Source organism: Arminella tubonensis (genome assembly GCF_003240585.1).
Classification (GTDB): Bacteria; Pseudomonadota; Alphaproteobacteria; order Rhizobiales; family Rhizobiaceae; genus Rhizobium; species Rhizobium tubonense.
On sequence record NZ_PCDP01000026.1, the window covers coordinates 1 to 56,232 of the forward strand.

Annotated in this window: 59 protein-coding genes and 1 other RNA gene (1 of these 60 only partly in view); 36 read left to right on the forward strand and 24 right to left on the reverse strand. The window is 60.6% G+C overall.

All coding sequences use genetic code 11. The features are described 5' to 3' along the window. Positions 1-492: 492 nt before the first annotated feature. The 6 genes from CPY51_RS07670 (at position 493) to CPY51_RS07695 (ending at position 5,781) form a co-directional block, all read left to right on the forward strand. Entirely contained in the window at positions 493-831 is a 339-nt protein-coding gene (locus CPY51_RS07670; protein ID WP_111159686.1) for a hypothetical protein, read from the forward strand. A gap of 166 nt (positions 832-997) precedes the next feature. Beyond that, positions 998-1,201: a hypothetical protein gene (locus CPY51_RS07675; RefSeq protein WP_111159687.1), complete on the forward strand. Its 204-nt coding sequence runs from the start codon at positions 998-1,000 to the stop codon at positions 1,199-1,201. Between the two features lie 202 nt (positions 1,202-1,403). Next, positions 1,404-2,210, forward strand: a complete 807-nt coding sequence (locus CPY51_RS07680) for a pseudouridine synthase (protein ID WP_111159688.1) — start codon at positions 1,404-1,406, stop codon at positions 2,208-2,210. Next, positions 2,211-2,918: a phosphoribosyltransferase gene (locus tag CPY51_RS07685; RefSeq protein WP_195909466.1), complete on the forward strand. Its 708-nt coding sequence runs from the start codon at positions 2,211-2,213 to the stop codon at positions 2,916-2,918. A 139-nt stretch (positions 2,919-3,057) separates the two neighbouring features. After that, entirely contained in the window at positions 3,058-4,008 is a 951-nt protein-coding gene (locus CPY51_RS07690; protein WP_111159759.1) for a phosphoribosylaminoimidazolesuccinocarboxamide synthase, read from the forward strand. 339 nt (positions 4,009-4,347) lie between these two features. After that, positions 4,348-5,781: an efflux transporter outer membrane subunit gene (locus tag CPY51_RS07695; protein ID WP_111159689.1), complete on the forward strand. Its 1,434-nt coding sequence runs from the start codon at positions 4,348-4,350 to the stop codon at positions 5,779-5,781. Between the two features lie 426 nt (positions 5,782-6,207). Here the strand turns inward: CPY51_RS07695 and CPY51_RS07700 are convergent, their stop codons facing one another. The 4 genes from CPY51_RS07700 to CPY51_RS07715 all read right to left on the reverse strand — a co-directional run bounded on the left by CPY51_RS07700 (position 6,208) and on the right by CPY51_RS07715 (position 7,914). Continuing rightward, positions 6,208-6,450 carry a DUF982 domain-containing protein gene (locus tag CPY51_RS07700; protein WP_111159690.1) on the reverse strand — a complete coding sequence of 81 codons (243 nt, stop codon included), beginning with the start codon at positions 6,448-6,450 and terminating at the stop codon, positions 6,208-6,210. 330 nt (positions 6,451-6,780) lie between these two features. Beyond that, on the reverse strand, positions 6,781-7,104 hold the full coding sequence (locus CPY51_RS07705; RefSeq protein ID WP_111159691.1) for a hypothetical protein: 324 nt from the start codon (positions 7,102-7,104) through the stop codon (positions 6,781-6,783). A gap of 180 nt (positions 7,105-7,284) precedes the next feature. Further along, positions 7,285-7,545, reverse strand: a complete 261-nt coding sequence (locus tag CPY51_RS07710; RefSeq protein WP_111159692.1) for a DUF2171 domain-containing protein — start codon at positions 7,543-7,545, stop codon at positions 7,285-7,287. Between the two features lie 102 nt (positions 7,546-7,647). Next, a complete protein-coding gene (locus CPY51_RS07715; protein WP_111159693.1) occupies positions 7,648-7,914 on the reverse strand; it encodes a hypothetical protein in 267 nt (88 codons plus the stop codon). Positions 7,915-8,126: 212 nt separating this feature from the next. Between CPY51_RS07715 and CPY51_RS32240 the strand changes: the two genes are divergently transcribed. Continuing rightward, entirely contained in the window at positions 8,127-8,459 is a 333-nt protein-coding gene (locus tag CPY51_RS32240; RefSeq protein ID WP_146260094.1) for a hypothetical protein, read from the forward strand. A gap of 87 nt (positions 8,460-8,546) precedes the next feature. On the opposite strand, the gene CPY51_RS07725 is transcribed toward CPY51_RS32240, so the two are convergent. The 6 genes from CPY51_RS07725 to CPY51_RS07745 all read right to left on the reverse strand — a co-directional run bounded on the left by CPY51_RS07725 (position 8,547) and on the right by CPY51_RS07745 (position 11,928). Further along, positions 8,547-8,789 (reverse strand): hypothetical protein, encoded by a 243-nt coding sequence (locus CPY51_RS07725; RefSeq protein ID WP_111159695.1) that lies wholly within the window; start codon positions 8,787-8,789, stop codon positions 8,547-8,549. Between the two features lie 37 nt (positions 8,790-8,826). Next, positions 8,827-9,090 carry a hypothetical protein gene (locus tag CPY51_RS07730; RefSeq protein WP_111159696.1) on the reverse strand — a complete coding sequence of 88 codons (264 nt, stop codon included), beginning with the start codon at positions 9,088-9,090 and terminating at the stop codon, positions 8,827-8,829. A gap of 149 nt (positions 9,091-9,239) precedes the next feature. Next, on the reverse strand, positions 9,240-9,410 hold the full coding sequence (locus CPY51_RS32775; protein WP_195909467.1) for a hypothetical protein: 171 nt from the start codon (positions 9,408-9,410) through the stop codon (positions 9,240-9,242). Between the two features lie 69 nt (positions 9,411-9,479). Further along, entirely contained in the window at positions 9,480-10,262 is a 783-nt protein-coding gene (locus tag CPY51_RS07735; protein WP_111159697.1) for a membrane-anchored protein, read from the reverse strand. Positions 10,263-10,371: 109 nt separating this feature from the next. Further along, positions 10,372-11,223 carry a 3-deoxy-manno-octulosonate cytidylyltransferase gene (locus tag CPY51_RS07740; protein ID WP_111159698.1) on the reverse strand — a complete coding sequence of 284 codons (852 nt, stop codon included), beginning with the start codon at positions 11,221-11,223 and terminating at the stop codon, positions 10,372-10,374. 18 nt (positions 11,224-11,241) lie between these two features. Next, positions 11,242-11,928: a glycosyltransferase family protein gene (locus CPY51_RS07745; RefSeq protein ID WP_111159699.1), complete on the reverse strand. Its 687-nt coding sequence runs from the start codon at positions 11,926-11,928 to the stop codon at positions 11,242-11,244. A 466-nt stretch (positions 11,929-12,394) separates the two neighbouring features. On the opposite strand from CPY51_RS07745, the gene CPY51_RS07750 reads away from it, so the two are divergent. The 8 genes from CPY51_RS07750 to CPY51_RS07785 all read left to right on the forward strand — a co-directional run bounded on the left by CPY51_RS07750 (position 12,395) and on the right by CPY51_RS07785 (position 24,400). Then, positions 12,395-14,710, forward strand: a complete 2,316-nt coding sequence (locus CPY51_RS07750) for a transglycosylase domain-containing protein (protein ID WP_111159700.1) — start codon at positions 12,395-12,397, stop codon at positions 14,708-14,710. Positions 14,711-15,068: 358 nt separating this feature from the next. Then, on the forward strand, positions 15,069-16,988 hold the full coding sequence (dnaK, locus tag CPY51_RS07755; RefSeq protein WP_111159701.1) for a molecular chaperone DnaK: 1,920 nt from the start codon (positions 15,069-15,071) through the stop codon (positions 16,986-16,988). 84 nt (positions 16,989-17,072) lie between these two features. Continuing rightward, on the forward strand, positions 17,073-18,215 hold the full coding sequence (gene dnaJ / locus CPY51_RS07760) for a molecular chaperone DnaJ (RefSeq protein ID WP_111159702.1): 1,143 nt from the start codon (positions 17,073-17,075) through the stop codon (positions 18,213-18,215). A 116-nt stretch (positions 18,216-18,331) separates the two neighbouring features. Further along, complete coding sequence (locus CPY51_RS07765) at positions 18,332-19,888, forward strand: DHA2 family efflux MFS transporter permease subunit (protein ID WP_111159703.1); 1,557 nt, start codon at positions 18,332-18,334, stop codon at positions 19,886-19,888. A gap of 124 nt (positions 19,889-20,012) precedes the next feature. Beyond that, positions 20,013-21,254, forward strand: a complete 1,242-nt coding sequence (locus CPY51_RS07770) for an SAM-dependent methyltransferase (protein ID WP_111159704.1) — start codon at positions 20,013-20,015, stop codon at positions 21,252-21,254. 693 nt (positions 21,255-21,947) lie between these two features. Next, positions 21,948-23,072 carry a DNA replication/repair protein RecF gene (gene recF, locus CPY51_RS07775; protein WP_111159705.1) on the forward strand — a complete coding sequence of 375 codons (1,125 nt, stop codon included), beginning with the start codon at positions 21,948-21,950 and terminating at the stop codon, positions 23,070-23,072. 45 nt (positions 23,073-23,117) lie between these two features. Beyond that, positions 23,118-23,882 carry a molybdopterin-synthase adenylyltransferase MoeB gene (locus CPY51_RS07780; RefSeq protein WP_111159760.1) on the forward strand — a complete coding sequence of 255 codons (765 nt, stop codon included), beginning with the start codon at positions 23,118-23,120 and terminating at the stop codon, positions 23,880-23,882. Next, positions 23,879-24,400, forward strand: a complete 522-nt coding sequence (locus CPY51_RS07785) for a GNAT family N-acetyltransferase (protein WP_111159706.1) — start codon at positions 23,879-23,881, stop codon at positions 24,398-24,400. The genes CPY51_RS07780 and CPY51_RS07785 overlap by 4 nt, the downstream gene beginning before the upstream one ends. Here the strand turns inward: CPY51_RS07785 and CPY51_RS07790 are convergent. Next, complete coding sequence (locus CPY51_RS07790; protein WP_111159707.1) at positions 24,354-25,355, reverse strand: 2-hydroxyacid dehydrogenase; 1,002 nt, start codon at positions 25,353-25,355, stop codon at positions 24,354-24,356. The two genes, CPY51_RS07785 and CPY51_RS07790, sit on opposite strands and share 47 nt — an antisense overlap. A 188-nt stretch (positions 25,356-25,543) precedes the next feature. Here CPY51_RS07790 and CPY51_RS07795 point away from each other — a divergent pair, with 188 nt between their 5' ends. Continuing rightward, the gene (locus tag CPY51_RS07795) at positions 25,544-26,089 is read left to right on the forward strand and encodes an SH3 domain-containing protein (RefSeq protein WP_111159708.1); all 546 of its coding nucleotides are present in this window, start codon (positions 25,544-25,546) and stop codon (positions 26,087-26,089) included. Here CPY51_RS07795 and CPY51_RS07800 read toward each other — a convergent pair. Continuing rightward, positions 26,082-27,074, reverse strand: coding sequence for an adenosine kinase (locus tag CPY51_RS07800; protein ID WP_111159709.1), 993 nt, complete (start codon positions 27,072-27,074; stop codon positions 26,082-26,084). The two genes, CPY51_RS07795 and CPY51_RS07800, sit on opposite strands and share 8 nt — an antisense overlap. A 395-nt stretch (positions 27,075-27,469) precedes the next feature. Beyond that, a complete protein-coding gene (locus CPY51_RS07805; protein ID WP_111159710.1) occupies positions 27,470-28,063 on the reverse strand; it encodes a c-type cytochrome in 594 nt (197 codons plus the stop codon). A gap of 150 nt (positions 28,064-28,213) precedes the next feature. Between CPY51_RS07805 and CPY51_RS07810 the strand changes: the two genes are divergently transcribed. Next, positions 28,214-28,969 carry a 3-deoxy-manno-octulosonate cytidylyltransferase gene (locus CPY51_RS07810; RefSeq protein ID WP_195909468.1) on the forward strand — a complete coding sequence of 252 codons (756 nt, stop codon included), beginning with the start codon at positions 28,214-28,216 and terminating at the stop codon, positions 28,967-28,969. Between the two features lie 10 nt (positions 28,970-28,979). After that, a complete protein-coding gene (locus CPY51_RS07815; protein WP_111159712.1) occupies positions 28,980-29,834 on the forward strand; it encodes a prephenate dehydratase in 855 nt (284 codons plus the stop codon). Between the two features lie 196 nt (positions 29,835-30,030). Here CPY51_RS07815 and CPY51_RS07820 read toward each other — a convergent pair whose 3' ends face one another. The 4 genes from CPY51_RS07820 to CPY51_RS07835 form a co-directional block, all read right to left on the reverse strand. Beyond that, positions 30,031-30,399, reverse strand: coding sequence for a VOC family protein (locus CPY51_RS07820; RefSeq protein WP_111159713.1), 369 nt, complete (start codon positions 30,397-30,399; stop codon positions 30,031-30,033). 69 nt (positions 30,400-30,468) lie between these two features. Further along, positions 30,469-31,158: a helix-turn-helix transcriptional regulator gene (locus CPY51_RS07825; protein ID WP_111159714.1), complete on the reverse strand. Its 690-nt coding sequence runs from the start codon at positions 31,156-31,158 to the stop codon at positions 30,469-30,471. A 10-nt stretch (positions 31,159-31,168) separates the two neighbouring features. Continuing rightward, positions 31,169-32,128, reverse strand: coding sequence for an NAD(+) diphosphatase (gene nudC, locus CPY51_RS07830; RefSeq protein ID WP_111159715.1), 960 nt, complete (start codon positions 32,126-32,128; stop codon positions 31,169-31,171). Then, on the reverse strand, positions 32,125-32,535 hold the full coding sequence (locus CPY51_RS07835) for an HIT family protein (RefSeq protein ID WP_111159716.1): 411 nt from the start codon (positions 32,533-32,535) through the stop codon (positions 32,125-32,127). The genes nudC and CPY51_RS07835 overlap by 4 nt, the downstream gene beginning before the upstream one ends. 92 nt (positions 32,536-32,627) lie before the next feature. On the opposite strand from CPY51_RS07835, the gene ffs reads away from it, so the two are divergent. The 4 genes from ffs (at position 32,628) to CPY51_RS07855 (ending at position 35,645) form a co-directional block, all read left to right on the forward strand. Further along, positions 32,628-32,724, forward strand: an RNA gene (gene ffs, locus CPY51_RS07840) — signal recognition particle sRNA small type. A 47-nt stretch (positions 32,725-32,771) separates the two neighbouring features. Continuing rightward, positions 32,772-34,661 (forward strand): DNA polymerase III subunit gamma/tau, encoded by a 1,890-nt coding sequence (locus CPY51_RS07845; RefSeq protein WP_111159761.1) that lies wholly within the window; start codon positions 32,772-32,774, stop codon positions 34,659-34,661. Positions 34,662-34,676: 15 nt separating this feature from the next. Next, positions 34,677-35,000, forward strand: a complete 324-nt coding sequence (locus CPY51_RS07850) for a YbaB/EbfC family nucleoid-associated protein (protein ID WP_111159717.1) — start codon at positions 34,677-34,679, stop codon at positions 34,998-35,000. A 33-nt stretch (positions 35,001-35,033) separates the two neighbouring features. Then, positions 35,034-35,645 carry a LysE family translocator gene (locus CPY51_RS07855; protein ID WP_111159718.1) on the forward strand — a complete coding sequence of 204 codons (612 nt, stop codon included), beginning with the start codon at positions 35,034-35,036 and terminating at the stop codon, positions 35,643-35,645. 3 nt (positions 35,646-35,648) lie between these two features. Here CPY51_RS07855 and CPY51_RS07860 read toward each other — a convergent pair whose 3' ends face one another. Beyond that, positions 35,649-36,185 (reverse strand): DUF992 domain-containing protein, encoded by a 537-nt coding sequence (locus tag CPY51_RS07860; protein WP_111159719.1) that lies wholly within the window; start codon positions 36,183-36,185, stop codon positions 35,649-35,651. A gap of 103 nt (positions 36,186-36,288) precedes the next feature. After that, on the reverse strand, positions 36,289-36,906 hold the full coding sequence (locus CPY51_RS07865) for an MOSC domain-containing protein (RefSeq protein ID WP_111159720.1): 618 nt from the start codon (positions 36,904-36,906) through the stop codon (positions 36,289-36,291). Positions 36,907-36,963: 57 nt separating this feature from the next. Here CPY51_RS07865 and recR point away from each other — a divergent pair, with 57 nt between their 5' ends. The 12 genes from recR (at position 36,964) to CPY51_RS07925 (ending at position 51,294) form a co-directional block, all read left to right on the forward strand. Further along, positions 36,964-37,569: a recombination mediator RecR gene (gene recR / locus CPY51_RS07870; RefSeq protein ID WP_111159721.1), complete on the forward strand. Its 606-nt coding sequence runs from the start codon at positions 36,964-36,966 to the stop codon at positions 37,567-37,569. 195 nt (positions 37,570-37,764) lie between these two features. Continuing rightward, positions 37,765-39,027 (forward strand): lytic murein transglycosylase, encoded by a 1,263-nt coding sequence (locus tag CPY51_RS07875; protein WP_420820678.1) that lies wholly within the window; start codon positions 37,765-37,767, stop codon positions 39,025-39,027. Positions 39,028-39,177: 150 nt separating this feature from the next. Beyond that, positions 39,178-39,792 (forward strand): ribosome maturation factor RimP, encoded by a 615-nt coding sequence (gene rimP / locus CPY51_RS07880; RefSeq protein WP_111159763.1) that lies wholly within the window; start codon positions 39,178-39,180, stop codon positions 39,790-39,792. A 49-nt stretch (positions 39,793-39,841) separates the two neighbouring features. Further along, a complete protein-coding gene (gene nusA, locus CPY51_RS07885) occupies positions 39,842-41,452 on the forward strand; it encodes a transcription termination factor NusA (protein WP_111159722.1) in 1,611 nt (536 codons plus the stop codon). Continuing rightward, positions 41,449-42,141, forward strand: coding sequence for an RNA-binding protein (locus tag CPY51_RS07890; protein WP_111159723.1), 693 nt, complete (start codon positions 41,449-41,451; stop codon positions 42,139-42,141). The genes nusA and CPY51_RS07890 overlap by 4 nt, the downstream gene beginning before the upstream one ends. Before the next feature lie 102 nt (positions 42,142-42,243). Then, a complete protein-coding gene (gene infB, locus CPY51_RS07895) occupies positions 42,244-44,955 on the forward strand; it encodes a translation initiation factor IF-2 (protein ID WP_111159724.1) in 2,712 nt (903 codons plus the stop codon). 184 nt (positions 44,956-45,139) lie between these two features. Then, positions 45,140-45,763 (forward strand): hypothetical protein, encoded by a 624-nt coding sequence (locus CPY51_RS07900; protein WP_146260095.1) that lies wholly within the window; start codon positions 45,140-45,142, stop codon positions 45,761-45,763. An 81-nt stretch (positions 45,764-45,844) separates the two neighbouring features. After that, complete coding sequence (gene rbfA / locus CPY51_RS07905; protein WP_111159726.1) at positions 45,845-46,255, forward strand: 30S ribosome-binding factor RbfA; 411 nt, start codon at positions 45,845-45,847, stop codon at positions 46,253-46,255. A gap of 9 nt (positions 46,256-46,264) precedes the next feature. Beyond that, a complete protein-coding gene (truB, locus tag CPY51_RS07910; RefSeq protein ID WP_111159727.1) occupies positions 46,265-47,197 on the forward strand; it encodes a tRNA pseudouridine(55) synthase TruB in 933 nt (310 codons plus the stop codon). A gap of 178 nt (positions 47,198-47,375) precedes the next feature. After that, a complete protein-coding gene (gene rpsO, locus CPY51_RS07915; protein ID WP_111159728.1) occupies positions 47,376-47,645 on the forward strand; it encodes a 30S ribosomal protein S15 in 270 nt (89 codons plus the stop codon). A gap of 411 nt (positions 47,646-48,056) precedes the next feature. Beyond that, complete coding sequence (gene pnp, locus CPY51_RS07920; RefSeq protein WP_111159729.1) at positions 48,057-50,195, forward strand: polyribonucleotide nucleotidyltransferase; 2,139 nt, start codon at positions 48,057-48,059, stop codon at positions 50,193-50,195. Positions 50,196-50,277: 82 nt separating this feature from the next. Beyond that, positions 50,278-51,294 (forward strand): class I SAM-dependent methyltransferase, encoded by a 1,017-nt coding sequence (locus tag CPY51_RS07925; protein WP_111159730.1) that lies wholly within the window; start codon positions 50,278-50,280, stop codon positions 51,292-51,294. Between the two features lie 93 nt (positions 51,295-51,387). Here CPY51_RS07925 and fabI read toward each other — a convergent pair whose 3' ends face one another. The 3 genes from fabI to fabA all read right to left on the reverse strand — a co-directional run bounded on the left by fabI (position 51,388) and on the right by fabA (position 54,008). Further along, on the reverse strand, positions 51,388-52,194 hold the full coding sequence (gene fabI, locus CPY51_RS07930) for an enoyl-ACP reductase FabI (protein WP_111159731.1): 807 nt from the start codon (positions 52,192-52,194) through the stop codon (positions 51,388-51,390). Between the two features lie 4 nt (positions 52,195-52,198). Then, complete coding sequence (fabB, locus tag CPY51_RS07935) at positions 52,199-53,419, reverse strand: beta-ketoacyl-ACP synthase I (protein WP_111159732.1); 1,221 nt, start codon at positions 53,417-53,419, stop codon at positions 52,199-52,201. Positions 53,420-53,492: 73 nt separating this feature from the next. Continuing rightward, entirely contained in the window at positions 53,493-54,008 is a 516-nt protein-coding gene (gene fabA / locus CPY51_RS07940) for a 3-hydroxyacyl-[acyl-carrier-protein] dehydratase FabA (protein WP_111159733.1), read from the reverse strand. A gap of 302 nt (positions 54,009-54,310) precedes the next feature. On the opposite strand from fabA, the gene irrA reads away from it, so the two are divergent. After that, complete coding sequence (irrA, locus tag CPY51_RS07945) at positions 54,311-54,730, forward strand: iron response transcriptional regulator IrrA (RefSeq protein ID WP_111159734.1); 420 nt, start codon at positions 54,311-54,313, stop codon at positions 54,728-54,730. A 16-nt stretch (positions 54,731-54,746) separates the two neighbouring features. Here the strand turns inward: irrA and CPY51_RS07950 are convergent, their stop codons facing one another. Further along, entirely contained in the window at positions 54,747-55,382 is a 636-nt protein-coding gene (locus CPY51_RS07950) for a trimeric intracellular cation channel family protein (protein ID WP_111159735.1), read from the reverse strand. Positions 55,383-55,518: 136 nt separating this feature from the next. Here CPY51_RS07950 and CPY51_RS07955 point away from each other — a divergent pair, with 136 nt between their 5' ends. Continuing rightward, positions 55,519-55,995, forward strand: coding sequence for a hypothetical protein (locus CPY51_RS07955; RefSeq protein WP_111159736.1), 477 nt, complete (start codon positions 55,519-55,521; stop codon positions 55,993-55,995). Positions 55,996-56,019: 24 nt separating this feature from the next. Here CPY51_RS07955 and CPY51_RS07960 read toward each other — a convergent pair whose 3' ends face one another. Then, positions 56,020-56,232 carry the end of a YdcF family protein gene (locus CPY51_RS07960; RefSeq protein WP_111159737.1) on the reverse strand. Its footprint extends 579 nt past the window's final position, so 213 of the gene's 792 nt are visible here — the last part of the coding sequence; its start codon lies beyond the right edge, outside the window — the gene reads right to left on this strand; it ends in the stop codon at positions 56,020-56,022.

Below are 56,232 nucleotides of genomic sequence, written 5' to 3' on the forward strand. Positions count from 1 at the left end.
ACGAGACAACCGCCTTCCAGCAAATCACCCCAGTCCCGTCCATCAGTTTCTCAAGAAACCCTAGAACGAAGCAGTTCGTCGCCAGCAGCGCCGCCGCCCTCGTCAGTGATCGGGCTTATAGACCCTACCCACAGAACTAGTCAACACACCCAATCACAAGTTTTTTGACAATTTTGTAACAGACTGTTTTTGTTATCTTTTTACGATGATCGACGGGGAGCTTTGGAGCCAACCCGCGAGGAGGCTGCCGCTTGCTCGTTAAAATATTGTCCAGATGGTCAAAAATCGCTGTCCGCCGCAGATGTGTCACATCGCATTCACTGACGATTGTCGGATTTCGCCATTCTGTCCCGCAGTAAAAGGCCCCAAATACCGGCCGCGGCCAGGGGACGACGGCAGCGGCGCGGGCTTTCGGGGCGAAAACCATCGAAAAATTGGAACCGAAACCCGTATCGCGGTGTTCTCTCGGGGAACCATACTAAGGAGATCACCATGGCTACCAACACCGACGACATCAGGAATTCGATGAGCAAGGACGTTGCAGCGCTTCAACAGGAGGTGTCGCGCCTGCAGAAGATGATTTCCGCTCAGGGCACCGAAGCCTATTATGAGCTCAGGGACCGCGCCGGCAAGATCTACGACGATGCAGCGCCGAGGGCGAAGACCGCGGTTGCGCAAATCAAGGCCGGCAGCGTCGCCGCCGCCGACGCTGCGCGGGAGAACGCAGCCGCCACGACGACGGCGCTGGTGCTGGTCGGCGCGATCGGTTTCCTTGCCGGCTATCTGCTCGGCGGAAATTCTCAGCCGCAACCGCGAAACTGGTGGCGATAGGGCACTCTATGTCGGCTGGCCTATGGCCGCCGGCAACCTACTTCTCATTGAGCCCGCCTTAGTGGTGGGCTTTCGCTGTTTTCCGCGACGGCGCGCTCTATATATGTCTCACAAAAACCAAGATTTCGGGGGCGTAATAAGGGGCATAAGAGCTGGGAGGAAAACAATGAATATCACGAGACCGGAGTGTATCGTCGAAGTCAGCGTCAACCGCGCCGGCGTGAGCCGCGCCGTTGGTATCATGAGCATGCGCCAAGCGCTCGAACTGCCTGACATTCCCGACCTTAGCTATACCCATCCGGACCCCGTTAAGGCGGCCGCCGGTGTTGCGCTCAATCGACAGGAACTTGCGAGCTTCCTGCTAAACTGAGGGCAGATTGGCACAACCAGCGGGCGCTTGGCACAACCGGTGCGGCGCGATGGTGGTCCTTGCTCGAAGGACTTGACTGCTGCTGTTCGTTTTAGTGTGCTCAGCGGCAAACCTGCTTATTTCAGCGGCCGTGATTTGCGATATGCGAAAAGGCGTGCGAAAGGATCGGGAGCATCTTTTCTGGGGCAAGCGGGAATAGCGAGTGAACCAGCGGCGTCCTGCGCAGAACGCACACAGAGCCACGAGAGGCCGCGATGAGCCGGGCGGCAGGCGCGCGACCCTTTCGCGTGCATTGTCGAAGCTTGGTTATTGTTCGCGAACGCAAGCCGAAGCGCTGATCGCCGAGGGACGCGTCAGCGTCGACGGGCGGAAGACGACGGATCCTGCCACCTGGGTCGATCTCGACCTTGCCATGATCGCCGTCGACGGCGCACCGATCGCCGAGGAAAAGAAGCTCTACCTGATGTTGAACAAACCCCGCGGGCTGGTGACGACGCGTCACGACCCCGAGGGTCGGCCGACCGTATATGATTGCCTCAAGACCTTCGACGGACCGCATATCTCACCGGTTGGGCGGTTGGACAAGGCAAGCGAAGGGATGCTTCTCTTCACCAACGACACGATACTGGCGCAGGCGCTGCTCGATCCGATCACCCATGTCACCAAGACATATCATGTGCAGGTCGACCGGATCATGGATCCCACGCTTCTCTCACGAATGACGACGGGGATTATGGATGACGGCGAGCTCCTGACCGCGACGTCCGCGCGCCTGCTGCGGAGCGGCGATCGCAATGCCTGGATCGAAGTCGAGCTCAAAGAGGGCCGCAACCGGCAGATTCGCCGGATGCTGGAGGCGCTCGACGTCGAATGTCTCAGGCTTGTGCGGGTGGCAATCGCCGACCTGGTGCTCGGCGACCTGGCAAAGGGCGCTGTTCGTTCGCTGAGCGAGACCGAGGTCCGGCTTTTGCGGCAGAAGACCGGTGTGGAAAAGTTGAAGCGGAACTAGATGCCAGACAATTTGAACGCCTTGCAGCCCCATGATTTCTGGCAAGAGATCCATCCGGCCGGACATTTCACGACGGGCGGCGATTTCTTTGACTTCTATGTGGCGGAATTTGACGACGGGCGGCAACTGCGATTGCCGATCCGGGTTCTTGCCGAGGGAGATCGGGCGCTGGCTTCACTGATCATCAATCAGGCAAGCTTCTCCGTCGTGGATGAATTGGCTTCTGTCCTTGCGAAACAGATATCCGCCCTGGAAATCGAGGTGGTTGCCGGCCTGCCGACGCTCGGCCTGACGCTTGCAAGCGCCGTTGCCCAAAAACTCGGGCACGACCGCTATGTGCCGTTCGGGACATCGCGCAAATTCTGGTATCGCGAGGAGCTCTCGGTGCCACTCTCCTCGATCACCACGCCGACCCAGCAAAAGAGACTATATATAGACCCTCGCATGCTGCCGTTGCTTGCGGGCCGGCGGGTGGCGCTGATCGACGATGTCATCTCCAGCGGCGCCTCCATCGTCTCGAGCCTGGAATTGATGACTGCCTGCGGCATCGAACCCGTCGTCATAGGCGCTGCCATGCTGCAATCCGATCGCTGGCGGCAGCGGGTCGGCGCCTTCGACGTCACGTGGATAGACCGGATCGTTGGGGTATTTTCGACGCCGATCCTGCGGCGATCGCCAAATGGTGGTTGGCAACCGGAGCGCACATAGAGCGCCGCGTATTCGCAGGGAGGCGCCAAGGCCGCACGATGCTTGCTTGACATCGGCGGTCAGCAAATTAAGGGTCGGCAATAGAAGCGCCCATCGACCCGGGTGCGAAAGCCAGATTGGTGCCAGATTGGTGAATGCGTTGCGAATTCTCTCCGAAGCTTATTTTGAGGAACTGCCCAATTACTACGGCGGCAAGGTGCGCGAGAATTATGACCTGCCGGATGGGCGCCGCATCATCATCAGCACCGACAGGCTCAGCGCCTTCGATCGCATCCTCACCTGCATTCCCTACAAGGGGCAGGTGCTGACCCAGACCGCGCGCTATTGGTTCGAGGCGACGAAGGATATCTGCCCGAACCATGTTCTTGAATATCCGGACCCGAACGTCGTCATCGGCAAGCGTCTCGATATCCTGCCTGTCGAGATCGTTGTGCGCGGCTATCTTGCCGGCACGACCGGAACCTCGATCCTGACGCTTTACAAGAAGGGTCAACGGGAAATGTACGGCATGCGACTTCCGGACGGCATGCGCGACAACCAGATATTGCCGCAGCCGATCATTACCCCGACCAGCAAGGAATTCGACGGAGGTCACGACGAGCCGCTGACGCCAGGCGAGATCATCGAGCGCGGGCTGTTGACGGCGGCGCAATGGCAGACCCTGTCGGACTACGCGTTCGCGCTGTTCAAACGCGGCCAGGAAATGGCGCTTGCCCGCGGACTGATCCTTGTCGACACCAAATATGAATTCGGCACCGACGAAACCGGCGCCATCATTCTCGCCGACGAGATCCATACGCCTGACAGCAGCCGCTATTGGCTGGCCGACGGCTACCAGGCAAGCTATGAGCGAGGCGAGCGACCGGCGAGCTTCGACAAGGACTTCGTGCGCGCCTGGGTCGCGGCGCGCTGCGATCCCTACAAGGACGCAATACCCGAGATTCCGCTCGAACTCATCGAGCAAACGTCGAAAGTTTACATCGCAGCGTTTGAAGCGATCACCGCGACCAGTTTCATTCCCGACGACCGTGGCGACACGCCGCGCGACCGGGTTCGCGCAAGCCTCAGTTCATATTTTCCTGAGAGCTGACGTAGGGTTAGCTAAAATTTATCGGCTTCCATCCCCGGTCAAACCGGCTCGGACAGCGAATCGAGGGCGAGCATTTCGCCGGATTCGTAGTCGCCAGAGGTATGCTTTTTGCAACACTTGCTAAAATTCGTTATCCGCAAACGCCATTTGCCCCTATGCAGCCCCCAAACGGCCGGATCAAATTGCGAAAGGCACTGTGCTATTGCGAAACTGGTTGCTAGATTGCCGCGACTGCGTCGGACGATCTGCACCACTTGCGGATTGGCGTGTTCGTGACACGAAGTCATAACGACTTCGTTAACATACTGATGATGTGTTTAGAATTGTGGGAAAAAAGTGATGGTGTCCATTCGTACAGCCGCCCCTGCCCTGCTGCTTATCCTTGCAGGCTGCGTTAGTGGGCCGGATCATAAGCCACCGGAAATGCCGTTGCCTGCCAAATTCTCGGAAGGCGGCGTGAAGGCCACCGGAGACGTCGCCAGCACGGCCTGGTGGACGGCATTTAGAGACCAGCGTCTCGAGGGTTTCGTTAGTACGGGCCTCGCACAAAGCGTGCAGATCATGCAGTCGATCGAAGCCACCAATGCGGCACAGTCGAATGTCACCGTTGCCGGCGCGGGATCGCTCCCCAGCCTGCTTGTCGGCGCTTCCCATACGACAAGTGGCCAGATGGGCAATCTGCGCACGCAGACTTCGACGCAGAACACCACCGGGGGCAGCGCGACCGCCTCATGGCTGCTCGACCTTTTCGGCCAATATCGTCGCGCCCGAGAAAGCGCGCTCGATTCATTGGACGCAGCATATGCGACTGTGGACGTCACGCGTCTTGCCTACCTGCAGGATCTGGTCAACAGCTACATCAACGGCCGATATTTTCAGGCTCGCATTTCCATTGCGCGGGAGAACCTCAAGTCTCGCCGCGAAACACTTGAGCTGACGAAGTTCCAGCTCGACGCCGGCGCTGCTTCACGCCTCGACGTGGTTCAGGCCGAAGGTCTTGTCAATTCGACACTGTCCGAGATCCCAGGTCTCGAGATCAGCTTCCGCCAGGCCGTGCATCATATCGCCACGCTCCTCAACGTGCCGCCGGCGACTGTTATCGCCGACATGCAGAAGGGCACCACGCAGCCAGTATTCCGCGGCAGCGTCAGCACCGGCGTTCCAGCAGATCTCATCCGCAACCGTCCCGATATCCGCAAGGCCGAGCGTGAACTCGCTGCAGCAACGGCCTCGATCGGTGTCGCCGAGGCGCAGCTCTACCCGACGCTCTCGCTCAGCGGCGCCATCTCGCCCTCCTACGTTCATACGTCGCTCGGCCATGGCGGACTGACAACGTGGTCCTTCGGTCCTCAGATCAGCCTGCCTATTTTCGACGGTGGTCTGCTGCGCGCCAACGTCAAGATCGCTGAATCGAACGCTCGCGGCCAGTATCTCAACTGGAAGCAGACCGTACTGACGGCTGTGGAACAGGTTGAAAACGCCTTGTCGGCCGTCAGCCGTGACGCCCAGACGGTTGCGGCGCTGCGCGCGCAGGTCAAGTCCTATCAGGAAGCGCTCGAGCTCTCGACCGCCAGCTACAAGGACGGCGCCTCCTCGCTGCTCGACGTACTGGATGCACAGCGATCGGTGACGGACGCGCAGGAAAGCCTGGCCCAGGCTGTTCAGCAGAGCGCGACCGACTATGTCGCCCTGAACGTCGCGATCGGCGCCGGCTACGTTGCAGCCAGCCCGGATGCAGCAAAGCCCGTCAAGGTTGCCTCCAAGGCAAACTAACAAGGGTAGCCCGGCGTCACTGCCGGAAGAATCAAAAACGCCGCGACATCGTTCGCGGCGTTTTTGTTTTGGGCCTGTAGGAAACAAACAAAAAAGGCGCCCCGCTCAGAGCGAGGCGCCATGCATATCCAGATAAACAAAAAGGCCGGAATAACCCGGCCTTTCGTCATCCGCCCTCACATCAGTGCCAGTACATCCGTGGTCAAAGGGAAAGCGGAACTGCAGCAAGAATGATAGCGAAAGGTTAACACTGGGTTAACGCTTCTGCACATCACTCGGAACATCATCATGTCGCGTCAATCGCGACAACTCATGTTCGGTGGCTGCATGACTTGACAGGAATATGGTACGCAAAATCATATTTTCAAGGCCAGCCCATCAAATAGGCCGGCTGCGGCAACGGCGTGGCTATCTCCGTGCGCGCCTTTAGTGCGTCGTCAGATGCGCTTCCTGCGTCGCAGAGATGAACATCTCGCGAGCCTCTTCGGCGGATCGACGACCATCCATGGCCGCACGGCAAACACTCCTGGCCGCCACATAAAGCGGACCCCGGCGATCCGGCCACATCTCGGAAAGGCAACGTAGCGCCTCAGAGGGACCGGTTACTGTTTTGGCGCCGCCTTGGGCGAAACCGACTTCGATCGGATTGCTCCACTTGATATGCCGCATGAATGTCTCTCCTCCACACGTTGTCCCAATTGGGACGCCGTCCTTCCAGACAGCATCACCACTATAACCTCAATCCGCTCTTACGGAAATATGGGCAAATGGAAATTGATCGCTACCGATGATGGTCCAGTGCGACGCGTTTGGCGTCAACGGGAGAAAGCCCTGCGCGCAACGCCAAGCGCTCAAGACCGTAAAAATAATCCAGCTGATCAAGGAGCCATAGCTCCATTCGCTCCAGCATGAGTGGTCCTCCTGACTCTTTACTGTCAGTAGAACGTTGCAGCTTGGGCGAAGTTCCGGACCGGGCGGGTCCGGCTCGGCGGTCGCGAGCTAGAAATTCGAGCGAGCGCCGTCGGCCGCTATCATTTGGAACGTGGTTCCGTTCGTGACGATGGAAGCACAGCGTGTGCTACCTTCCGGCGATCGAATGCAAATCTGGCCGTTGGTGACCTTGTATCCCTTTGCGCTGCCTGCCTTGTAGGTAAACCCATTCGGCTTCACTGTCCCGACAGCATTGGGGCCGAGATGTGCAACTATTTCCGCCTTGGTCGCCGGGCGCATGCCGGAGGAGGCCGCCGCTGCAGGCGCAGCGCCAACCATTGCCACCGCAGAGGCGCATAGCACGGCCAGAAAAGCATTCTTTGCAATATTCATAATATATATCCTACCGATACCGGAACGAACGGGACCCTGTCGAGAGCCGACACAGCGGGAGAAATAGGACATATCAAGCTCGAAAGATACCGTTTTTGCCGCAGCGCACAAACGGCCGCCCGATTTCCACGGCGACGGCCGCTTTGATTTCAGGCTTTGACAAGCAAGGCTACCCAGCCACTAATCGGCCGCTTTGCCATCTTCCTCTTCCTCGAACGTCAGTGCGACGTCGGCGTTTGCCGACAGTCGGACATCGTTGCCTTCGATTTCAGCCACCAGGCCGAGGGAAATGAAGTGATGGTGGCCCTTGTGCAATCCCTCGCCGCTATCCCTTTTCGTCAGCTTGATGCGGCCGCCCTCGACGTGGTCAACCGTTCCAAGATGCACGCCATCGGCGCCGATGACATTTGCATGCTCTTTAATCTGAGTTGCGTTGATCATTTCATTCTCCCTTGCAGATGCGTGATAACGCGCGACACCGCTTTTGGATGCGCGGGTCTGAAAAGATAGTTCCATCGGCAGACGCAGCGGCGCGACCGAATTTCAAAATGGCGGCGTGGCATATTCCCTGCTGACCAGCTTCAGGCTGCGATCCGGCTGAAGAATATAGGTCTCGTACACATTCCTCCCCAGCTGGTCGACGAAGTCATGCCGCAGCCGACTACCGATTGGCGACAGCAGGAGCTTCGTTCGCGGTTGACCGCCGTAGGTTATGCTGCCGGGGATCGGCTGCAACGGCTCCGACGTCTGGCTGCAGCCGGCGAGACCCAGGATACACATAAACGCCAGCAGGTTTCGGGTTGTCGCCATATTTTTCCAAGCTCTCTTGGCTTCGCCAACATAGCGCGAAAGGCTGGGGCGTGCCGACACAACGGGATGGTAAGTCCTATTGCAGTTGATAGCTAGGGTCGGAGCGGCAAGTGACAAGATCGTGAAACGGATGTTGCGAGGAACAGAATACGCCTTGGCACGTTTATCAGCCATAGCGCATAGAAATTTGTGCTAACGAAGGAGTAAATAAATTGAAATTTGTTCACAAAATTGCATTGACCGCGTCGCTGATCGCAGGCTCGGTGTTCTACGTTGCCGGGTCCGCTTCTGCGCTTCCCCTTTCCCCCCTCGACGGCACTGGGGATACCCAGATCATCCAGGTTCAGCGCCATGGTTCGGGAAACAATCAATACTCGGGACGCTACGACGACGAGTGGAAACACCGTCACTATAGAGAGCGAAGCGACTGGCATCGCGAACGGTGGGATCGGGATCGGCGTCATTCCCGGGATTGGGATCGATACCACGACCGGGACCGAGACCGCTATCACCACAGCCGCAGCGGTGTGACGATTCAGTTCTAAGAATTTCGGTCCAAAGATTTTGGAGCCCCGGTCCGGGGCTCCTTACTTTTCGGCCGCGCGCTGCCCGCTACAATTGGCTGACGGCAGCTACGGTTTGAAAATCGCCTTCAGTCGATCGAGATCGCCGACCTTCAGTTCGTCAGGCGCGATATCAGTACGATGCAATATCCTGAACCACTCGGCGGCCTCGCGGATATTGGCCGCGTAGGGCTGAGGATATTCGCTGAGACCCAGCACCCATTCCCGAACCGTCTCACGCTCCATGCGCCCCGCATTGTAGCGCGCGTGGATACTGCCGGCGGACGAAATCAGATCTTCCACGTTTTTCAAATGGTATTCCCTACGCGTTCTACGACCGACGCCCCGGTCAATGCAGCGGCGTTTCCGGTTCTTCCAGAAAAGATCTGATACCATCTCGCTCGACCGTCGCGAGAAATTCCTCGTAGGCTTCCCGGTCTGTCGCAAACAGCTCTTCCCACACAGTCAGGCCTTCGTCCTGGTCAATAACCTCGAGCGACCAGCCTCCGGTGCTGCCGGCGGGACGAAAAATGTCGACGAGAACCGTCACTCCATCTTCAGTGAACTCACCTGCGAAATCAGAATGTTCCTGTTTCGGATCTTCTTCCGTCATATCTCTTTCCTCGAAGTGCCGTCCAGTGGCAGCCAAGCGCGCAAGAACTATCTGGAGCGTCGGAAAGTTTCAAGCTTGCGGCCTTCCGATAGATCGACGATTTTTGTCCGATGCCCGGGCAACCGCCGGACAATGGCGGCCCTCGTGCCTCAAGGATTTGCCTGCGGCAGCGGAGGGTCGTTCGGGTTGACGTCGTCGCTCGGCTTTATGATAGGCGGAACCGGCGGCTCTTCCTGGCCACGATCCGGAAGACCTGAAGTAAGCGGCGGGCTGCGCGGGCGCTCCGTGTCGGGCTGTGGAACAGGATCTCCATTGGACATGATCGATCTCCTTTGCGAGGAAACGACATCGTCAAGAATTGGTTCCGGGTCGGACACCCCAGGGACAGCTCAGCCGTTTTGATCGACCGCGCGACGAGACCCGTCTGCGTCCAGTGTCCGGATCGCCGCGATCCCTTTCCACAAGGGTATTCCGATCGCATCCGAAACGGCCGGGTCTGAGGTGTAAAGCGGATAGCCCAGATGCAACAATCGTTGCAGCACCTGCTGGTCCATCTGGACATGCTGGCGCACTAGATTTGCCTGGTTGTAGCTATGGCCGCCGGAAGCAGGATTGATACCTGTTATGATGACCGCAGCGGCGCCGTTGTAGAGCGCGAAAAGTACGGCATTGATGCCGTTCGAACATTTCGAATCGGCGTCGAGCTCAAAGGATTTCAGGCCGACGACCTTGTCGAGGAGAGCCATCCGCTCGTAGCGATCGACGATCTCCAGCTCCGCGTATCGATAGTCGAACGCCTTGAGACCTTCGATCAAGCGCTGCCGTTCTTCCTTCCGCCAGAGCAAGACATAGAGTCGCCCGGTTTTCTGGCCGGTTAGCACCCTTCGAACATGGACGGCGTTGGTGTTGGTGCCCTCGATCTGGTTGAACTGCACCAGGGTTACATCGGGTGCCGCAATGCCCCAGGCGGCCGTCGCCGCCTGCGAGCCGTTGATCGTGATCACCCGGAAGCTGGCGTCGAAATCTAGCGGTTTGTTGGATACAGGCGCTGAACCTACGACCAGCACAGGACCATCGAAAGGCACGGGAAGCGTGGGCGGCTCGGGCTTGCATAGCCGATACTTCACCTTTCGGTAGAGCAATTTCCTCAGGTCCAGAAGCGACCCTGCCATGCGTTCATTCCCCCACTCAGCGCTCGGCTTTCCTTTGAAGCCCGAGATTGGTTATCAGTCGAGCGGCGCTTGCCGCTTCGCGGATGGATTTTGCTCCCATCCCGATGGCCTAACGTCGCTTGAACATCTTTGGTTTCAGGCGTCGGGCAAAATCGTCAAAGGCTCGAATGAAATTCGTCAGGGAAATCAACTTGTCGATTTCCGCATTTGCGTTGCCGAGCCGTTCGGAGAGAACATCCGCGATGGCAAGCGAGATTTCGGACGAAGGGATGTCTGGAAAGCGTTTCGCCAGCGCCGCGTAGGAATTCCTGGCGACGCCGCCGTGAACGGAGATTTTGCCAAGCTGTGCGAAGAGGCGCAGGAAGACCTGTTCGAACGTCCAGTCGTGAACGGAAACGACCTTCCACTTTGCGCTCCGCCGTGCCGAGAAGCCGGCCAGCACGATAGATCCAGGCAGGCCGAGATCGCTGAGCCACAGTGCCATGGCAAAGCCGGAAGTCGGCAATTTGTCTTCCGGGTAGAAATCGCCGCAGAAACCGACCAGATCGAGATGGCCAGTCGGATTGTTCTCGTAGTCGGCGGCCGTGTTTAGCTTTTCGTCCGCATGGATCCGAAGGTTCATGATCCCAAGAAAGCGATCCTTGGGGAAGAACTTGACGACCTCGCCAACCTCGCGACGATAGACGATGTTGGCGCCCCTCGGGCCGCCGCGCGAAATCAGCAGCGCATTGCCCGTGAACGGCCGATCGAGCACCTTGTAGACCTTGTTGAAAAAGACGAATAGCGCGCTTTCCGGGAAGGCATCCTGAAGCTCGTCGATCCGGACCTCGTCGCTGTTTGCAACGAGGACGATATGCGAGAAGGCAGCAAAGATCGCTCGCCAATCCTGCGTAGCCGTCAAGCCCGAGGTAGCGCCAGCGACGGGCGGCACCCCAAAATCGGTCAGCGAACCCGCCGCCATGTCATGTCCCATTGCAGTCTATTTCTGCTGAACGAAGAGCATGCGCTCACGCATGGCGAACCATTCGTCTGCATAATCATCGTTGCGATACTCGTCGAAATACGGACCGCCATCTGTGAAGTGGACGTTCTTGGCGTCGGCGCGGTATTCGTATTCGTTGACGAGGTAATTCCACGTCACCGGCAACTCGCCGATCTGGTCTTCGCTTTCCAACCACTTGAACTGGTGCAACTGCAGCCCGGTGGCGGTGTTGACGTAGTCCTTGGTCAGGGCCCGGCACTTGGCGTTGTTGAAAAGGATGAAGCTCGACCAGTTCTTCTTTTCGTACTTGGTCTGCGTCTGTCCGAGGAACTTCGTCTCGACCTTGGGCTGGTAGTCGTGCTTCACGCACATCGCCGCATAACGATCGTCACGAAGCTTCCAGAGCTCGGCGATATCGGCGCGCGCAAGCATGTCGCAATCCATGAAGATGCTCCATCCCTCGTAGTTGCTGAGGTAGGGAACCAGGAAGCGCGAGAAGGAAAACTCGGTGGATTGCAGCGGGTTTCGTTCACGGGTGAAGACGCCCTTGAGGTTGTCGAGAACGATAGGCGAAAAGACCACCGGGATGGATGAATGCTCGATTATGCTCTGCGAAAGAACATGATAGGCAACGACTTCCTTTGAATCGAAACCGACAAATATACGCGCAACATCATCCGACATGCTTTCTCCGCAAGTATCCGTGGACTTTGAGGTCCGGGCAAAATTATCATTCGTGCGACGCCGGTTACCCGCCGGGCGAAGCCAAAGCGAATGTGAACCTAATGCAACGGTATCTAATAAAGCAATCGCGTTTGTCGATAACCTTATGGATTTGGCGGATCATAAAAAGTTACGGACCGTTACAAGACGGATCATAAAGAGTTTCAAACCGTTACAAGGCGAATGCCCGCGACATAAGGAAAGCTGAGCCGAAGTCTCGGGGGAATGCAGCTCGCCGCGCGGCAAAGCAGTGGGCACGCTTTTGCGAAACCCGCTCTTAACCACACCTTAAATCGCCGCATTTACAGTTCACGCGGACGGTGGGGTCGTCGCGGCTTTTTGTTGAGAGGCCGGATTTTTCGAGGCGACGGCATGGGTGCCGGATAGACTATTCCGCTGGAACCATCGGGGGTACGACCGGTCCGCAATGGCAGGCAAGAACAGATCAGGCCAGAGGATAGAACCCTCTTTCGCGGGCACGGATGGGCGCGGCGATGACGAAGTGACGGTCGATGCCGGCGATCGCATCAGCGGGCGACCCGCTACGCGCTCGAACAGGTCAAAATCTGCCAAGGGACGAGGCTCGAGGCGACGCGGAAAACGGCAGAAACCGGAAGGCCGCGGCTTTTTTGGTGCCATTCGATCGCTGGTCTACTGGTGCCTCGTATTGTCGATCTGGGTCGGCGTCGGGGTCGGCGGTCTGGTCCTTTATTATGGATCGCGCATGCCGAGTGCCAGCACCTGGGAAATTCCGGCAAGGCCTCCGAACGTCAAGATCAACGCCATGGACGGCTCGGCACTTGCCAATCGCGGTGCGACCGGCGGCGAGGCCTTGGCACTGCAGGATATGTCGCCGTTCATTCCGGAGGCGATCGTCGCCATCGAGGACCGCCGCTTCTATTCGCATTTCGGCGTCGACCCGATCGGCCTTGCCCGCGCGCTCGTCACCAACGTCGTCACCGGCCACACGGTGCAGGGTGGCTCGACGCTGACGCAGCAGCTCGCAAAGAACCTGTTTCTTTCGCCGGACCGGACGCTGGAACGGAAGGTGCAGGAGGTGCTGCTCGCCCTCTGGCTGGAGCACAAATATACCAAGGACCAGATCCTTGCGATGTATCTCAATCGTGTTTTCTTCGGCTCGAATGCCTTTGGCGTCGAGGCCGCCTCGCGGCGTTATTTCAACAAGTCGGCGCGCGACGTGAACCTTGGCGAGGCGGCAATGCTCGCTGGGCTTGTCAAGGCGCCGTCGAAGCTGTCGCCGGTTCGCGATCCGGCCGCCGCGCAGGCGCGCGCCGAGATCGTGCTGCAGGCAATGCGCGACCAGGGCTACATCAGCGATGCCGACATCAAGACGGCGATGTCGCAACCGCCGACGAGGGCGAAGAGCTATTGGAACGGCGCGCAGAACTACGTCGCCGACATGGTGATGGATCAGCTGCCGGGCCTGATCGGGGACGTCAAGGAGGACCTCGTCGTCGAGACCACTGTTGACATGGCGCTGGAAAAGAAGGCCGAGGATTCGCTTTCCGACGTGCTCGATCGCGATGGAAGGAAGCTTGCGGCATCGCAGGCCTCGCTGGTGTCGGTCGACGGCAACGGCGCGATCCGCGCGCTGGTCGGCGGCCGGGACTATGCCGAAAGCCAGTTCAACCGCGCGGTCACCGCAAAGCGCCAGCCTGGCTCGGCGTTCAAGCCATTCGTCTATGCGGCCGCGATGGAGATGGGGCTGACGCCGACCTCGGTGCGCAACGACGCGCCGGTGAAGATCGGCAACTGGACGCCTGAAAACTACGAGCAGAAATATAACGGCGTGGTGACGCTGGCGACAGCGCTTGCCCATTCGCTGAACACCATTGCCGCGCAGCTGGTCATGGAAGTCGGACCACCGCAGGTGATCAAGCTTGCGCATCGGCTCGGCATCGAATCCGAGCTGCAGGACAATGCCTCGATCGCGCTCGGCACTTCGGAAGTCTCGCTTCTGGAGCTGACCTCTTCCTATGCGGCCTTCATGAACGGCGGCTACAAGGCAACGCCGCATGTCATCACCAAGGTGACGACAGCAGCCGGAAAGGTGCTCTACCAGGCGAATTACAGCGATCCGCCGCGCGTGCTGAGCGAGACGGTCGTTACCAACATGAATTCGATGATGGAAGGCGTGATGACCTTCGGCACGGGCAAGTCCGCCCGCATCCCCGGCTGGCAGGCGGCCGGTAAGTCGGGAACGACGCAGTCCTTCCGCGACGCCCTCTTCATCGGCTTCACCAGCAATCTGACCACAGGTGTCTGGTTCGGCAATGACGACGGCAAATCGATGAAGAAAGTGACAGGCGGCGGCCTGCCGGCCAAAGCCTGGAAGGAATTCATGATTGCCGCCCACAAGGGCCTGACGCCGACACCCCTGTTCGGCGATGGCAGGATCATCGACAATGGTATGCCGGTGGCGCAGGCCGGGGCTCCTTCGGGCGACCAGACGACGATCAGCAGCATCATTTCCGGCGTCCTCGGCGGCGATGGCGGGTCCGCAACGGCGACGCCGCAGCCGCAGGCCCAGGTTCGGACACCGGCGGCAGCCGGCCAAGTGGTTCCTGCCGAAGAACCGGTCGACATGCCGCCGCCGGCACCCGGCGACGACAACAACCCATACGCGTCGCAGGGCATGGTGCCGCCGGCTGATGTCGGAGACCAGCCACCCTCGACGCGGCCGCGAAGGACGACGCTTCTCGACCTGATCATGGGGCGATAGAGTATTTTCCGAGAAAGTGGATACCGGTTCCCCGATCGAGGAAATGCGACAAACAAAAGGCTTTGAAGCGCCTTTTTCGCATTGGCTCTTGCATGCCCGGCGCAAGGCTGGTCTGATATCGGAATCCGTTCTCTTCAGAACGCCTGAAGCAACCTTCCGGCGAATTGAATTTTAAGGGGCAAAGCACTTGTTTTGCTGGATTCTGGCTCATTTACTGCCTTGCAGTCCGTAAAATCGCTACTTATATACCCGACATCACCGCAGTCATGACTGCGCAATCCTCAAGACCATCCCGTAAGGGGCTGTCAATGGAATGCCTGACCGGGGTTTCGACAGCTTGCTTCAAGGAGAGAATGACATGGCAAAAGTAATTGGTATCGACCTTGGAACGACGAATTCCTGCGTCGCCGTCATGGACGGCAAGGATGCAAAGGTTATTGAAAACGCTGAAGGCGCACGCACCACACCTTCCATGGTGGCATTTACCGACGATGGCGAACGCCTTGTCGGCCAGCCGGCCAAGCGCCAGGCGGTCACCAACCCAACGAACACCCTGTTTGCAGTCAAGCGCCTGATCGGCCGCCGCTACGAAGACCCGACCGTCGAGAAGGACAAGCATCTCGTTCCCTTCAATATCGTCAAGGGCGACAATGGCGACGCCTGGGTCGAAGCCAATGGCAAGGGCTATTCGCCTGCGCAGATCTCCGCAATGATCCTTCAGAAGATGAAGGAAACCGCGGAAGCCTATCTCGGCGAAAAGGTCGAAAAGGCCGTCATCACCGTTCCGGCCTACTTCAACGACGCGCAGCGCCAGGCAACCAAGGATGCCGGCCGCATCGCCGGTCTTGAAGTTCTCCGCATCATCAACGAGCCGACTGCCGCAGCGCTCGCCTATGGCCTCGACAAGAAGGAAGGCAAGACCATTGCCGTCTACGACCTTGGCGGCGGTACCTTCGATATCTCCATCCTCGAAATCGGCGACGGCGTCTTCGAAGTGAAGTCGACCAACGGCGATACCTTCCTCGGTGGTGAAGACTTCGACATGCGCCTCGTCGAATATCTGGTCGCCGAATTCAAGCGCGACAACGGTATCGACCTCAAGGGCGACAAGCTTGCCCTGCAGCGCCTCAAGGAAGCCGCTGAAAAGGCCAAGATCGAGCTGTCCTCCGCACAGCAGACCGAAATCAACCTGCCGTTCATCACTGCCGATGCCACCGGCCCGAAGCATCTGACGCTGAAGCTTACCCGCTCCAAGCTCGAGAGCCTGGTCGACGATCTGGTCCAGCGCACGATCGCGCCTTGCAAGGCAGCCCTCAAGGATGCCGGCGTCACCGCGGCCGAGATCGACGAAGTCGTGCTCGTCGGCGGCATGAGCCGCATGCCGAAGGTGCAGGAAGTCGTCAAGCAGCTGTTCGGCAAGGAGCCGCACAAGGGCGTCAACCCGGATGAAGTGGTTGCCTTGGGCGCTGCTATTCAGGCCGGCGTTCTGCAGGGCGACGTCAAGGACGTTCTGCTCCTCGACGTTACCCCGCTGTCGCTCGGCATCGAAACGCTCGGCGGTGTCTTCACCCGCCTGATCGAACGCAACACAACGATCCCGACGAAGAAGTCGCAGACCTTCTCGACGGCCGATGACAATCAGCAGGCCGTGACGATCCGCGTTTCCCAGGGCGAACGCGAAATGGCGCAGGATAACAAACTGCTCGGCCAGTTCGACCTCGTCGGCCTGCCGCCGTCACCGCGCGGCGTACCGCAGATCGAAGTCACCTTCGATATCGACGCCAACGGCATCGTCCAGGTTTCGGCCAAGGACAAGGGCACCGGCAAGGAACAGCAGATTCGCATCCAGGCATCCGGCGGTCTTTCCGATGGCGACATCGAGAAGATGGTGAAGGATGCCGAGGCACATGCTGCCGAAGACAAGAAGCGTCGCGAGGGTGTCGAAGCCCGGAACCAGGCTGAAAGCCTGATCCACTCCAGCGAGAAGTCGCTGAAGGATTACGGCGACAAGGTTTCCGAGGCCGACCGCACGGCGATTTCCGATGCGATCACGGCCCTGAAGGCAGCATCGGACGCCTCTGATCCGGATGCCGAAGACATCAAGGCGAAGACCCAGACCCTCATGGAAGTTTCCATGAAGCTTGGCCAGGCGATCTACGAAGCCCAGCAGGCTGAGGGTCCTGCAGCCGGCGCCTCCGCAGAAGGCCATGACGACCACGTCGTCGATGCCGACTACGAAGAGATCAAGGACGAGGACGACCGCAAGCGGTCTGCATAAGCGCGAACCGCGAAACGGTTTTGCGGAAACTCAGATCCGGCTGCCTCAGGCAGCCGGAAATCCATTTCCGGGGTCTATTCCTGCATGGCAAAAGCAGACTATTACGAAACACTGGGTGTCGCCCGGACAGCGGATGAGAAAGACCTCAAGGTCGCTTTCCGTAAGCTGGCGATGAAGTTTCATCCGGATAAGAACCCAGATGATCACGACGCCGAGCGTAAGTTCAAGGAAATCAACGAAGCTTACGAAACGCTCAAGGACCCGCAGAAGCGGGCAGCCTACGATCGTTACGGACATGCGGCATTCGAACATGGCGGCATGGGCAACGCAGGCGGCTTCGGCGGCGGCGGAGCCGGCGGCTTCTCGGATATTTTCGAAGACATCTTCGGCGAGATGATGGGTGGCGGACGGGGACGCGCGCGTTCCTCCGGCGGGCGCGAACGCGGCGCCGATCTTCGCTACAACATGGAAATCTCGCTCGAGGAATCCTTTGCCGGCAAGACCGCGCAGATCCGCGTGCCGACGTCGATCACCTGCGACGTCTGTTCGGGATCGGGCGCAAAGCCCGGCACACAGCCCAAAGCCTGCGCCACCTGCCAGGGCTCCGGCCGCGTGCGCGCTGCCCAGGGCTTTTTCTCGATCGAGCGGACCTGCCCGACCTGCCACGGCCGCGGCCAGATCATTCCCGACCCGTGCAGCAAATGCCACGGCCAGGGTCGCGTCACCGAGGAGCGCTCGCTCTCCGTCAACATCCCGGCAGGCATCGAGGACGGCACGCGCATCCGCCTTCAGGGCGAGGGCGAAGCTGGAACACGCGGCGGACCGGCGGGCGATCTCTATATCTTCCTGACGGTAAAGCCGCACGAGTTCTTCCAGCGCGACGGTGCAGACCTTTATTGCGCAGTCCCGATCTCGATGACGACGGCAGCGCTCGGCGGCACCTTCGACGTTGCCACCCTCGACGGCACGAAATCGCGCGTCAGCGTTCCCGAGGGGACACAGGTCGGCAAGCAGTTCCGCCTCAAGGCGAAGGGCATGCCGGTTCTTCGTTCGGCACAGATCGGCGATCTCTACATCCAGATCCAGATCGAAACACCGCAGAAACTGACAAAGCGGCAGCGCGAGCTGCTGCAGGAATTCGAACAGATTTCCTCCAAGGACAATAATCCGGAATCGACCGGGTTCTTCGCCCGCATGAAGGATTTCTTCGATACCCTCAGCGATTGATGGCGGCGACATCGGAATTTGAGAGCCGGAGTGGAAACACTCCGGCTTTTTTATTGGAAGCAATCGGCCGTGACGTAATGCTAGTCTGCCCAACATGATTCCGGGAGCGCCCTGCAATGTCTGATGAATTCGCGCAGAAGCCGCCTGCCTTCGGTATCTGGGCCGGCTTCATCGCCATGTGCGTCGGCATGTTCATGGCCATCCTCGACGTGCAGGTGGTGGCGACGTCGCTGCCGACGATCCAGGGTGCGCTCGACATCCCGCCGGATCAGATGAGCTGGATACAGACGGCCTACCTGATCGCCGAGATCGTCGCCATTCCGCTGACCGGCTTCCTGACGCGGCTACTCGGCATGCGCCGCCTGTTTGTCATTGCCATTTCGATCTTCACGCTGGCGTCGGTCGGCTGCGCCATCAGCAGCGGCTTTGCGGAACTGATCTGCTGGAGGGTTCTCCAGGGTTTCTCCGGCGGCACGCTCATTCCCGCCGTCTTTTCGGCGGTGTTCATCCTGTTCCCCGTGAGGCAGCAGGGCGTAGCCACGACGCTCGCGGGCGTGCTTGCCGTCCTTGCTCCGACGGTCGGCCCGATCGTCGGCGGCTGGATCACCGAGACCTATTCCTGGCACTGGCTGTTCCTCATCAATGTCATCCCGGGCATCGCTTCGGCAATCTTCGCCTGGAGCCAGCTGCCGAGAGCGGCAATGCAATTGAGCGAAGGCCGCAAACTCGACTTCCTGTCGCTCGGCATGATGACGATCGCACTCGCGGCACTCGAGATTGCCCTGAAAGAGGCGCCGGAGCGCGGCTGGAACTCGGGGCTCGTTCTCGGATTGCTGGTTCTGAGCATCGCCAGCGCCGCGGGCTTTGCCGGAAAGACGCTTCGCGCCGACAGTCCTGTCGTCGATCTCACCAATTTTGCCGACCGCAACTTCACCATCGGCTGCATCCTGAGCTTCACGCTAGGGATCGGCCTGTTCGGCTCCGTCTATCTGATGCCGGTGTTCCTGGCTTTTGTTCGTGAGCATAACGCGCTCGAGATCGGCACCGTCATGCTGGTGACCGGGCTGGCACAGCTATTGACGGCGCCTATTGCCGTCGCGCTCGAGCAGCGCGTCAATGCCAGGCTTCTCTCGGCCGCGGGCTTTGCCTTCTTTGCCGTCGGCCTCGGGCTCAGCGCGCTTCAGACACCGGAGACCGATTATGCGGAAATGGTCTGGCCGCAGGTGATACGCGGGCTCGCGATCATGTTCTGCCTGCTGCCGCCGACGCGGCTCGCTCTCGGCAGCCTTACCGAAGCGCGCGTGCCGGATGCCAGCGGTCTTTTCAACCTTATGCGCAACCTTGGCGGCGCCATCGGCATCGCCCTGATCGACACCGTGATCTACAGCCGCTCGCCGGTACTCGGCCGGACTATCGTCGACAAACTGTCGGCCGGAAATGTCGAGACCGCGAAGTTCGTCGGCATCCCGCTCGGCATGTTCGCGGCACGGCCGCCAGGGCCGATCGATGCGGACACCATGGCGATGCTCCAGCCGCTGGTCGAGAAGGCGGCCTTGACGCAAGCGATCAACGAGGCCTGGGCGATGATCGCTATTTTGACGATTGCAGCCCTTGTCTGCATTCCGTTTGCCCGCAAGCAGGGGACATCGAACAATGCGGCAAGGTTGCATTGATAAGATTGGAAGCTCCTCGGCGGGACGTCGATATGTCTCGCGTTTTGCGATAAGCCGATGATAGGATACGGCGATTGTGTTCGGGCGCCGTTCCAGAGGCGTCTCCCATTACGAAAGATGCCGCATGTTTCCGCTTTCTCATATGATGAAATCCTTCATACGCAAGGGCCGCCTTACGGTCATCGACGCCGACGGAAAGCGGCATGAATTCGTCGGCACGCCGGGTCCGGAAGTAACGATGCGGCTGACCGACAAGAAGCTGTACCGGACGCTGGTCTTCAACGCAGAGCTTGCAGCCGGCGAAGCCTACATGGACGGGACGATGCGCTTCGAGGAGGGCTCGACGCTCCGCGATTTCCTGACGCTGTTTTCGGTGAACCGCCTGTCGCTCGGCTCCTATCCGATCCAGAAGATCCTGCGTTCGATCAAGATGCGCTTTCGCAAGAGCCAGCAGTCGAACCGCAAGGGCCAGGCCCAGCAGAACGTCGCGCATCACTACGACCTCGGCAATGATTTCTACAAGCTCTTCCTCGACGACAACATGCTCTATTCCTGCGCCTATTTCCGCAGGCCGGGAGAGACGCTGGAGCAGGCGCAGCGCAACAAGCTCCGGCTCCTCGCAAGCAAGCTCGGCCTCGAGGCCGGGATGAAGGTGCTGGATATCGGCTGCGGCTGGGGCGACCTGGCGCTTTATCTCGCAGCGCTCGAAAATGTCGAAGTTCTCGGCGTGACGCTCTCCAAGGAGCAGCAGGCATTGGCGTCGGAGCGGGCGCAGAAGGCGGGGCTTTCCGAGCGGGTGAAATTCGAGCTCCGCGACTATCGTGACGTCACCGGGCCGTTCGACCGGATCGTCTCGGTCGGCATGTTCGAACATGTCGGCGTCCACCACTATGACGAATTCTTCTCCAAGGTGAACTCGCTGATGGCCGATGACGGGTTGGCCGTGCTGCACTCGATCGGCCATATGAGCCCTCCCGGCATGGCAAGCCCATGGCTTAGAAAATACATTTTCCCCGGCGCCTATTCACCGGCCCTTTCGGAAGTCTTCGAGGTGGTCGAGCGCAACAGCCTGTGGGTCACCGACCTCGAATTCCTGCGTGTCCACTATGCAACGACGCTGCAGCACTGGGCCGAGCGCTTCGAAAAGAACCGCGACGCGGTGATCGCCCTTTACGACGAACGCTTCGCCCGCATGTGGGAATTCTACCTGATCAGCGCCGAGATGATGTTCCGCACCGGCAGCCAGCTGGTCTTCCACATGCAGCTGTCACGCACCCGCGACGCTGCCCCGATCGTCCGCGACTACATAACCGACAAGCAGCGCGCCTATATCGAGCGGGAGCAGACGCTGAATCTATCGATCTGATTCGGGGGGATGGGTCAGGTCATTCAACTTTCGCCTAGTTACCCCCCCTCTGTCGGCCTGGCCGACATCTCCCCCACAAGGGGGGAGATCAATATGCCGAGGGCGCGGCATCCTCCAATCTCCCCACCCGTGGGGGAGATGTCAGCGCAGCTGACAGAGGAGGGCGTTGTGGCTCCGTCCGTCAATCTTTTCAAGGGAATCACATCGCCGTTTTCCCCGTTCCCTCCGCCCGTGCCTATACTCTCCGCGTTCCACCCTCGGATACACCGGTCTGCGTTGCCGGCGAGGTGGGGCCGGTGCTTTCTGGGGTGGCCTTGACGCGGGGCGCTTCAGGATGGGTCCGCAGAAAACGATCCCCTCCCGCCTGAAACAGGGCGGGGCGTGCCCTGCATTGGCACATACGGGATGGCGACAACCTCGCCATCTCCCAGAGGATCTGCAGTTGTGGATAAAAACCACCGAACGGGGCACATCGAGTGTCACTTAAACTATTCAACACCCAGGGCATTCGATGTGTCCCGGCCGATCTCATTCTCAAAACACGGATGGATTCCATCGCGTGGCCGAAAGTCGATGCGCAAACGGGACACGAGTCTCTCACCCAGGACAGCTGCGACCGCCCGATCGCCGGGCAGGCTTGCCATCGCAGTCCGTTGGGCTTAGCTCTCACGCTTCATTCTGGTCTGGATCATCATGCCCCGCAAGGTTTCCCTGTCTCTCCTGAAGCTTACCGACTTCCGCAATTACGCGGTGGCGGCACTGGAGCTGGACGACCGGCATGTCGTGCTGACCGGAGACAACGGTGCCGGCAAGACCAATCTCATGGAGGCGGTGTCGTTTCTGTCGCCCGGCCGGGGCCTGCGCCGTGCGGCGTATGCGGATGTCACCCGGGTCGGCGCGACGAACGGCTTCTCGATCTTCACGAGGATCGATGGAATGCAGGGCGACGTGGAAATCGGCACCGGCGTCGACACGACAGACGAGACTGCGGCGCGGCGGCTACGAATCAATGGAACGACTGCCAAGACGGCCGACGAGCTCACCGACCATCTCCGTGTCCTCTGGTTGACGCCCGCCATGGACGGGCTTTTTACCGGAGGTTCTTCCGACCGACGCCGGTTTCTCGACCGGCTGGTGCTGTCGCTCGATCCCGCGCATGGACGTCGCGCCAGCGATTTCGAACGCGCCATGCGCGGCCGCAACAAGCTTTTGTCCGAAGGACGGTTCGATCCGGCATGGCTTTCCGGCATCGAGGAGCAGATGGCAAGCCTCGGCATCGCCATGGCCCTTGCCCGCCAGGAAATGCTCGGGCTTCTATCGCGCCTGATCGAGGAGAGCGGCGAGGAAACACCCTTTCCCTCCGCCTCCCTCAAGCTCTCGGGTTTCCTGGACGACCAATTCGACCGCGCAGCCGTGGACCTGGAAGACCAATATTCCGGGATGCTGAGAGATGGGCGATACCGCGACGCCGCTGCCGGCCGCACGCTGGACGGTCCGCATCGCGCCGATCTTCTGGTACGGCACCGCGAGAAGGAGATGGAGGCAGAGCGTTGCTCGACAGGCGAACAAAAGGCGCTGCTGGTGGGCCTTGTGCTTGCCCACGCGAGGCTCGTCGGCAATCTGACCGGCCACGCGCCGATCCTGCTGCTGGACGAGATCGCCGCGCATCTCGACGAAGGTCGCCGCGCCGCGCTGTTCGACCTCGTCGACGGGCTTGGCGGTCAGGCCTTCATGACCGGCACGGACAGGGCGATGTTTTCAGCGCTGGGCGACCGCGCCCAGTTCCTGACCGTCGCGCATGGCGGCATATCCTTGTGAAGAAGGGCCCTTTTCATCATGGAAATTGAAGGTAGCATGACCGGCATGGACCCTTTGACACCCGATGAAATCGCTCGCTACCAGCGCCATATCCTGCTTCCCGAAATCGGCGGGGCCGGGCAGCAGAAACTCAAGGCTGCGCGAATACTGGTGATCGGTGCCGGCGGTCTCGGGGCTCCCGTGCTGCAATATCTGGCTGCGGCGGGCGTCGGCACGATCGGTATCGCAGACGACGACCGGGTCTCGTTGTCGAACCTGCAGCGACAGGTGATCCACGATACCGGGACGATCGGCGAAATGAAGACGCAGAGTGCGGCCGATGCGATTGCAAGGCTGAACCCGCATGTCCGCACCGTCCGCTTCGAGGAACGTTTTTCACAGGAGACAGCGGCCGGACAACTTGCCCGATTCGATCTCGTAGTCGACGGTTCCGACAATTTCGACACCCGCTATGCCGCGGCGGATGCGGCTGAAGTAGCGCGCAAGCCGCTGGTGACGGGCGCGGTCGGCAGGTTCGATGGTTCGCTGACCGTGCTGAAACCCTACGAAGCGGCGGCGGACGGCACGCTCAACCCGTCCTACCGCGACCTCTTTCCGACACCGCCGCCGGCTGGCCTCATCCCTTCCTGCGCGGAGGCCGGCATCGTCGGCGCACTGACGGGAGTGATCGGAACCCTGATGGCCATGGAGGCGATCAAGCTCGTCACCGGCATCGGCGAGCCGCTGGTCGGACGCCTGATGCTCTACGACGCCTTGTCCGCCCGGTTCGACACCGTGCATTACAAGCGCCGGCGGACGAAAGCCGAATGACCGACGCCACCTTGATGCGGCTCGACGAATCTTTCAGCCAGTGGGACGCGCTGCTGGATTTGATTGTTGCTTCCTTTGCCTACATGAATGATCTGATCGATCCACCTTCTTCGGCGCTGGCTTTGACGCCGCAATCACTGAAGCAGAAGGCAGAAGTGGAGATAGGCTACGTCGCCCTTGAAGGCGAAGCCATGATCGGCTGCATCTTCTGCCGGCCGGAGGATCAGTGTCTCTATATCGGCAAGCTTGCCGTTCTCCCGGTCGCACAGGGCCGCGGCATCGGGAAACAGATGTTGACCCTTGCCGAAGAGATGGCGCGGGAAAGATCGCTCCCGGAGCTTCGGCTCGAAACCAGGATCGAACTTACCGGCAATCACGCTGTGTTCACCACCTGGGGCTTCAGGAAGACCGCGGAGAATTCCCACCCCGGGTTTGATCGCACGACGTCGATCGAGATGAGGAAGACGCTGGCTAGCGCCCCGGCAGCACGCGGTTTGGCGGCCGATGACCGTCGATGAAGGCGCGGATGTTGATGATGACCTTGTCGCCCATCTCGATACGCCCCTCGATCGTGGCGGAGCTCATATGCGGCAACAGCACGACCTTGCCCTCGTGTGCCAGCTTGATGAGCTTCGGATTGACGGCTGGCTCGTTCTCGAAAACGTCGAGGCCGGCGCCGGCGATCTTGCCTTCGCGGAGGATCTTGATCAGCGCCGCCTCGTCGATGATATCGCCACGGGCCGTGTTGATGACGTAGCTCGTCGGCTGCAACAGGGCGAGCCGCCGTGCCGAGACCAGATGGTAGGTCGCCGGTGTCGAAGGGCAGTTGACCGAGACGAAATCGACGCGCGCCAGCATCTGGTCGAGGCTGTCCCAGTAGGTCGCCTCCAGCTCGTCCTCGGTCGCCGGGCTGACGCGCTTGCGGTTGTGATAATGGATCGAGAGGCCGAATGCCTTGGCCCGCCGGGCAACGGCGGTGCCTATGCGGCCCATGCCGACAATGCCGATGCGCTTGCCAAACAGGCGTCGCCCCAGCATCCAGGTCGGCGACCAGCCGGCCCATTCGCCAGGCTTGTCGGTCAACACCCGCGCACCTTCGGCAAGCCGCCGCGGAAGCGCGAGAATGAGAGCCATGGTCATGTCGGCCGTGTCTTCGGTCAGCACGTTTGGCGTATTGGTGACGGTGATGCCCTTGCGGGCGGCGGCGTCGATATCGATATGATCGACACCGTTCGAGAAGCTGGTGATCAGCTTCAGCTGCGGCCCCGCCTGCTCGATCAGGGCCGCGTCGATCCGATCCGTAACAGTCGGAACGAGTACGTCGGCATACTGCATAGCCGCTACGAGTTCGGCTGCCGAGCGCGGGGTGTCGTCGATATTCAACTCTGCATCGAACAGCTCGCGCATTCGCGTTTCAACCGCATCCGGCAGCTTGCGCGTGATGTAGACCCTTGGTTTTTTCTTCGTCGTCATACCGACTTGTGAAGCCTTGTTCAGAGGTCCTTAACCAAGACCAGCCATAATTTTCACGTTCCGGGCAGTTCTACCAGACCCGCAAGCGAAGACAAATAGAACTCGCAGGCAGGGTCACGGATTCGGTGGTGTGCGGAGCGAAGGTGCCCTGAAGCGGCACTCAATCACGACAAGCGAACGGAAGCTCCATGCGTCGCAAAATTTTCAGGTCCTGCGTTGCCTTGGCGATCGGCACGATCATGGCGCTCGCCAATGCCCAAATCGTCAGCGCGCAGGCCGCGAAAGGTCCGAGCGGGCTGCCGCTGCCGCGCTTCGTCACGTTGAAATCGAAGCGGGTCAACCTGCGTATCGGCCCCAGCAGCGACTACGCGGTCTCGTGGCTTTACACGAGAGAGGGGCTGCCGGTCGAAATCATTCAGGAATACGACAACTGGCGGCAGATCCGCGATGCCGAGGGAACGGAGGGCTGGGTCAACCAGTCGCTGCTCTCCGGCCAACGTTCGGCGATCGCCGCGCCGTGGATGAAGGGCAAGAGCGCGACCAAGGCGATCTACGTGAATATGCGCCGCGATCCGCAGCCATCGAGCGCGGTCATCGCCAAGCTCGAGCCTGGCGTCATCCTGCATGTGCGGGAATGCAACGGCACATGGTGCCGCGCCAGCACCGACGGCAGCGACGGATGGGTGGCGCAATCGGAAATCTGGGGCGCCTATCCCGGTGAGGCCTTTAAATAAGGCCGGCTTCCCTTCCGGCTTCCGAAAGCGACTTCATCGGGCGAGGCCCGATCTGCTGGATGACGATCCCGGCCGCCAGGCAACCAAGCTTTCCGCAATCTTCCAGCGACCGGCCTTGCGTATAGCCATAGAGGAAACCGGATGCGAACAGATCGCCGGCACCTGTGGTATCGACCAATTCCTCGAGCTTGATCGCATCGACCCTGTACCGCTCCTTGCCGCGCAGGATGACGGCGCCTTCCTCGCTCATGGTGACGGCGGCGATCTTGCAGTCGGCGGCGATACGGGTCAGCGCCTCCTCGAAATCGCGGGTCTCATAGAGCGACAACGTCTCTTCGCGATTGGCAAAGACGATATCCACGGTGCCGGAGCGCATGAGCTCGAGGAACTCCGAGCGGTACCTGCCGACGCAGAAGCTGTCCGAGAGCGTCATCGAGACCTCGCGGCCGTTTTCATGGGCGATACGAGCGCATTCGAGGATCGCTTCCTTGGCGCGGGGCGGATCCCAGAGATAGCCTTCGAAATAGGTGACCTTGGCGTCGGCAACGACTTCCGGTTCGACATCCTCAGGCCCCAGTTCGACGCATGCGCCGAGATAGGTATTCATCGAGCGCTCGCCATCCGGGGTCACGAAGATCATCGACCGCGCGGTCGGGGGGAAGGTGCCCTTCGGCTTGGTCTGGTAGTGGACGCCTTGCGCACGAATGTCGTGATTGAAGATTTCGCCCAGCTGATCGTCGGCGACCTTGCCGAAATAGGCAGCCTTTCCGCCGAAGCTCGCAACGCCTGCCGCCGTGTTGCCGGCACTGCCGCCTGATGCCTCGAGTGCGGGGCCCATGCGGGAATAGAGCAACTCGGCACGCTCGGCGTCGATCAGGTTCATCGCAGCCTTGGTGATTTTGTTGTCGATCAGGAACTGATCGTCGCAACGGGAAATAATGTCGACGATCGCGTTGCCAACAGTCAGTACATCGAAACGTAGCATCAAAAGGAGAGCCCCGGTATTGTTTGTGATAGCCGGTGTCCGGTCTTAGCGGATTTTGCGAAGTTTGGAAGAGGATTCACGTTGCTCTCCGCATCGGAATTTCTCAAGGTCATCCTGCTGTCACTTTTCAGCTGTAGATATTGTCCAAGCGAGCCGGCATGGGGATGTCAATGACGTCCAGGGCCGGTGTGCGAGGGGTATGATGCCCCTGCCCTCCGTTTGGGCGATCCTGACCACGGATGAACTGGGAGGTTTGCGAAACGGGGCATATTCCGGGAAGACCGGATGCGGAAAAGCGGGCCTAGCCCGCTTTTTTTGTTGTCTGTTGTCTGTTGTCGCGGCTCGATCCGCCGGCTGAGAAAAGCCCGGTCAAAACAACCGGGCCATCATGGTTCTCAGTTCGTTGCCGCCGGGGCTGGCGCGGCATTTGGATCAGGCAGCGGCTCCGGCGTATCGGCGAGCGTGCGCAAATAGGCGATGACGTTGGCGCGGTCGCCTTCCTTCGGCAGGCCGGCAAAACCCATGGCGGTGCCGGCCACGAATTTCTTCGGGGCGGCCAGGAAGTGGAAGAGGTGGTCATAGCTCCACTTCTCGGTGCTGCCCTTCGAAAAATCCTTCATACCCGCTGAATAGCCGAAGCCTTCATGCGCGGCGACGGGACGGTCGACGATCCCCCAAAGGTCTGGGCCGACCTTGTTCGGCCCCCCCTTGGTTCCGTCATGACAGGCCTGACACTTCTTGAAGATCGCTTCGCCGGCCTTGGCGTCGGCTTTCTGCAAAAGCTGGGCAATCGGCGTTTCCGGCGCGGCGGCGGCAGCTTTGTCGCCTGCTGCGCCCGCTGAAGCCGTCTCATCGGCAACGATAGCGAAGCCCGGCTTTTCCGGCGCTTCCGAATGGAATATCCCGCCTGACACGAGCGAAACGGACTTCAGCACGAAAAGCGTAGCCAGAAGTGCCCCAACCCCCATGTTCACGTAAGATGAATTCATATGCAATGCTCCCCTCGCCGCCGGCAATACTCCCGGCCCATCTTGAATTCGGCCGAAACCTATGTCTTTTGACTGTTCCTTGCAACTCACTAAACGGTCTCTAACATGAGACTTTTTGACACTTTTCTGCCGGGATTAGAAGGCCCAACAATGACGCATCCGAATTTAGACAAGACCCTGGTCCTGATCCCCGCCCGTCTCGCCTCTACCCGTCTTCCAGGCAAGCCGCTGGCGGATATTTGCGGCCTGCCCATGATCGTACAGGTTGCCTTGCGCGCGCGCGAGGCGGCTATCGGTCGCATCGTCGTCGCCGTCGACCACGAGGATACCTATGCCGTCGTCTCGAAGGCCGGCTTCGAGGTAGTCATGACCCGGGAGGACCATCAGTCCGGGTCCGATCGCATCTATGAGGCGCTGCAGAAGGTCGATCCGAACGGCCTTGCGGAGACGATCGTCAACGTCCAGGGCGACCTTCCGACCATCGATTCGGAAACGATCCGGGCGGCTTTGCGGCCGCTTGACGACGCTGCCGTCGATATCGCGACGCTGACCGTCGAGATCAACGACGAAGAGGAAAAGACCAACCCCAGCGTCGTCAAGATCATCGGTTCGCCGATCTCCGACAGCAGGTTGCGGGCGCTCTACTTCACCCGCGCCACCGCACCTTCAGGCAAAGGGCCGCTCTACCACCATATCGGGCTCTATGCCTATCGCCGCCCGGCGCTGGAAAGATTCGTGGCGCTTGGGCCGTCGACGCTGGAAAAGCGCGAATCACTTGAGCAGTTGCGGGCACTCGAAGCCGGGATGCGAATCGATGTCGAGATCGTTGACACGGTTCCGCTCGGTGTCGATACTCCCGCCGACCTCGAAAAGGCCCGCCGCATCCTTGCCGGCCACTCCCGCTGACGGAATTCCAATGACAACCAAAACCAACAAGATTGCCTTCCAGGGCGAGTATGGCGCCAATTCCGACATGGCGTCTCGCGACATGTACCCGACGATGGAGCCGTTGCCCTGCCAGACCTTCGAGGACGCGTTCACCGCAGTCGACAACGGCGAGGCGGATCTGGCGATGATCCCGATCGAGAATACCATCGCCGGCCGCGTCGCCGACATTCACCATCTTCTGCCCGAATCACAGCTGCATATCATCGGCGAGTATTTCATGCCGATTCGCTTCCAATTGATGGTGCTGCCGGGCGTGAGCCAGGATGAAATCCGCACCGTGCACAGCCACATCCATGCGCTCGGCCAGTGCCGCAAGATCGTGCGCGCCAACGGCTGGAAGCCGGTGATCGCCAGCGATACGGCGGGCGCGGCCAGGCTTGTGCAGGAAACCGGCGACCGAACAATGGCCGCACTCGCGCCGCGGCTGGCCGCCGATCTCTACGGGCTCGAAATCGTTGCCGAGAATGTCGAAGACGTGGAGAGCAACGTGACGCGCTTCGTCATACTGGCACGGGAGGAGAAATGGGCCGATCGCGGCTCGCATGATGAAAAGATCGTCACCACCTTCGTCTATAATGTCCGCAATATCCCCGCCGCGCTCTACAAGGCTCTCGGCGGTTTCGCGACCAACGGCATCAACATGACGAAGCTTGAAAGCTATCAGCTTGGCGGCAAGTTCATTGCCACGCAATTCTACGCCGATATCGAAGGCCACCCCTCCGATCCGCATGTCCACCAGGCGCTGGAGGAACTGCGGTTTTTCTCGGAAAAGGTTCGCATCCTCGGCGTCTACAAGGGGCATCCGATGCGGGGGCAGCTGTAGGCCTCCAAAACCAGACGCCTATCCAGGAACCCGCCGGCTTGTCCGGGCTCCTTCACCGTGCAAGTGGCGCGCACCGAGTCGCGGCAAACTTCCACGGTCTTCCTATCCGGTGCGGGCGAAGCGCCCCAAATGAGGGCGCTCGCTTTACCCGCCTGCGGGGAGATGGTTGAGGTGATAGACAAATCCGTGCTCCACATTAGCTATCCGGCTCACAAACCCTCAGTCGATGGCCGTCCGGGTCGAGGACGACGAAGGTCTGACCGAAATCCATCGTTGTCAGCTCCTGCGCGATCGGCAGGCCGCGGCTGCTCCATTCACGATAGTGGGCAGCCACGGCGCCTTCGCCCGGCACCATGAAGGCGACCTCGCCGCGATTGCCAAGTGCCGAGGGCTGCGGCTCGACGGAGCTGCGGCGCCACAGGCCGAGCGTGAAGCCGCCATCGAGCGGGAAAGCCGCGAAATTCGGGGAGGCGAAGGCGGGTTCGCGACCAAGCAGGTCGCGGTAGAAGGGAATGCTTTCTGCAGGGTCCCTGACATAGAGGATGATGAGGTTGGGGCTGGTCATGGTCGGCACTCCTTCGCTTGGAACGGAGCCGACCTTAAACCGGGTTACTGACAGTTTGTGGCAGTAGCGTCAGGCGTGTCTGGTGTAGTCATCAAGTTCGCGCCACTCCTTGAGAAGAACGGCGCGGCGGCGAGGATAGCGAACCTCCTGCTGTGCCATGTCGATAATGCGATCCGTGCGGAAATGACGGAAATCCGTTCTGAGTTCACACCAGGCAATCATGACGCGGACATGTTCGAAATAGCCGAGCGCGAAGGGCCAGACGCGGCGAGTTGAAACCGCGCCATGCTCGTCGCTGTAGTTGATTTCCAGGATGCGCTCAGAGCGGATCGCCTTGCGGATGGCCGAGAGATCGGCCTTGTCCTCGCCCTTCCTGCGGGGACCGACCAGAAGCGTTGCGGAATCGACCTCCCGGCGCATGTCGTCCGGCAGTACCGCGGCAATTTTCGCCATCGCATCGGCTCCGGCGGCGGCAAGCCGGGGTTCCGCAGCGCGGGCGACCCAGCGGGAACCGAGGACCAACGCCTCTATCTCGTCCTGCGAGAACATCATCGGCGGCAGCATGAAGCCGGGCCTCAGCACATAGCCGATGCCGGCCTCGCCCTCGATCATGGCACCCTGCGATTGCAGGCTGGCGATATCGCGATAGAGGGTGCGCAGGCTGACGCCGGTCTCCTCGGCGAGTGCCGCGCCGCTCACCGGCCTGCGGTATCGCCTCAGGGTCTGCAACAGTGTCAGCAGGCGTTCGGAACGTGCCATGGCGGATCTCTTACCGCTTCCACTCCACCCAATCGCGCATCAGGCGATGGGCAATTGCGCCTTTGGGAGGCGAGGAATTGCCTGACGGAGCGGATCGATCGAGCATGGCAAGCGTCTCCTCCGGCGTGAACCAGCGGCAATCGTCAAGCTCGGCACCGTCCATATGGATCTCAGTCGATCTTGCTTCGGCATAGCAGCCGATCATCAGCGAATGCGGCATCGGCCAGGGTTGCGAGGCATGATAACGCACACGGCCGATGACAATGCCCGCCTCCTCGTGCGTCTCGCGGCGAACAGCGTTCTCGATCGTCTCGCCCGGCTCCACGAAACCGGCGAGGCAGGAATACATGCCCGGGGCGAAATGGTGGCTGCGGCCAAGAAGGCAGCGGCCGCGCTCCTCGTCGACGGTCAGCATGATGACCACGGGATCGGTGCGCGGAAAGATCATATGTTCGCAGGCCACGCAAACCCGCTTGTAGCCGCCAATGCGGCTTTCCATGACCGAGCCGCAGCGTCCGCAGAAGCGGTTGTCGCCGTTCCAGCGGATCAGGCTCACACCTTGCGCCGCCTCGCCGAGGATTTCGCCCTCGAGCAGGAGATCGCGCCAGAGCGAGCGCATGTCGGCGGGCTTGAAATGGCTGGCAAGATCGTCGGCGTCGACGCGAACAGGCACCGCCAATCGCGGCTCCCCTGTCTTGCGGTAGCCGAGGAGAACGGCATTTTCCCAATCTGGATCGAGCTCGGCCAACTCATAACGCGCGAAAAGCGGGTCGAGGACCTGGCCGTCATGCTTCAGGACCAGCTTATCCCTGGCGAAGGCGAGGAAATGCGTGCCTTCGGTTGCGACTGCCCTTTGAACCGATTCCTCGTCGCGGTGTTCCGCCTGGCGATCGAGCTGATTTTCCGCAAAAGCGGTCAGACTGCTGGCTTCCGGATGCGGCGCATCCGACGAGAAGATGGAATGGTTCATGGCGAAAGGGCTTCCTGCAGTCTGGCGACGAATGTTTTCATGTCATCGTTCGAATAGGGTTCCGTCTTGCCATAGCCCCAGACGGCGCCTGGCCAGTTCGGATCCCCTTCGAACCGCGCAATGACATGAACATGAAGCTGCCGGACAATATTTCCAAGAGCCCCGACGTTGATTTTTGTGGCTCCGGTTACTGCTTTCAGGGCGCTTGCCACCAGATTGGTCTCGAAGGTCAACATGACCTGGTCGAGCGGGGTCAATTCGAATATCTCGGAAATGCCGGCGCGCCGGGGTACCAGCACCAACCAGGGCCAGCGGCGGTCCTTCATGAGGCGCAGGTCGCAAAGCCCCGTGATGGAAACGGAAACGGTGTCATTTGCCAGGCGATCGTCGAGCAAGAAACCGCGCAATTGAGTGCTCCTCCAGTGTTTTATCAAATGTTTAGCAGTTTTTTTTGGCCTTGGCTTGCTTTTGATGGCGATATTGCCGATATGTGCCTCCGGGAGGTTGGTGGTGGACGAGCCACTCGCCAACCGGGTCAGGTCCGGAAGGAAGCAGCCCCAACGAGCCAGGCACGGGTCATCGTGCCAGCCTCCCACCCTTTCTTATAGCGATGCCCGGCTTTTTTCGGGCGACAAGCAGGGCGATGAGCGACACCGAGCGACCAGCAGAAAACGCCGCCTCGACCGGCACCGGCTACCGGGTGCTGGCCCGCAAATACCGCCCCAAGGATTTCACGGACCTGATGGTCGGCCAAGAGCCGATGGTCCGCACACTTACCAACGCATTCGAGAGCGGCCGGATCGCGCAGGCCTATATGCTGACCGGCGTTCGCGGCGTCGGCAAGACCACGACCGCCCGCATCCTCGCCCGCGCGCTCAATTACAAGACGGCTGAGATCGACAAGCCGACTATCGACCTTCGAATTCCCGGCGAGAACTGCCAGGCGATCATGGAAGGTCGTCATGTCGACGTGATCGAGATGGACGCGGCGTCGCATACCGGCATCGACGACATCCGTGAGATCATCGAGCAGGTGCGCTATCGCCCGGTTTCGGCGCGCTACAAGGTCTACATCATCGACGAAGTGCACATGCTGTCGACGGCGGCGTTCAACGGGTTGCTGAAGACGCTCGAAGAGCCGCCTGAACATGTGAAATTCATCTTTGCGACGACCGAAATCCGCAAAGTTCCGATCACCGTCCTGTCGCGCTGCCAGCGATTCGACCTGCGCCGCATCAGCGCGTCGGATCTCGTCGGATTGTTCACCACCATTGCATCCAAAGAGGGCATCTCGGCCGAGGCAGAGGCACTGGCGATGATTGCCCGTGCCGCCGAAGGCTCGGCCCGCGACGGCCTGTCGCTGCTGGACCAGGCGATCGCCCACGGTAGCGGCGTCGTACAGGCGGAGGCCGTGCGCTCGATGCTCGGCCTTGCCGACCGTGCCCGGATCGTCGACCTGTTCCAACATATCGTCAAAGGCGATGTTGCGGGCGCACTATCCGAATTCAACACGCAGTATGAGGCCGGCGCCAATCCCGTGGTCGTTCTCACCGATCTGGCCGATTTCACGCATCTCGTCACACGGCTGAAATATGTGCCGGACGGCGCGAATGATCCATCGGTCAGTGAGGTCGAGCGGATCAAGGGCGCCGAGTTTGCGCAAGGCGTCGCGGTGACGACGCTGTCCCGCATCTGGCAGATGCTGCTGAAGGGTATTCCTGAAACTGAGAACTCCGCCCGGCCGGCCGGTGCCGCTGAAATGGTGCTGATCCGCCTTGCCCACGCGGCGCATCTGCCGGCGCCGGAAGACGCCGCCCGCCGCCTTGCCGAGCTTTCCGTCGACGCCGGTGCCGCAGGTGCGCGCCCTGTTCCGACGCCGTCACCAAACGGCGGGGCCGGGGCGGGAACGCCCGTATCCTACCAGAGCACAATTGGCGTACGCTCGACTGAAGCGACGCCGCAAAGCCGCCCTACCCCGAACGGCTCCGTCGCCATGCTGCGGGCCGTGCCCGACAGCAATCCGCAGACCATGCCCGTCGGGCGGACCGAGACCAAGCCCGTCGAGCAGCCAAAGCCGACCGTCGCCATCAATTCTGTCTCAGACATCGTCGATCTCTGTGCCGTCAAGCGCGATCCGAAGCTCAAGGCATTGGTGCGCGCGTTTTTGAGGCCGGTGCGCCTGGAGCCCGGTCGCCTCGATGCGAGCCTTGCACCGGGAGCGCCGACGACGCTGCTCGGCGAGCTTGCGGTCAAGCTGAAGGAATGGACCGGCATCCACTGGATCGTCAGCTTCAGCCGCGAAGAGGGCAGCCCGACGCTCACCGAGGCCGAGGCTCAGGCGCAGCAGCAGCGTGTCAGCGATGCGCGCCAGGACCCCGATGTTGCGGCGATCCTCTCCCAGTTTCCCGGCGCCAAGATCATCGACGTCCGCGTCCGCGCCGCAGAGCTTGAAGACGAGGAGATCGTCGCTGCACCGGCCGCGGCGGAATCCGAAGAGGGCGATATCCTGCCCGGCGACGACATAGAATTCTAGCAAGGAGCCATTGATATGCGCGACATCATGGGCATGATGGGCAAGGTCAAGGAAATGCAGGCCAAGATGGAGAAGATGCAGGCGGAAATCGCCGACATCCGGGCCGAGGGTCAGTCCGGCGGTGGCCTCGTCATCGTCACGCTCGACGGCAAAGGTGAGATGCTGTCCCTGAAGATCGATCCGTCGCTCTTCAAGGAGGACGACGCCGAAATCCTCGAAGATCTTGTCGTTGCGGCCCATAAGGACGCCAAGGGCAAGGCCGAGGCTCTGGCCGCCGAGAAGACCAAGGAACTGACGGCTGGCCTGCCGATCCCGCCCGGCTTCAAGCTGCCTTTCTAGGATCGACGCAAGGGTCTGAACGGGGAGAATGGGATGAACCTGACGACATTGCTGGTTTTTGCCGGGGCGCTTTTCATCGCGGCCGGCACACCGGGGCCGAGCGTGGCTGCCCTTGTCGCGCGGGTCCTATCGAAGGGCGCGCGGGACGTGCTCCCTTTCCTTTTTGGCATGTGGGCGGGCGACGCTATCTGGCTGACCTTTGCCGTCGCGGGTCTTGCCGCAATTGCCGACACGTTCTACCACGCCTTTCTCGTCATCAAATGGCTTGGCGTTCTCTATCTGCTCTACCTGGCCTGGAAGATGTGGTTCGCAAGGGTCGACGCGGCAGAGGAAGCGCTGCCCCAAGCCCGCTCGCGCGGCAGACTGTTTCTAACCGGTCTTGCCCTCGCGCTGGGTAACCCAAAGATCATGATGTTCTACGTCGCCCTGTTGCCGTCCATCATCGACATCCAGTCCGTATCGACCGCCGGCTGGTCCGAGCTTGTGATCACCTTGATCGTCGTCCTTGCCGTTGTCGATTTCAGCTGGATGTTTCTGGCGGCCAAGGCCCGCAGCTTCCTGAAAAGCCGCCGCGCGGTCAGGATCGCCAATCGTGCGAGCGCCGGCACGATGGCTGGCGCCGCTATCGCGATTGCAATGCGCTGATTCTTACTTGGCGTGGGCTTTGGTATGGTGCTTTGCCGGCTTTTGCGGTGCCACCGGCAGCGGCGCAACATAGGTCATCTTGAGAGTGGCGATACCGGCTGCGACATTCAGCCCGGTCGTGCCTTCGACGGAAAGCGGCTGCAAGGCGACCGAGCCGTCGAACCCGCCGACAAGTGCATTTGCGCCGATGCCAACGCCGACCGTCGCATTGGCTGACGCGCCCGAATAGCTCCCCTGAAGCACACCCTCGTGATGATCCGTCGGCGCATAGACCAGCCAGATCATCGAGCCGCCGCTGATGGCGCCGAGGTCGACGCCGAGCTTGGTGATTGTTCCGCGATAGTGCTCGATGGGGCCGGGCGCCGATGGGGTGAACAGGCAGTCGACATCCCGCTTGGAACCGATGATCACGCTGAAGCCCGCCGAGATGTCGCAGGTCAGCGATCCCGCCTGCACGCGGGTCGGCGCTGATAGTGCGGGCGTGGCACCGGCGAGCCCAGCGGCAAGCATGGTGGCGGCAACGATTTTGGAAGCAGACATGTAGAAATCTCCTCGTGCGGGTTCAGTCCTGGAAATGGATAGGGCCGGGCAATAGATAGGGGAGATTTTCAGACCGCCAGATGGCACATGCGGATTTTGAAACTTAACCTTGCGTCATCATTTTTGCCCTGAGCTTGAAATGGATCGGCGCTGCAAGATAGCGCGCGCGGTCTTCCGCCGAGAGCGTGCTGCCGAACGTCGCCATCATCTCCGGCATCGTGACTTTGGCACCGTCGAACGGCAGATAGTCAACGGGTGTTCCTGCAGCGACCGAGCCCGGCTCGAGGGCGCGGCAATAGATACCCGGCCGACCAGCCAAGGTATAGCGCTTGACGAACTTCGGATCACCGATCTTGGCCGCCAACGTCGCGCAAGGGATGCGCGCCGAGGTAACCTCCAGAACAAGATCGCCGGCTATCAACCTATCGCCCACGCAGACGGTCCTGTTGTCCAATCCGGAGATGACGATGTTTTCGCCGAAGGTGCCGGGCTCGATGGGCCGCCCTAGTTCCGCCGACCACCAATCGAGGGTGACGGAGCCCTCGACATAGACTGCCTGATCGATACCGCCGTGATGTTTGCGGTTGCAGACGGCATCGCCGATGAGCCCCGCGGCATCGACCAGCACTGCGCTATTGACTGAATGCTTGTTGATGCCCGTCTTGTAGCTTTTGCCGGGCAGTTTTTCGGCGCTGCCCCGACAGACGGCTAGAATTTTCATCGTGCGGTGGCTCCCTGCGCGATTCCGTTTTCCTTACATATGGTCTAAGAACGCCTCATGGCAAAGCGAGTCACCGGCCCCGAAATCGAAAAACTCATCCAGCTTCTGGCAAAGGTGCCGGGACTTGGACCCCGCTCGGCGCGGCGCGCGGCGCTGCATCTGATCAAGAAGAAAGATCAGCTTCTCGGTCCCCTCTCGCACGCCATGGGCGAGGCCTATGACAAGGTGAAGATCTGCTCGCGCTGCGGCAATGTCGACACGGTCGATCCCTGTACCGTCTGCACCGACGATCGCCGCGACCAGACCGTCATCATCGTGGTCGAGGATGTCGCAGATCTCTGGGCGCTCGAGCGTGCCAGCGCGATGAATGCCGCCTACCATGTGCTCGGCGGGACTTTATCGCCGCTCGATGGCGTCGGGCCTGACGACCTTAACATTCGCGGCCTGGTTGCCCGCGTCGCCGAAGGCGGCGTCCGCGAAATCATCGTCGCCGTCAACGCGACGGTCGAGGGGCAAACTACAGCACACTATATAACCGACCAGCTTGCGGGGCTCGATGTCAGGATCACTCGGCTTGCGCATGGTGTACCGGTTGGTGGCGAACTCGACTATCTCGACGAGGGGACGCTGACGGCGGCACTTCGGGCGCGGACGGTGATTTGAGGGGAGAGATTGAGTATGCGGATGGATACCCCCCTCTGTCACTTTGTGACATCTCCCCCACAAGGGGGGAGATTGGGAGATCGCCTCACCACTCCCGCTCAATCAACATCCCTTTTGGGTCTGGTGAGATCCGTTCGTAGCGGGCTGGGCAGAAAGTCTGCGGCCAATCTCCCCCCTTGCGGGGGAGATGTCCCGATAGGGACAAAGGGGGGTGGGCCACGGCGTATCGCGAGACTGGCGACGATACTTCTGCTCACCCTGCTGCCTCTGCCGACGATGGCCGCATCGAAAGCCGATGTGGAGGCGCAGTTCGAGACGTGGGTGAAAAGCGACCTCTGGCCGGAGGCGAAGAAAGACGGCGTTTCGGAAAAGACTTTTCAGGCGGCCTTTGCCGGCGTGACGCTGGAATGGGATTTGCCGGACCTGGCGCCGCCCGGTTTTCCGCCTCCGAAGCAGCAAGCGCAGAGCCAGGCGGAATTCTCGTCACCCGCTCCCTATTTCAATGAGGCGCGGCTGCAGAAGCTTGCGGTGACCGGCCGCGGCTTTGCCTCGCAGTATGCCTCGACGCTCAAGGGCATCGAGAAGAAATACGGGGTTCCGGGGTCGATCCTGCTTGCCATTTGGGGCCGCGAGACGGGCTTCGGTGCGGCGAAGATGCCGCTGTCGGCGATCGAGGTCCTGGCCACCAAAGCCTTCATGTCGACCCGCAAGGAGATGTTCCGCACCGAGCTTATCGCGGCTCTCGGCATCCTCGACCATGGTGACGTCACGCCCGACCAGTTCAAGGGCTCGACCGCGGGCGCGCTCGGACAGCCTCAGTTCATGCCGACGAGCTACCTGAAATATGCAGTCGATTTCGACGGTGACGGCCATCGCAATATCTGGACGTCAGTGCCGGATACGTTGGCCTCCATCGCCAATTACCTCGTACAAAAAGGTTGGCAGCGCGATCGTGGCTGGGGCTACGAAGTGACAATCCCGGCGAATGTGTCGTGCGCACAGGAAGGCCCGGATCTGGCAAAGCCGATTTCACGCTGGACGGGTCTTGGCATCACGCGCATCTCGGGCAAGGCATTTGCGGACAACGAAGCCAAGGCCGCCGGCATGATGCTGGTGCCGGCCGGGCGCGACGGTCCGGAGTTCATCGTCACACCGAATTTCTACGTCATCAAGGAATACAACAACTCCGACCTCTACGCGCTCTACATCGGCAACCTCGCCGACCGCATCGCCGGCAATGCCGGTGCATTCCAGGGGCCCTGGGGGGACGTCGGCAAGATGTTGCGCTCGGATGTGGCTTCGATGCAGAAGACACTGGAGCGAAAAGGCTATGACGTCGGCGGCACCGACGGGCTGCCCGGCTACAAGACAAGACGCTCGATCGGCCAATGGCAGGCAAAAAACGGCATGAAGCCCACCTGCTATCCCGAGAGTTCAATGCTCGGCGTTCTTAAATAGCACCGAGCTGCCACAGACCTTGCAATTTCGAAAAAACGCGCTTATATCGGCTTCAAATTCTTGATCGTGTGATGAGGGGTGGGCCGCAAGGACCCGCTCCTTTTTATTAGCGCGATCGGCAAATACATGAAATTTCCAGGAGCGCCCCGCTTGTCAGATTTGACAAACGCAGAAGATACGAACGAACCCAGGCTGATCGTCGAAACCGGCCTGGACCAGCGCGTTGCCGAAATCATCGAACCCGTTATCGTCGGCATGGGCTTCCGGCTTGTGCGCGCACGGCTGATGAACCAGAACGGTTCGACGCTGCAGATCATGGCCGAGCGCAACGACGGCACAATGACCGTACAGGACTGCGAGGCGCTTTCGCAGGCGATTTCTCCGGTTCTGGATGTGGATGATCCGATCGATAAGGCGTATCATCTGGAAGTGTCTTCGCCCGGCATCGACCGCCCGATGGTGCGCAAGTCGGATTTCAGCCGCTGGCAGGGCAACCTGGTCAAGTGCGAGACGTCGATCCTCGTCGACAACCGCAAGCGGTTCCGCGGCAAGATTGTCGACGTGAACGCAGATGGCTTCACGATCGAACGCGACCAGGTGGCCTATGGCGAAGAGCCGCGGGTCGTCATCCCGTTCAGCACGCTGGCCGAAGCCAAGCTGATCCTGACGGACGACCTGATCCGCGATGCGTTGCGTGCCGACAAGCTGGCGAAGGCCGAGGCCGCCAACCAGAACGAAGAAGACGACGAAACACCGATAAACTAACCGCTCAAAGGGACGGGAACCCGGGCAGGAAAGACGGAGATTTAAAGCAATGGCAGTCAGTGCGAACCGCCTAGAACTTTTGCAGATCGCAGATGCAGTGGCGCGCGAAAAGGTCATCGACCGTGAAATCGTGCTTGCCGCAATGGCAGACGCGATCCAGAAGGCAGCGCGCTCTCGTTACGGCACCGAATCCAACATCCGGGCTGACATCAACCCGAAGACCGGTGAAATCCGCCTCCAGCGCCTGCTCGAAGTCGTCGAGGTCGCCGAGGATTATTCAACGCAGATCCCGCTGGAACTGGCACGCGACCGCAACCCGGATGCCGCTCTTGGCGACTTCATTGCCGATCCGCTGCCGCCGATGGACTTCGGCCGTATCGCCGCCCAGTCCGCCAAGCAGGTTATCGTCCAGAAGGTGCGCGAAGCCGAGCGTGACCGCCAGTTCGACGAATTCAAGGACCGCACCGGCGAGATCGTCAACGGCACCGTCAAGCGCGTCGAATATGGCAACGTCATTGTGGACCTCGGACGTGGCGAAGGTATCATCCGCCGCGACGAAATGATCCCGCGGGAGAATTTCCGTTATGGCGACCGCGTTCGGGCTTTCGTCTATGACGTTCGCCGCGAACAGCGTGGTCCGCAGATCTTCCTGTCGCGCACGCATCCGCAGTTCATGGTCAAGCTCTTCACCATGGAAGTGCCTGAAATCTACGACGGCATCATCCAGGTGAAGTCGGTTGCCCGCGATCCGGGCTCGCGTGCCAAGATCGCCGTCATCTCGAACGACAGCTCGATCGATCCGGTCGGCGCCTGCGTCGGTATGCGCGGTTCGCGCGTGCAGGCCGTCGTCGGCGAGCTTCAGGGCGAAAAGATCGACATCATTCCGTGGTCGCAGGACCCGGCGACCTTCGTCGTCAACGCCCTGCAGCCGGCCGAAGTCTCCAAGGTGGTTCTGGACGAAGACGCCGAGCGTATCGAAGTCGTGGTTCCCGACGAGCAGCTGTCGCTGGCGATCGGTCGCCGCGGCCAGAACGTTCGTCTCGCCTCGCAGCTCACCGGCTGGGATATCGACATCATGACGGAGGCCGAGGAATCGGAGCGCCGCCAGAAGGAATTCAACGAACGCACCAACCTGTTCATGGATGCGCTCGACGTCGACGAGATGGTCGGCCAGGTGCTCGCCTCCGAAGGCTTCGCCCAGGTCGAGGAACTCGCTTTCGTCGACCTCGAGGAAATCTCCTCGATCGATGGCTTCGACGAAGAGACGGCCCAGGAGATCCAGCAGCGTGCCCGCGAATTCATCGAACGGCAGGAAACCGAGATGGATGAGAAGCGCAAGAGCCTCGGCGTTGCCGACGAGCTGCGCGAGATCAACGGCATGACCGCGCAGATGATGGTTGCGCTCGGCGAAGACGGCATCAAGACAATCGAGGATTTTGCCGGCTGCGCCGCCGACGATCTGGTTGGCTGGTCCGAACGCAAGAACGGTGAGACGAAGAAATTCGAGGGCCTGTTCGCCAAGCTCGACGTTTCGCGCGTCGAAGCCGAGCAGATGATCCTTCAGGCACGTATCTCAGCCGGCTGGATCACGGCTGAAGAGGCTGCCACCGAGACCGAAGCGACTGCGGAGGTGGATGCCGAGGCCGAGCAGGAAGCATGATGACCGCGCTGAAACCGGACGCTGTCATCGAAGACGACGACGTGTCGGACGACGAAGCGAACGGCCGGATGTGCATCGTGACCAGAGACCGCGGATCGCCGGATGAACTGATCCGCTTCGTGGCCGCTCCTGACGGAACGGTGGTTCCGGATCTGAAGCGACAACTGCCGGGACGCGGATGCTGGGTCTCTCCAGACCGGGCGCTCGTGGACAAGGCGGTTGCCAAGAAGCTGTTTTCTCGAGCCCTCAAGGCCGAGGTTGCAGTGCCCGCCGATCTTGGGGCGACTGTCGATAAGCTGCTTTCAGCGCAACTTGCCGGCATGATGCACATGGCTCGCAAGGCGAGCCAGTTCGTCACGGGTTCGTCGAAAGTGGATGGTGCCGTGCGGAGTGGAAGCGCTATCGCCGTATTCCATTCGCTCGACGCGGCGGCAGACGGTGTCCGCAAGATCGACCAGGCTCGCAAGGCCTGGCATCTTGGAATGGAGACTGAAATGGAAATACCATCTTTCCGTCTCTTCGGAGACGCGGAAATGGAAGAACTGATGGGCCAGAACGCTTTTATCCATGCCGCGGCGCTTGCAGGGCAGGCTGGTGAAGGTGTAGTGAAGCGCGCAAACCTGCTCGAACGGTACCGCAATGGCGGTCAGTCCCGGGCAACGGGCGCCGCTGGCCAGCAACAACTATGACCCGGTCAACGGCCCATGCCGTACTGGTCATCAAGGTACATCTATTGAACGACAGGGGTCTGATGTAAGTCATCCGCCCCTGTCCGAAGGAACGGGAACGGAATGACCGACAACAAAGACGACAATACACCAGGCGTATCGGCTAAGAAGACCCTCACCCTGAAACCATCAGGCATGAGCCAGGGTACCGTGCGCCAGGATATGGGTCGCGGTCGCACCAAGGCGGTCGTGGTCGAGACGCGCAAGCGCCGCCCGCTACGTCCGGAAGACGAAAAGACTGTGGTTGCACCGGTGGTCGTTGCTCCGGTAACGCGCGTCGCTGAACCGACGCCGCAGCCGCCGCGCCCGCCACAGCAGCAGCCCGGCGCCCGCCCCTATCAGCCAGGCGGCCAGCAACGCCCGCAACCCAGCAGCCCGCAGCGTCCGCAGCCGGATCGTCCGTCGCGCCCGGTCGTGCTCAACCATCTCTCCCCGGATGAAATGGATGCGCGCCGTCGTGCTCTGGCCGATGCCCAGGCCCGCGATGCAGCCGATGCTATCCGTCGCGCCGAAGACGACGCCCGCCGCAAGGTAGAGGACGAGCAGCGCCGCGTCGAAGAGGCCGCCGAGGCCGTTCGCCTGGCAGCAGAGAGAGCCGCGCGCGGTCCTGAGCCGACCGAAGCCCCGGTCGAAGTGGCTCCGGCTGTCGAAGCCAAGGTCGATGCGCCGGCACCGGTCGCCCGCCGTCCCGATGGCACTCCCTCATCCGTACGGCCTGCGCCGACGATCGCCGAAACCCCTGCCAATCGCGCACGTCGCGGTGCCCAGGAAGCAGAAGAAGAGCGCTCGCCTCCTCGCACCGGCACGCCTGTACGTGGCAAGATCGTTCGTGCCGAACCGGCAAAGCCTGCAACACGCCCGAAGACCGAAGAAGAACGCCGCCGCGGCAAGCTGACGGTGACGGCTGTCGGTCTCGACGACGATGGCACCAATGCACGTGGCCGTTCGCTTTCCGCCATGCGCCGCCGGCAGGAGAAGTTCCGCCGCAGCCAGATGCAGGAAACGCGCGAAAAGGTAATGCGCGAGGTTATCCTGCCGGAAACCATCACCATTCAGGAACTGTCGCAGCGCATGTCGGAACGTGCGGTCGACGTCATCAAGTTCCTGATGAAGGAAGGCCAGATGCTGAAGCCGGGCGACATCATCGATGCCGACCTCGCCGAACTGATCGCGGTCGAATTCGGCCACACGGTCAAGCGCGTTTCGGAATCCGACGTTGAAGAGGGTCTCTTCAGCAAGGCCGATGATGCCGGAGAAATGGTTACCCGTCCCCCGGTCGTCACCATTATGGGCCACGTCGACCACGGTAAGACTTCGCTGCTCGACGCCATCCGCCAGACAAGTGTCGTCTCCGGTGAAGCCGGCGGCATCACCCAGCATATCGGCGCCTACCAGGTGGAACAGAACGGGCAGAAGATCACGTTCATCGACACGCCCGGCCACGCCGCCTTCACGGCCATGCGTGCCCGCGGCGCGCAGGCCACCGATATCGCCATCCTGGTGGTCGCGGCCGACGATAGCGTCATGCCGCAGACGATCGAATCCATCAGCCATGCCAAGGCAGCAGGCGTTCCGATCATCGTCGCCATCAACAAGATCGACAAGCACGAAGCCAATGCGGACAAGGTGCGCCAGCAGCTTCTCCAGCACGAGGTCTTCGTGGAATCTCTTGGTGGTGAAGTGCTCGACGTCGAGGTCTCGGCCAAGAACAAGGTCAATCTCGACAAGCTGCTCGAAGCGATCCTGCTGCAGGCCGAGATTCTCGACCTCAAGGCTGATCCGAGCCGGACGGCCGAGGGCATCGTCATCGAGGCCCAGCTCGATCGCGGCCGTGGTTCCGTGGCGACCGTGCTTGTCCAGAAGGGCACCTTGAGGCCTGGTCAGGTCATCGTCGCAGGCGACCAGTGGGGCCGCGTGCGCGCGCTGGTTACCGACAAGGGCGATCATGTCAAGGAAGCCGGTCCCGCGACGCCGGTCGAGGTACTCGGTCTTTCGGGCACTCCGTCAGCCGGCGACAAATTCGCCGTGGTCGAGAACGAGAGCCGTGCCCGCGAGATTTCCGAATATCGCCAGCGCCTGACCCGCGACAAGGCGGCTGCACGCCAGTCCGGCCAGCGCGGTTCGCTCGAACAGATGATGAGCAAGCTGCAGAACACCGGCTACAAGGAGTTCCCGCTGGTCATCAAGGGCGATGTTCAGGGCTCCATCGAAGCCATCATCGGTGCGCTCGACAAGCTCGGCACGGAAGAAGTCCGAGCCCGCATCGTCCATTCGGGAGCAGGCGCCATCACCGAGTCGGATATTTCACTTGCCGAGTCCTCCGACGCCGCGATCATCGGCTTCAACGTCCGCGCCAACGCACAGGCACGGACGGCGGCGGAACGTTCGGGTATCGAGATACGCTACTACAATATCATCTATGATCTCGTAGATGATGTGAAGGCGGCGATGTCAGGCCTGCTCTCGCCAGAGCGCCGCGAAACTTTCCTCGGCAACGCGGAAATCCTCGAGGTGTTCAACATCACCAAGACCGGCAAGGTAGCTGGTTGCCGTGTCGTCGAGGGCAAGGTCGAGCGTGGTGCGGGCGTCCGCCTGCTTCGCGACAACGTTGTCATCCACGAAGGCAAGCTCAAAACCCTCAAGCGCTTCAAGGACGAAGTCTCGGAAGTGCCGGTCGGACAGGAGTGCGGCATGGCGTTCGAGAATTACGAAGACATGCGCGCAGGCGATGTCATCGAATGCTTCCGCGTCGAACACATCACGCGCACGCTCTGATCCTCTGGCATCACTGCTAAAATTGAAACCGCCGGCTTTGTCCGGCGGTTTTTTGTTGAATTCGGCAAACGAAGCGTCACAACTTGCATAACCGTTTTCCTTGAGTGGGTTTCATGCACGTGCCAGCGCCTTCGCCGACCGTCGTCCATCTCCACCCTCTCGTGAAGCGTGGAGATGTGCCGGCTTGTTTCCACATCGGTCGATCGTGATGATGAACGCGCTGATAGAAGATCGGATCGTGATTTCCTATGTCCGCCAGCCGGCGGAGCATGCGGACGTCATGCGGCAGGCCGGCAGGCGCTTTGCGACGACCGATATGCGACCGAGCTTCGACGGTTGGTATCTGCTTCTCGGCATACTGGCGGGAGCCGGACTCTATTTCTTCTTCTACGCCTATCGCCGCCTTGTCCTCATACCGCTCCTCGGTTTGTCGCCGACTGTCGGAACCGGCGACATCCTTCTCACATGCTTCCTGCCCTGCCTTCTGGCTTACGCGCTGGTGATCATCTATCTCAGACATGCTTCCACCGTTCGGCTAGCCGCCATGAAGGCACGCATAAGGCCGGACGTGGTGGTAACCGCAACGATCTCGCATGATGGCATTTCCTGGGATTCGCCAGGGTCATCATTGCGACTCGACTGGCGCTCTGTCTCGGATATTGCCACCCGCAACGGCCGCATCGAGTTCGATGTCGACTCATTCGTCTGCTATATCCCGGGGCACGCCTTCCGCAATCAGCAGGAACAGGCGGCTGTTCTCGAGCGGATTCTGGCCTTCTGGGCGCCCCAGGAAGTTGTCAACCCTTGACCTTTGCGTCGTATAGAGTCATGTGAGCCGCTTTATTGCGTCACGAGCAGCAGGCTCCACGACGCCATTAACGGAAACACCATGGCCAAACCGACTTCTTCCGCGCCTTCGCAGCGCATGTTGCGCGTTGCCGAACAGGTCCGCGCCGCCATCACGCAGGTGTTGCAGCGCGGTGAAGTGCGCGACGACCTGATCGAGCGCACAGTGATCTCCATTTCGGAAGTTCGCATGTCGCCGGACCTAAAGGTCGCCACCGCCTACGTCACGCCGCTCGGCGTTGCCGACCACGAAACCGTCATCGACACGCTGAACCGCAATGCCAAATACATCCGGGGCCGTCTCGGACCACTGCTGCGTCAAATGAAGTATATGCCCGAGGTGCGCTTTCGCGACGACACGAGCTTCGATAACTACAAGAAGATCGATGAGCTCCTGCGCTCGCCTGAGGTCCAGCGCGATCTTGATGACGGCACCGACGAAAAACAATCATAGTAGAGACGAATGTCCAAACCACGCAAACCCAAGGGCCGCCCGGTTTCCGGCTGGCTGATCCTCGACAAGCCGGTCGATTTCGGCTCGACCGAAGCCGTCTCCAAGATCAAGTGGCTATTCAAGGCCCAGAAGGCCGGGCACGCCGGTACGCTCGATCCGCTGGCTTCCGGCATGCTGCCGATCGCACTCGGCGACGCCACCAAGACTGTGCCTTACGTAATGGACGGGCGGAAGATCTATGAATTCGCCGTCAGCTGGGGCGAGGAACGCGCGACGGACGACCTGGAAGGCGACGTCACGCAGACGTCGGACAGCCGTCCGAGCGAAGAAGATATCCGTGCGCTGCTGCCCAAATATCTTGGTGTCATCAGCCAGGTACCGCCGCAGTTCTCGGCAATCAAGATCGCCGGTGAGCGCGCCTACGATCTCGCACGTGAAGGCGAGACGGTCGAAATCCCGTCCCGCGAAGTCGAGATCTTCCGGCTGACGCTGCTTGCCTGCCCTGACGAAAATACGAGCCATTTCGAAGTCGAATGTGGCAAGGGGACTTATGTCCGCGCCCTGGCGCGCGATTTTGGTCGCGAGCTCGGCTGCTACGGTCACATTTCCGGCCTGCGCCGCAGCTTCGTCGCGCCCTTTGCCGAGGAGACCATGATCCCGCTTGCGGAGCTCGTGGAGCTCGAAAAAATCGAGGATATGGACGAGCGGCTGGCCGCGCTGGACGCATTGATGATCGACACCAGTGAGGCGCTTTCGGCGCTGCCGCATCTGGCGGTCACCGATGACCAGGCGCACCGACTGAAGATGGGCAACCCGATCCTCGTGCGGGGCCGCGACGCTCCGGTTGCCGAAAGCGAGGCCTACGCCACCGCGCGGGGCAAGCTTATCGCGATCGGCGAGATAGGCGAAGGCGAGTTTCGCCCGAAGCGGGTTTTCGTCTGATTGCCATCGGACTACCTTCGCGCCTGCGGGAGAAGGGAACAAGCATGCCTCTTCCCTTTGCATCCTGAATAGTCTATAGGCTGCGCCAGCATCGGGCATGCCTGATTGCATTCGCGGCCAATGCTGGACGACATCCCGGCTTTTGGCGACTTCTTCCTCTCATCGAAAGGACCATCCGATGTCGATTACTGCTGAGCGCAAGTCTGCGCTGATCAAGGAATACGCGACCGTCGAAGGTGATACCGGTTCGCCGGAAGTCCAGGTTGCCATTCTGACCGAGCGCATCAACAACCTGACCGATCACTTCAAGGATCACAAGAAGGACAACCACTCGCGTCGTGGCCTTCTGACCATGGTTTCCAGCCGCCGTTCGCTTCTTGACTATCTCAAGAAGCGGGACGAAAGCCGCTACACCAAGCTGATCGCAAGCTTGGGCATTCGCCGCTAAAGAATTTCCGGCGGGCGTTCTTCGGACGTCCGCCGGTTGCTTATCAGGGGTAAAGAGCCCTGTTCGACATGTTTCTGAGGCGCCGCAAGCGTTGCGCGCCGTGAGACAAACCGGCAGGCCGGATGAGCCGGATCTGCCAACGCCAACCGTTGACCTGTCATGGGGCAGGATTGCCGGATGCTTTTGGCTAAAGCTGCTGCTTTAGCCCGGTTTCGCGGTCACAAGCGACCGAGGCCGAGATGCCGGACGAACGAACGCAGTTGCCGACCGAGATGTCGCTGACCGCATCGACCTTCCGTAAAAGCCTCCCGTTGTCTTGCCCATGATGCGTCACATCAATGCGGTCGTAAGATGTGCCTTGCCGAAAAGCGGCGACGGCGCGCCTTCCCGCATCACGCAAGGATAAAATAAATGTTCGACGTCCATACAGTTGAAATCGAGTGGGCAGGCCGCCCGCTCAAGCTCGAAACCGGCAAGATAGCCCGCCAGGCCGATGGTGCCGTCATGGCAACTTACGGCGAGACCGTCGTTCTCGCTACCGTCGTTTCGGCCAAGGCGCCGAAGGCCGGCCAGGACTTCTTCCCGCTCACCGTCAACTACCAGGAAAAGACCTACGCAGCCGGCAAGATCCCTGGCGGCTACTTCAAGCGCGAAGGCCGTCCGAGCGAAAAGGAAACCCTGGTTTCCCGCCTGATCGACCGTCCGATCCGCCCGCTCTTCCCAGAAGGCTACAAGAACGACACCCAGGTGGTCGTCACCGTCGTCCAGCACGACCTTGAGAATGACCCTGATGTATTGGCGATGGTCGCGACTTCGGCTGCCCTGACGCTTTCCGGCATCCCCTTCATGGGCCCGATCGGTGGCGCACGCGTCGGCTACATCAATGGCGAATACGTCCTCAACCCGCATATCGACGAAATGGACGAGAGCTCGCTCGATCTCGTCGTCGCCGGGACGCAGGAAGCCGTCCTGATGGTCGAATCGGAAGCGAAGGAGCTCTCGGAAGAGATCATGCTCGGCGCCGTCATGTTCGGTCACCGTGGCTTCCAGCCCGTCATCGACGCGATCATCAAGCTTGCCGAAGTGGCTGCCAAGGAACCGCGCGAATTCAGCCCGGAAGACTATTCCGCGCTTGAAGCAGAGATGCTCGGCATGGCTGAAGCCGAACTGCGCGTTGCCTACAAGAACACCCAGAAGGCAGAGCGCTACGCTGCCGTCGACGCCGTCAAGGCGAAGGTAAAGGCGCATTTCTTCCCGGAAGGCCAGGAAGCGAAGTACTCGGCCGAAGTCATCGGCGCCGTCTTCAAGCACCTGCAGGCGAAGATCGTTCGCTGGAACATCCTCGACACCAAGAGCCGCATCGACGGCCGCGACCTGTCGACCGTTCGTCCGATCGTCTCGGAAGTCGGCGTCCTGCCGCGCACGCACGGTTCGGCTCTGTTCACCCGCGGTGAAACGCAGGCGATCGTCGTTGCCACGCTCGGTACCGGCGAAGACGAACAGTATGTCGACAGCCTGACGGGCATGTATAAGGAACGCTTCCTTCTGCATTACAACTTCCCTCCCTACTCGGTCGGCGAAACGGGCCGCATGGGCTCCCCGGGCCGCCGCGAAATCGGCCACGGCAAGCTTGCATGGCGCGCTATCCGCCCGATGCTTCCGACAGCAGAGCAGTTCCCCTACACGCTGCGCGTCGTATCCGAGATCACCGAATCCAACGGCTCCTCGTCGATGGCAACCGTCTGCGGCACCTCGCTCGCCCTCATGGATGCCGGCGTTCCGCTCTCGAAGCCTGTTGCTGGTATCGCCATGGGCCTGATCAAGGAAGACGCCCGCTTCGCGGTCCTTTCCGACATCCTCGGTGACGAAGATCATCTCGGCGACATGGACTTCAAGGTGGCCGGCACCGAAGGCGGTATCACCGCGCTTCAGATGGACATCAAGATCGAAGGCATCACCGAAGAGATCATGAATGTCGCGCTGAACCAGGCAAAGGGTGGCCGTCTGCACATTCTCACCGAAATGGGCAAGGCGATCTCCGAAAGCCGCGGCCAGCTCGGCGAATTCGCACCGCGCATCGAAGTCATGAACATCCCGGTCGACAAGATCCGTGAAGTCATCGGCTCCGGCGGCAAGGTCATCCGCGAAATCGTCGAGAAGACGGGCGCCAAGATCAACATCGAAGACGACGGCACGGTCAAGATCGCCTCTGCTTCCGGCAAGGAAATCGAAGCTGCCCGCAAGTGGATCCACTCGATCGTTGCAGAACCTGAAATCAACCAGGTTTACGAAGGCACCGTTGTGAAGACCGCCGATTTCGGCGCGTTCGTCAACTTCTTCGGCGCTCGCGACGGCCTTGTTCACATCTCGCAGCTTGCTTCCGACCGTGTCGCCAAGACGACCGACGTCGTCAAGGAAGGCCAGAAGGTCTGGGTCAAGCTTCTCGGCTTCGACGAGCGCGGCAAGGTTCGCCTTTCCATGAAGGTCGTCGACCAGGAAACCGGCAAGGAAATTCCTGCCGACAAGAAGAAGGAAGAAGCGGCCGAATAAGCCGCGCCTTCATTGCATTTCCGGGGCGCGGGAATAACTTCCGCGCCCTTTTTCTATCTGCCCTGCAAGACGAGATCACGCCATGAGCCGCGACGCGCTTAAGACCCTGTTCCATCCCTTCGCCTCCGGCACCGTCGCTGTTCCAGGTGAAGGCGAGCGCATTCTTTTTCTCGGCGCAGAGGCCGGTTTTTCGTTGCCTGAGGGTTTTGGAGCCGCTCTCAATGCCGTCCAGGGGTTTCGCCCACTACATCGCCACCTTCTGGCCCAGCGGATCGAGACGACACCTGAGATCGAAGGCGAGGACTACGACGGCGCACTCATCCTCTGCACCAAGCACAAGGGTGAGAACGAGGGCAACGTAGCCGAGGCGCTTTCGCGCGTTAAGCTTGGTGGTCTAATTGTCGTTGCAGGCGGCAAGGAAGACGGCATTCAGCCGTTGCGCAAGCGTGTCGAAGGGCTTGGCGTCTCTGTCGAGCACATGCCGAAATATCATGGCGTGGCTTTCTGGTTCGGCCGTCCGGAGGAAATCGCGCCATTGCTGGCGAAATTTGAAAAGAAGCCCGCGAATGTCGAAGGCCGGTTTGTCGCCGAGGCCGGGATGTTCTCGTTTGATCGCGTCGATGCCGGTTCGGAACTGCTGGCATCGCGCCTGCCGACCGACTTCACCGGCGACGTGGCGGATTTCGGCGCCGGCTGGGGCTACCTATCGGTGGAGATGGCCGCGAAGTCTCCGAAGCTTGGCCGCATAGACCTGTACGAGGCCGACCATGCGTCGCTCGAGGCTGCCAAGGCTAACATGGCAAGGAACTGCCCGTCGATCGGCGCCCGCTACTTCTGGCACGATCTGACCGGCGAGCCTGTCAGGGACAAGTACGACCTCGTCATCATGAACCCGCCGTTCCACGAGGGCCATGCCGCGGATCCGGCGCTTGGCGCTGCATTGATCAAGACTGCCGCTTCGGCCCTTCGCGGCGGAGGCCGGCTTATGCTGGTCGCAAATCGCGGACTGCCTTACGAGCCCGTCTTGGCGGAACACTTCAAGGAGCATGGCGAGACCTGCCGCAACGCCCGCTTCAAGGTGCTCTGGGCGAAGAAGTAGGTTCGCGGAAGCTGACTGCCTATCGAGAGACAGAACGAAAAACGGACGCGAATTGAAACAATTCGCGTCCGTTTTGTTTTGTAGCAGCTCGTCTTACTCGACGTCGGCGCGGGTCAAGGTTTCCAACGTCGGCATCGACGTGATGTTGTAGCCGGCGTCCACATGGTGGATTTCGCCGGTCACGCCTGCGGAAAGATCCGACAAAAGGTAGAGTGCGGAGCCGCCGACGTGGTCGATGGTCACTGTCTTGCGCAGCGGTGCGTTGTGCTGGTTCCACGACAGGATGGCGCGGGCGTCCGAGATGCCGGCACCGGCGAGCGTGCGGATCGGACCCGCCGAGATGGCGTTGACGCGAATGCCGCGCGGGCCGTAGTCAGCCGCGAGATAGCGCACGGAGGCCTCCAGCGCCGCCTTGGCCACACCCATCACATTGTAGTTCGGGATGACACGGGCCGAGCCGTTGTAAGTCAGCGTCAGGATGCTGCCGCTTTCGTCCATCATGCTCGCTGCACGCTTGGCAACCTCGGTGAACGAGAAGCACGAGATTAGCATCGTACGCGTGAAATTCTCGCGCGTGGTGTTGGCGTAGAGGCCCTTCAGCTCGTTCTTGTCTGAAAAGCCGATCGCGTGCACCAGGAAGTCCAACTTGCCCCAGCGGGCTCGCAGTTCCTCCATGGCCGCGTCAACCGAGGCGATGTCCTCGACGTCGCAGGGCAGAACGAAATCTGAACCGACTTCCGCCGCGAGCGGCTTGACCCGCTTGCCAAGCGCCTCGCCCTGATAGGTGAAGGCGAGTTCCGCGCCTTGGGCCGCCAGCGCTTTTGCGATTCCCCAGGCGATGGAATGATTGTTTGCGACGCCCATGATGAGGCCGCGCTTGCCGTCCATTATTCCGGTCATTGGGTTATCCGTTGTAGCGCTGGAACACGAGCGTGGCGTTGGTGCCGCCGAAGCCGAAGGAGTTGGAAAGAACGGTGTCTATCTTGGGATTGTCGATGCGCTTGCGCACGATCGGCACGCCTTCGAATTCCGGGTCCAGTTCGGCAATATGGGCGCTCTCGCCGATGAAGCGTTCCTGCATCATCAGGATCGAATAGATTGACTCCTGGACGCCGGCCGCTCCGAGCGAATGTCCCGTCTGCGACTTGGTGGACTGGATATGCGGGATCTTGGCTCCGAACACTTCGCGGATCGCGCCGATTTCCTTGCTGTCTCCCACCGGCGTCGAGGTGCCGTGGGTATTGATATAGTCGATTTCATTTGCGACGGTCGCCAGCGCCTGCCGCATGCAGCGTGCAGCGCCTTCGCCCGACGGAGCAACCATGTCGTAGCCATCTGACGTGGCGCCGTAGCCGACGACCTCGGCGTAGATCTTGGCCCCGCGAGCCTTGGCATGCTCCAGCTCTTCCAGAACCAGCACGCCAGCGCCGCCGGCGATGACAAAGCCGTCGCGGCTGACGTCGTAGGCGCGCGATGCCGTATCGGGCGTATCGTTGTACTTGGACGACATCGCACCCATGGCGTCGAACAGGTTCGACATCGACCAGTCGAGATCTTCGTGGCCGCCGGCGAACATAACGTCCTGCTTGCCCCACTGGATCATTTCAGTCGCGTTGCCGATGCAATGCGCCGAGGTCGAGCAGGCAGACGAAATAGAATAGTTGACGCCGTGAATCTTGAACCAGGTGGCGAGGGTGGCCGACGCCGTCGAGGACATTGCCTTCGGCACGGCAAACGGGCCGATGCGCTTCGGGCTGTTGTTCTTCTCGGTGATCTCGGCTGCCTCGATGATCGTGCGGGTCGACGGGCCGCCCGAACCCATGATGATGCCGGTGCGCTCGCTGGTGATATCAGCCTCTTCCAAGCCTGAATCGGTGATCGCCTGCTTCATGGCGACATGGTTCCAGGCGCCGCCCTGAGACAGGAAACGCATCGCACGGCGATCGACGAGCTCCGTCGGATCAAGCGACGGGCGCCCCCAGACCTGGCACTTGAAACCGTGGTCGGCGAAATCCTTCGAAAAAGAAATGCCGGATGTGGTTTCGCGCAGCGAGGCGGTAACTTCGGTGGCATCGTTCCCGATCGAAGAGACAATACCAAGACCTGTGACAACTACCCGTCTCATGTGTTGGACCTTTTCCTTATTGTCGAATCTATGCGGAGGGCGCAGTACATATCATGCAGCGCCCCAGCCGCCTTCACTCAGCCTTGTCCTTGGACAGACCAACGCGCAGATCGGTTGCCCGGTAAATCTCCTCGCCATCGGCCTTCATCCAGCCATCGGCGATGCCGAGTACCATTCGGCCACGCATCACGCGTTTGAAGTCGATCCCATACTCAAGGAGCTTCGTGGCAGGACGAACCATGCCCTTGAACTTCACTTCGCCGGTTGAAAGCGCCATGCCGCGTCCCGGTTCGCCGAGCCAGCCGAGGAAAAAGCCCGTCAGCTGCCACATGCCGTCCAGGCCGAGGCAGCCGGGCATGATGGGATTGCCGGCAAAATGGCATGGGAAGTACCAGTCGTCCGGGCGCACGTCATATTCGGCGCGGATATAGCCCTTATCGAAAGCACCGCCCGTTTCGGAAATGTCGGTTATGCGATGGACCATCAGCATCGGCGGCAACGGCAGTTGCGCATTGCCCGGCCCGAACAGTTCGCCGCGCGCGCAGCTAAGGAGTTCCGCATAGGTGAAGCTGGATGGTTTCGTCGTCATAAAAGTTCCGTTTCCCCCGCAAAGTGCCGATGGATGGTGAAGCTAGTTCAACCCCGGCAGAAGATGAAGCGCAAGCGCAATGTGCTGTTTTTCTGTCGATCCGTTAAACGAGCATTACGGTGTTATTTGGTGGTCGCATACAGGAAGGCCAAGGCTCCTGCCAGAGGCAAATGCACAGATAGCCCTATTTTGCAGCCAATCGACACTTCTTGTCCCCATCGAAACTATTGAAAGCCTCGCGCGCAAAAGTTATATGGTCACCTGAATAATTGCGTGACAACGGCAAACCGGAGCTCCTTTGAATGGCGGCTGAAGCCAATATCGCTATCGAGACCAGGCTGCGCGTGGCAGGCCTGAGGCCGACCCGGCAGCGGGTGGCGCTTGGCGATCTTCTGTTTGCGAAGGGTGACAGGCATCTGACCGTCGAAGAACTGCACGAGGAGGCAGTTGCCGCAAATGTGCCGGTGTCGCTTGCGACCGTCTATAACACCCTGCATCAGTTCACCGAGGCGGGGCTGATCCGCGTGCTAGCCGTCGAGAGCGCCAGGACATATTTTGACACCAATGTTTCCGACCATCACCACTTCTTCGTTGAAGGTCAAAACGAGGTTCTGGACATTCCGATCAGCAATCTGACGATCGACAACCTGCCCGAGCCGCCGCCGGGGATGGAAATCGCGCATGTCGACGTCGTGATCCGGCTTCGTCGTAAAGAGCGCTGAGTATCGGTCTTCGGTGCTACATCACGTCATCCGGATGCCTGCCAGCCCTTGGCTTGTAGCTTGGGAATGTCCATCCGAACCATAGCGCACCGCCCCGCACAGCAAATGCCGCTGCCACGCCCAGCGCCGACGAGGCATAGAGCGGCATCGGCGTCGCGTTTGCCAGCGTGAAGACGCAGGCGCCCGCCAGCGCCGCCGTGACATAGATCTCCGGACGTAGCAGCACCGAAGGCTCGTTGGCCAGCAGATCGCGCAGTATCCCACCGAAGGTCGCCGTCAGCGTTCCGGTTACGATCGCGACCGTCGGCGAGCCGGTTGCGGCGAGGCCCTTGGCGGCGCCCATGACGCAATAGGCGGAAAGGCCGATGGCATCGAGCCAGATCAGCAGCCGATAGCGTGATTCGAATAGATGAGCCGTGAAGAAGACGATGGCGCCGACCACGCAGCAGACAAGAATATAGGTTGGGTTCACCACCCAGAAGACCGGGACGCGACCGAGCACCACATCCCTCAGCGTGCCGCCGCCGATGCCGGTGACCGCGGCGAGGAAGAGATATCCGATGAGGTCCAGCTGCTTGCGGGACGCGGATAGCGCACCGGTCGCGGCAAAGACTGCGACACCGGCGTAGTCCAAGAACGTAAGTAGCGACATCGGCTGCTCCGGTGACTGCATATAGGGAATATTCGTCGGAATGGATCACGGCGGCAAGGGCGGCGCAAGCGGCGCTGGCTAATATGCCAATTCGACCGTCGCCGATCTTGCTGCGCGACCTTTAAGAGGAACGACTGTGAAATCCCTATTGATCGTGATCCTGAACGTGATCGCACTTGTGGTCATGCCTACCATCGCGCAGGCCCAGCAATCGCTGATGCCAGACCCCGCCGCCTTCGAGAGAGACCATTTCAACAAGCGCTGCGGCGGGCAGGCGAGCTATGGCGACGGGTTCGTCACCGAGCAGGACATCAACAATGACGGACTGAAGGACATTGTCATCAACGAAGGCGAGATCACTTGCAAGGGCGAAAAAGGTCCCGACTGCACCGACGAAGGGTGCCCGCGGAACTTCTATCTTCAGGTCGCCGAAGGCGGCTACTTCATGGTGGCGACGGCACGGATCTACGGCTACGATTTCATCCAGCGCTTCGGCAACATGGTGCTTGTCATGAAGATGCATCCGCATTTTTGCGACCGCACCGACACCGAGCCATGCGAAATGACGGTGCGGGTCCGCGGCACCAAATTCGTCACGATCTCGAAGAAGTAGCCACCGAGCCGAAGCGATCGGGACCTACGGCGCTGGATAAAGCGCCGATGTGCGGCCGGCGAAATAATAGCCGACGAGACCGATCCATTCCCTGACCGCGGTGGATAGCAGCCCCGTATTCAGCGATGGCTGCGAGGCGTCGAGGCGGAGATATTCCTTGCCGCTCGATCGGTAGTCCACCGGCCACGGCACGACTGGGATGTCGAGCTTGCGGAAAATGCCCATCGAGCGCGGCAT

Coding starts and splice junctions, on each gene's coding strand:
- CPY51_RS07785 (WP_111159706.1), top strand. CDS start 23,879: ATGACCGACGCCACCTTGATGCGGCTCGACGAATCTTTCAGCCAGTGG.
- fabA (WP_111159733.1), bottom strand. CDS start 54,008: ATGACGACGAAACCATCCAGCTTCACCTATGCGGAACTCCTTAGCTGC.
- CPY51_RS07865 (WP_111159720.1), bottom strand. CDS start 36,906: ATGAAAATTCTAGCCGTCTGTCGGGGCAGCGCCGAAAAACTGCCCGGC.
- CPY51_RS07745 (WP_111159699.1), bottom strand. CDS start 11,928: ATGTCGGATGATGTTGCGCGTATATTTGTCGGTTTCGATTCAAAGGAA.
- CPY51_RS07795 (WP_111159708.1), top strand. CDS start 25,544: ATGCGTCGCAAAATTTTCAGGTCCTGCGTTGCCTTGGCGATCGGCACG.
- CPY51_RS07750 (WP_111159700.1), top strand. CDS start 12,395: ATGGCAGGCAAGAACAGATCAGGCCAGAGGATAGAACCCTCTTTCGCG.
- CPY51_RS07695 (WP_111159689.1), top strand. CDS start 4,348: ATGGTGTCCATTCGTACAGCCGCCCCTGCCCTGCTGCTTATCCTTGCA.
- CPY51_RS07670 (WP_111159686.1), top strand. CDS start 493: ATGGCTACCAACACCGACGACATCAGGAATTCGATGAGCAAGGACGTT.
- recF (WP_111159705.1), top strand. CDS start 21,948: ATGCCCCGCAAGGTTTCCCTGTCTCTCCTGAAGCTTACCGACTTCCGC.
- CPY51_RS07800 (WP_111159709.1), bottom strand. CDS start 27,074: ATGCTACGTTTCGATGTACTGACTGTTGGCAACGCGATCGTCGACATT.
- CPY51_RS32775 (WP_195909467.1), bottom strand. CDS start 9,410: ATGTCCAATGGAGATCCTGTTCCACAGCCCGACACGGAGCGCCCGCGC.
- CPY51_RS07780 (WP_111159760.1), top strand. CDS start 23,118: ATGGACCCTTTGACACCCGATGAAATCGCTCGCTACCAGCGCCATATC.
- CPY51_RS07855 (WP_111159718.1), top strand. CDS start 35,034: ATGAACCTGACGACATTGCTGGTTTTTGCCGGGGCGCTTTTCATCGCG.
- CPY51_RS07820 (WP_111159713.1), bottom strand. CDS start 30,399: ATGACCAGCCCCAACCTCATCATCCTCTATGTCAGGGACCCTGCAGAA.
- CPY51_RS07675 (WP_111159687.1), top strand. CDS start 998: ATGAATATCACGAGACCGGAGTGTATCGTCGAAGTCAGCGTCAACCGC.
- CPY51_RS07815 (WP_111159712.1), top strand. CDS start 28,980: ATGACAACCAAAACCAACAAGATTGCCTTCCAGGGCGAGTATGGCGCC.
- CPY51_RS07715 (WP_111159693.1), bottom strand. CDS start 7,914: ATGGCGACAACCCGAAACCTGCTGGCGTTTATGTGTATCCTGGGTCTC.
- rbfA (WP_111159726.1), top strand. CDS start 45,845: ATGGCCAAACCGACTTCTTCCGCGCCTTCGCAGCGCATGTTGCGCGTT.
- CPY51_RS07705 (WP_111159691.1), bottom strand. CDS start 7,104: ATGAATATTGCAAAGAATGCTTTTCTGGCCGTGCTATGCGCCTCTGCG.
- fabB (WP_111159732.1), bottom strand. CDS start 53,419: ATGAGACGGGTAGTTGTCACAGGTCTTGGTATTGTCTCTTCGATCGGG.
- CPY51_RS07925 (WP_111159730.1), top strand. CDS start 50,278: ATGAGCCGCGACGCGCTTAAGACCCTGTTCCATCCCTTCGCCTCCGGC.
- CPY51_RS07740 (WP_111159698.1), bottom strand. CDS start 11,223: ATGGCGGCGGGTTCGCTGACCGATTTTGGGGTGCCGCCCGTCGCTGGC.
- CPY51_RS07860 (WP_111159719.1), bottom strand. CDS start 36,185: ATGTCTGCTTCCAAAATCGTTGCCGCCACCATGCTTGCCGCTGGGCTC.
- dnaJ (WP_111159702.1), top strand. CDS start 17,073: ATGGCAAAAGCAGACTATTACGAAACACTGGGTGTCGCCCGGACAGCG.
- nudC (WP_111159715.1), bottom strand. CDS start 32,128: ATGAACCATTCCATCTTCTCGTCGGATGCGCCGCATCCGGAAGCCAGC.
- CPY51_RS07710 (WP_111159692.1), bottom strand. CDS start 7,545: ATGATCAACGCAACTCAGATTAAAGAGCATGCAAATGTCATCGGCGCC.
- pnp (WP_111159729.1), top strand. CDS start 48,057: ATGTTCGACGTCCATACAGTTGAAATCGAGTGGGCAGGCCGCCCGCTC.
- CPY51_RS07685 (WP_195909466.1), top strand. CDS start 2,211: ATGCCAGACAATTTGAACGCCTTGCAGCCCCATGATTTCTGGCAAGAG.
- CPY51_RS07770 (WP_111159704.1), top strand. CDS start 20,013: ATGTTTCCGCTTTCTCATATGATGAAATCCTTCATACGCAAGGGCCGC.
- CPY51_RS07890 (WP_111159723.1), top strand. CDS start 41,449: ATGATGACCGCGCTGAAACCGGACGCTGTCATCGAAGACGACGACGTG.
- nusA (WP_111159722.1), top strand. CDS start 39,842: ATGGCAGTCAGTGCGAACCGCCTAGAACTTTTGCAGATCGCAGATGCA.
- CPY51_RS07735 (WP_111159697.1), bottom strand. CDS start 10,262: ATGGCAGGGTCGCTTCTGGACCTGAGGAAATTGCTCTACCGAAAGGTG.
- rpsO (WP_111159728.1), top strand. CDS start 47,376: ATGTCGATTACTGCTGAGCGCAAGTCTGCGCTGATCAAGGAATACGCG.
- CPY51_RS07700 (WP_111159690.1), bottom strand. CDS start 6,450: ATGCGGCATATCAAGTGGAGCAATCCGATCGAAGTCGGTTTCGCCCAA.
- CPY51_RS07825 (WP_111159714.1), bottom strand. CDS start 31,158: ATGGCACGTTCCGAACGCCTGCTGACACTGTTGCAGACCCTGAGGCGA.
- irrA (WP_111159734.1), top strand. CDS start 54,311: ATGGCGGCTGAAGCCAATATCGCTATCGAGACCAGGCTGCGCGTGGCA.
- fabI (WP_111159731.1), bottom strand. CDS start 52,194: ATGACCGGAATAATGGACGGCAAGCGCGGCCTCATCATGGGCGTCGCA.
- dnaK (WP_111159701.1), top strand. CDS start 15,069: ATGGCAAAAGTAATTGGTATCGACCTTGGAACGACGAATTCCTGCGTC.
- CPY51_RS07950 (WP_111159735.1), bottom strand. CDS start 55,382: ATGTCGCTACTTACGTTCTTGGACTACGCCGGTGTCGCAGTCTTTGCC.
- infB (WP_111159724.1), top strand. CDS start 42,244: ATGACCGACAACAAAGACGACAATACACCAGGCGTATCGGCTAAGAAG.
- CPY51_RS07805 (WP_111159710.1), bottom strand. CDS start 28,063: ATGAATTCATCTTACGTGAACATGGGGGTTGGGGCACTTCTGGCTACG.
- CPY51_RS07845 (WP_111159761.1), top strand. CDS start 32,772: ATGAGCGACACCGAGCGACCAGCAGAAAACGCCGCCTCGACCGGCACC.
- CPY51_RS07765 (WP_111159703.1), top strand. CDS start 18,332: ATGTCTGATGAATTCGCGCAGAAGCCGCCTGCCTTCGGTATCTGGGCC.
- CPY51_RS07730 (WP_111159696.1), bottom strand. CDS start 9,090: ATGACGGAAGAAGATCCGAAACAGGAACATTCTGATTTCGCAGGTGAG.
- CPY51_RS07790 (WP_111159707.1), bottom strand. CDS start 25,355: ATGACGACGAAGAAAAAACCAAGGGTCTACATCACGCGCAAGCTGCCG.
- CPY51_RS07810 (WP_195909468.1), top strand. CDS start 28,214: ATGACGCATCCGAATTTAGACAAGACCCTGGTCCTGATCCCCGCCCGT.
- truB (WP_111159727.1), top strand. CDS start 46,265: ATGTCCAAACCACGCAAACCCAAGGGCCGCCCGGTTTCCGGCTGGCTG.
- recR (WP_111159721.1), top strand. CDS start 36,964: ATGGCAAAGCGAGTCACCGGCCCCGAAATCGAAAAACTCATCCAGCTT.
- CPY51_RS07850 (WP_111159717.1), top strand. CDS start 34,677: ATGCGCGACATCATGGGCATGATGGGCAAGGTCAAGGAAATGCAGGCC.